A 57,671-nucleotide genomic window follows, 5' to 3' on the forward strand; every position below is an offset into this window, starting at 1 on the left:
CAACCGCATCTGCCATTTCATCAAAATCGGAAAATACGATCTATCAAACAGTTCAGCACAAGAAATACCTGGGTTTGTCATCCCGTAAGAATAACTTGTAATCGGGGAATGCACGCAATGTTTGGATAACATGTCATGCATGCACTGGTACTTGTTTTGTAGAGGTCTTTCTCAATACGATCGTCATGATTTATTTGGATTGTTGATACCGAGTTTCCTCGTTTATAGGTTTATGCTACGTCTGATTGTTTAATTGAATCAACGTAATGGTTTGCTTTATCCTGGTCGAATTCCCCTTCCCATTTCGACATGACAATCGCCGCCAATGAGTTCCCTATGACATTAACCGCTGATCTTCCCATATCCAAAATTCGGTCGATACCGGCAATGAACGCAACACCTTCCACCGGCAGTCCCATGGAACCAAGTGTTGTTAAAACAACAACAAATGAGGCACCCGGAACGCCAGCCATTCCTTTTGACGTTAACATCAATACGAGTAACAAAGTGATCTGTTGTGTAATGGATAAATCTATACCATACATTTGTGCCACGAAAAGTGAAGCAAGTGCTTGATAAATCGATGAGCCGTCTAGATTAAACGTATAGCCTGTTGGAATAACGAAAGAAGTAATGGATTTCGGGCAGCCAAACTTCTCCATTTTGTCCATAAGCCTTGGTAATACCGACTCTGAACTTGCTGTTGTAAATGCTAAAATCAATTCATCCTTTAACACTTTCAGGATAACAAAAATGCTTGTCCCTGACATTTTCGCTATAATTCCCAGAATGGCGAATACAAAGAATACCATCGTCACATAAACAGCAATTACTAGGTTCCCTAAAGGTATTAAGGTTGCGATACCGAATTTTGCAACGGTTACACCAATCAGCGCAAACACACCAAAGGGGGCAAATTTCATGACTAGATTCGTCACCCAAAACATTACTTCCAACACACCTTCAAAGAATCCAAGAATAGGCTTTCCTTTTTCGCCTATCGCAGCAACACCTAAGCCGAATAAAACAGAAAAGAAGATAATCGGTAACAAATCCGCTTGAGCCATTGATTCAAATACATTAGAAGGAACAATATGAGAAATTGTTTCTCCAAAGCCACTGCTACCAGCGGTATTTGTTGTTTCTTCATATTTTGAAATATCACTTTTTTCAAGATCGCTTGTATCTAAGCCAGACCCTGGGTGGAACAAGTTTGCCGCCAGTAAACCGATAACAATGGCAATTGTGGTGACAATCTCAAAATAAAGAAGAGTCTTCCCGCCTAATTTCCCCAGTTTCTTTATATCGCCGACTCCCGCTATGGATACGACTAATGCAGCCATGACGATCGGGATGACGATCATCTTAATTAAATGAATGAAAATATCCCCGATAGGTACTAAAATGGCCATGACTGTCTCATTACCATGGAATAAAGCACCGACAACGATACCTAGTACAAGTGCAATAAAAATTTGAGTAGCTAAGCCAAACCTTTTCATTTGAATTCCTCCTTTGATATCCATTCCATTGGTAACGCTTTCAATTTTTAGATTATTTCAAGTTTATGATCATCCTACTGGAACCTACTGAATCCTACTGATACTTACAAGGGCCAGAAAAAATAATAATTTCAGTCAGAACCCTTCTCACTTTTTACCTTTTCATGTGTTATGTTTTTAATATAGTGACTGGGGAGGGACCGTATTGAAAAAGCGTATAAGGATATTGCTATTGATTATGATTGCGGTGCCTCTTGCGGGCGAATTCAAGTTTTACCCCTTCGATGATACATTCAGAGTCAGTTTGGGAACCCCCGTCTTCTTCTTGTTTTTACTATGGGGGAGGAGCATCCACCCGGTTATTGCAGGCATAGTGACGGGAATGAGTGTGTTTTTTTTGCGTTTTTCACTGGCTGTCGGGATACGGGACATATCCGTCGAGGATGCGATGTATCTTCATGTTCCCGCCTTTTTCTACTACTTCATTTATGCGTTGGCCTTTCATAAAACGAAATTGAACGAACGGCACGATCAGCCGTTTATGATCGGGCTTTTAGGGGTTTTGATCGAGCTATTTGCAAGTGTATCGGAGATGACGATCCGATCCATCCTGGCGAATCAGGACACACCCTTGTTAGCCATTGACCAACTTGTTTTAATCGCCTTTATTCGAAGCTTTTTCGTTCTCGGCTTTTTTAATATATTAAAGCTGAGAGAAGCGAAATCCGCAGAAGCGGAGCAGCGCATGCAAAAGGAACAAATGCTGCTTTTCATTTCAAGTTTGTATGAGGAATCGGTTCAACTAAAGAAAACGATGCAAAATGCGGAAGAAATCACCCGCACTTGTTATGACTTTTACCGTCGGATAAAAACAAGGGGGACTAATGGAAGCGATGCGCAAACTGCGTTGCAGATTGCCGGTCTCATGCATGAGATCAAAAAAGATAACCAGCGGATTTATGCGGGGCTGTCGAAACTGATGTCATCCGAAAACCTGCAGGAATATATGAAGATTGAAGACCTTGGTAACATCATGATCGTGTCCAATAGACGATATGCAGAGTCCCTTAGCAAAGTTATTACATTTTCCTTTCATATAGATGGTGACCATCCCCGCTATCATGTATATATGGTATTATCATTAATAAATAATTTATTGGCCAATGCAGTGGAAGCCATTGAAGAAGAAGGGTACGTATCACTGCATGTGAAAAGGAAAGATCAGTTCGTGGAGTTTTGCATCTGTGATAATGGCCCCGGCATTGCGCCAAAGCGGAAGGAAATCATTTTTACAGCAGGTTATACAAAGAAATTCGATGCGGCGGGAAACCCTTCGACGGGAATTGGCTTATCGTATGTGAAACAAACAGTTGAAAAATTTGGAGGACATATCAGGCTAATGGATACCTATAAAGAAACCGTATTCATCGTAGGGATTCCGATTGATGCTATTATGGAGAAAGGGCTAACGAGATGAATTATTTCATTATAGATGACGATCCTGCCATTCGAGGAATGTTGACAGAGATAATTGAAGACGAAGATTTAGGCAAAGTGGTGGGAGAAGCAGAAGACGGAGCTTTAGTGAATAATGGCTTGTTGCTTTTAAAAAAAGCAGACGTTGTCTTAATTGATTTGCTCATGCCATTAAGGGATGGAATTGAAACAATCAGGTCTCTTGCTGATGGATTTCAAGGGAGATTTGTGATGATATCGCAAGTGGAAACGAAAGAAATGATTGGTGAGGCGTATAGATCAGGAGCGGAATACTACATTACAAAACCGCTGAACCAAGTTGAAATTTCATGCATATTAAACAAAGTGAACGAGCGAATACTGGTGGATCAATCGATCCAGGGCATTCAAAAGTCGTTGAACGTGTTTACGGACCGCCCGAAGTCTTCTAAACCCTTTCATACAAAAAATATCATGGAAGCCGGACGGTCCTTAATTTCTGATTTAGGTATGATTGGCGAGGGGGGAAGCGAGGATTTATTAAACATTTTAGGATTCCTCCAAAATGAAAAGCAAAGACTCGGTCCTGCCTACTCGTTTCCATATTTGAAGGAGATTTTTGCTGGGATTGCTGCTGAAAAGCTGGGAGATCAAGCGAAAGAAGCCGAAATCCAGAAAGAAATGAAAGCTTCCGAGCAGCGTGTCCGTCGCGCTCTTAACCAGGCACTCATCCATATCGCTTCATTAGGATTGACGGATTATATGAATCCAAAATTCGAAGCCTATTCATCCACATTTTTTGATTTCTCTGAAGTCCGAAAAAAAATGCTGGAGCTAGAAGACAAAAGCAAAAAAGTAAGCAGTCAGAGCCGCAATAATATGAAAAAATTTATCCAAGTGCTGTTTATGGAAGCAAGGCAGATGATGAAATAAGTGGAATAGATTGAAAATTCACAAAAACATTTTATATTTTTCGATGGAAGAAACATAAAGACAAATCCGCTCAGATGGGATTTGTCTTTATCGCTATTTCCTCCGTATTTTTTTATAACCAGTATGCCTTTGTTTCAAATCTATAGAAAAAGGATAAAGAAAATCATTCGTTTTCTATTGGGTGATTAATTCCATCGCTCTAACTTTGGGATGCCCCTAGTGAAAAACTTAGCAATAAATTTAGGCATATTCATATTTTCCATCATATGATTTTGAACAACTTTCTGCATTTCTATCGCAGTAATGTTTTGAGTGAATTCACCATTTATATAACAATGACTGCAATATTTAGTACTTATCCTACCATCTTTTTCAGTTCCACCACCTAATTCATCTTTAGACAGCGGCATTCCACAACTCTGACATGCTTTATAATTTTTCATGATAATTTCTCCTACAAAAAGTTTTATCCTAAACATTATCTAACAAACAAAGTTAAGTCAAGACAATATGAATCACATCTAATCGAAACGAATCAAACGTTGATGTGGGGGTTGCAGTTTTTATGAAAGGCGGGACTAGCGAAGCTTTAGGCCTTCAAATAATCATAAAAATAACCAGCCAAGCTATTGCTCAACTGGTTACTGGCTTTACATGTTAAATTCAAGTTTAAAATGACGATTCATTATGGCAACTGTTGTGTAAAATACATTGATATCATTCGGAATTTATGATAAATTAGTATAGAAACACATTTAATTATATACAAAAACAGTTTACCCCTTAATATAAGTATAAGGTAAAAATCACCTCTAGTCAACCCCTAATTTCTCATTTTTTAAAGGAGTGTCCGTTATGAACAATGAAATTCGGCAGGAGCAAGAACGTTTGAATGAGGTGATAGAAACAATCACGAAACAAATCAGCAAAATAGAAGGAGAAACTGCAAAGCGTAAAAAAGAAGTTGTTAATATCCGTAAACACTTTTGGGATGACCTCAAGGTTAATATCGATACTTTCGATGATTACCTCGAGACCATCATTGGATTAAGGCAACAGGCTCAAGACTTGTCACAAAGCGAAGGCGCACATAGATATGCCTTCAAGAGGCTGTCAACACTGCGCCGCATGCAGGAAGTGCCTTATTTCGGCCGGATTGATATCACTGAAGAAGGGTCTTCCGAGACGGAACAAATTTATATTGGGACTTCCACTCTTACTGATGCAACAGGGGAAAACTTCATTATCTACGATTGGAGGGCCCCGGTTTCGAGTGTTTATTATGACTATCCTCCCGGTCCTGTAGAATACTCCACTCCCGGAGGCGTAATTCGGGGGATGCTGCAGAACAAGTGGCAATACACCATCAAGGGAGGCGTTATCGAATCAATGTTCGATACGAGTCTCACCATTGGGGATGAGATCCTGCAGCAGGTACTGGGCAAAGGAACGGATAAGCATATGCACAGTATCGTATCCACCATTCAACGTGAACAAAATAGGATCATCCGGAACGATCGCGGACGGCTGCTCATTGTTCAAGGTGCAGCTGGCAGCGGGAAGACATCAGCTGCCCTACAACGGATCGCTTACTTGCTATACAAGAACCGAGAAAGGCTGAAAGCCGATCAAATCATTCTATTCTCTCCTAACTCCATGTTTAATAACTACGTATCCAATGTGTTACCCGAACTTGGCGAAGAGAATATGCAGCAGGTAACATTCCAGGAATACCTGGATCATCGTCTGACTGACTCTTTTCAAGTTGAGGATCCTTATGAGCAATTGGAATATTTGCTGACTGAAGCCGATGATCCTTCCTATAGCACCAGGACAGCGAGTATCCAATTTAAGGCATCCATTCGCTTCTTTGAAATCATCAAGACCTACAGACAGTCACTGGAGGAATCCGGAATGATCTTTAGAGGTGTAAAGTTCCGAGGGGAAACGCTCGTCTCCGCCAAACAAATCTCGGAAAGGTTTTATAACACAGACACGACATTAAGATTTCACAATCGGATTGAAAAGCTGAAAGAGTGGTTATGTGAGCTACTTGATGAAAGGGAAAAGTTTGAGTTGAAACAACCTTGGGTCGAGGAGGAAATCGAGTATCTTAGCAAAGAAGACTACCAAAAGGTATACACCTATTTAGAGAAAAAGCGCGGTGTTAATGAAGATTCCTTTGACGATTATGAGATTGAGAATAAAATGCTTGCGCGTATGATCGTTCGAAAGAAATTGAAGACGTTACGCAAACGGATAAAAGCACTTCATTTTATCAATATTAAGGGCATATACAAGCAACTTTTTGACGAACAAAGACGGGTCGAACTGTGGAATGAGGGTGAAACACCTGCCGAAAGGGAAATTTGCTTATCAACCCAAAAAATGCTGGACGAAGGTAAACTGTATTACGAAGACGCGACTCCATTTTTGCTGCTGAAGGAGTTAATTCAAGGATTTCAGTCGAATAGCTCTATAAAATACGTGCTTGTAGACGAAGCACAGGATTATTCTCCATTTCAATTCGAGTTTTTGAAACGATTGTTTCCTTCTGCCAGGATGACCGTGCTCGGTGACTTTAACCAGGCAATATTCGCCCATGCCAGCGAACGGGTGGATTTCCAGACTCTTACCAGTTTATACGGAATAAGTGAAACCGAGAGCATAACCTTGGATCAAAGCTACAGATCCACAAAGCAGATTATAGAATTCACACGCGAACTAATTCCAGAAGGCCATCGAATTAAGGCATTCAATCGTGAAGGCGAGAAGCCTGTACTCACTCAAGTGTCCAGCCGTGATGAATTGCACCGCAAGATCATGTCTAAAGTCAAAGACTTTCAAAGCCGTGAGTACAATACAATCGCGATAATCTGTAAATCTGCTGCCGAAAGTGCCGCCGCATACGATGCCCTTAATGCCCACGGTGAAATTAAACTCGTACAGAAAGGCACAAATGAATATGAACAGGGTGTAGTTGTTATACCGGCTTATTTGGCCAAAGGCATCGAATTCGATGCAGTCATCATTTATGATGCATCCATGCAAACATACGGTGAAGAGAGCCTGCGTAGATTGTTCTACACCGCATGTACCAGGGCCATGCATGACTTGCAGATATATACGGTTGGCGAACCCAGTCCCTTCTTGAAAAACGGAGCAGCGGAAAGTCTCCTTCTGACCTCCAACTAACAAAGAATGAAGTCATTATTAGTGCTTCCTTTTTTCTCCTTTCATTTTATTGCTCTTTTATCGAAATACTATAAAAGAAAATCTTTAGAAAAGGAGGAGATGGATTGACTAACGATAAAGAAAACAAATCCGTAATAATTGATGGTGCGGAAACGGGAGCAAATCATGCAACTGGTGAAGCAACGACTCAAACAGTTAATGATGGTCATTATCATTATCCAGGGCCCGTTGAAGAAGGCTATAGCGGAAATACAGGAAGAGCAGTACAGCTTGCCGGGAAAAAAAATCCTGATATTCCTCTGAACAAAGACACATTTAATTACACTCGCCTTTTAAAGTAGCTCCGTCCCACATTGTAGGTGTTTAAGGACATTACATGATAGGGTTATTGGTTCATAAATATACAAATTCCATAGTCGAATATGGAAAACAGCTTTTTTGAAACCTGTGTAGACTTTAGTTCTATGCAGGTTTTTTATTGGAGCATTTTTTATAAGTTCCTGATCTTAGAGAGGTGTTCACAGAAAGAAGCGACCTCGTTTTTAATTTATAACAGTTCGGACATAATATACTTGGAGGTGAAGGAAATGAGTAAAAAGACAGGAAGAGGTCGCATTGCACCAAGTGTTAACCCGCAGGGACATGGAAAAGATGTGGAATTCTCCACCGAGCCTAAAAGCGATCTTGAAAACAAGGCAAAAAAGTCCAATACTAAATAAGGGTATTGGATAAAAATGCGGTCATACTTTATAAGAAATGCCCTTCTCTTAGTCGAGAGGGGCTTTTATAATCTATTAGAAGGCTTTAATCATCTAAAATCCAATCTTTACTCCTCGTTTTTTGTCGATGAATCATACGTTTTTGAAACAGCGGAATGTGAAAGAATAAAAGGATGGGGTTACCGTTAAAAAAATACCAAATACATATACTGCTGTGCTAATATGAAAGACTGAGCTTAAAAAAATGAGAGGAGTTACAAATGAAAATAAATCGATTAATAGCGAACAATATAAGCCATTTGGATTCATCACTTCCAGACGACCAATCATTAGGAATTGCTGGTTTATCAGGTTCCGGGAAGACGACTTTTTGTCAAACAATTGGCGAAGAATCCAAGAAGCGTCTCGTTTCCTTATTGCCGAAGTCTGAATATCAGTATTTATTCCCTAATATTATGGAAACCAACTTCAGTGCCATCAAGATGGAGGAAATGCCACTGGTCCTTTTTCTCGGCAAATCATCCATTTCAGCTAATCCCCGTTCGACCATCGGCACACATACTGGTGTGTTTAAAGAGATTCGTGTTTGTCTTGCAGAAAAATTCAATCTTTCTCCGGAAGTTTTTTCATTTAATAATGCCTTAGGCTGGTGCCCCACTTGTAAAGGACGCGGTACGACGAAAAACGTCGAATGTCCAAAGTGTAAGGGGAAGCGCTACAATCAAGAAGTCGAGCAATATACCATTGAATTATTAGACCGCCCGCATACTATATCCGATATTAACAACTTAAGCATCGAAACGATCCTTTCACTCGCAGAGACCTTACATATAAGTGAAGCTAAACAGCATATTCTCCAAAATATAATCAATATGAATATTGGTTATTTAGGCTTGAACCGTATTATGGGGACAGTGTCAGGAGGGGAATTAACCCGGCTTTATTTGGCCGAATTCATGGCAACAAGTGAAAATACCGTGATCATCATCGATGAAATCTCCGTCGGTCTAGATCATCAAACCCTTTTGAAAATTTTGGAACAGATTAAGCAATTAGGTTATAAAAATCAAATTTGGCTCATTGATCACTCCGACACGGTGTTGGATAGCACGGATGACCAATTGTTCTTTGGACCCGGCAGTGGAAAATATGGCGGGAAAATCGTTGAGGAATCACCGCGCCCCAAACCAATCAGCTGGAAGCGAAATGAAGCAGCGCCAACGGAATACTATCAATTTCAGGATCTTTACTGCCGTAATATTCAAATGGAAGAAATTCGGATTCCCAAGAATAGGCTCGTTACCTTTACGGGTGAGTCAGGCTGCGGTAAATCTACACTAGTCAATGAATGCATCTCCAAAGATTTTCAGAAGCGGTATCCAAAGGATAAGTTAGTCATGGTCGGGCAGGACCGAAACAAATCGATCACCAGCCGGTCAACCGTTGCGACGTTTCTCGATATTAAAAAGAAGCTAACCAAATACAGTGACGAGATTGATGATATTTTTCAGCGTTCGATCGAAGATATCATCGAAGAATTGCCATCTGAAGACATCGCACATAAACGTTTGAGCTTATTGATCAAACTTGGGCTTGGTTATTTGACGTTAGAAAGAAAAACACAAACACTATCGACGGGTGAATTTCAATGTGTCCACTTAGTTTCCGAGCTGTTTGCGAAGACAAGGAACCCGCACACGCTGTTCATTTTTGACGAGCCTTCAAAAGGGTTATCACAAAATATTTTAAACCAATTCATTGACAGTGTCAGGGTCATTCTGGAGGACGAATCCGTCTCCATCATCATGATTGAACATAATGCCTATATGCTGGAAAGCTCGGATTATATCGTGGATTTTGGCAAAAGACAGCTAACACCTGTCCAGCATCTTGACGTTGTCAGTCATGATGATTATTACAGTCGCAAAAACAGTGACGAACGGGCGGAGCCATTGCATATCTCTTCGACGCTCCGTTCAAAAACCGGTATCGATTATTTACAGGGAAATCATCTGGACTATTTCAAAAACGCAGAGAACGTCTATAAGGGCGGCATTTTAAAAAGCTTATCACCAATCGCTCGCGTAATTTATGGTGAGTACGAGTCCGACACGATTGCACCTGTGATCGCCATTGATCTTGAACGGCACTTGTACAGCCAATATACGTTTCTTTATGAATTGGGCGGAATGATCAACCATATAGTCGCTGCACATCCGACCAATAAGGATACAAGAAGCTTCGATTTCTATTCTGCAGAAAATCATTGTCCAAGCTGTTCGGGACGCCGCGTCATTGAAAAATTCGATTTCGATGTAGTCATACAAGACAAAAACGTGCCATTCTGGGATGGTTTATTACATCCTGACGTGATGGAAGTATTAAAATATTATCAGCACTCCAAACTGCAATTCCTGTTTGATGAGATCAAGAATGAACTCGGTCACGACATTAGTAAAAGCTATAATGAGATGACAGATGCCGAAAAACATACCTTCTTATATGGGTATTGGGAAAAGTCCTTTTACGATAAAGCAGGCAAGGCATCGCGAACTTGGGAAGGGTTCAATTTCATCATTGGGCGTTATATCTTCGTATCGAAATCAATCATTAAAGAGCAGATGAAAGAAACAAAAGAGATGATCGACTGTCCAGTCTGTCAAGGAACGGTTCTCAAACATCATAAAAAGCTGATGTTTGGTGATACGGACATTCGCGAGATCATCCAACAGCCAATTGATCAAGTCATCAAAACTGTCGGAAAGCTGCCGGAACTGGAAAAACTAAAAGCGATTGTGGGCGGCGATATCGCACTCACTGATGATGTCTCATTCCTTCCACGTGAAACAAAAGCGGCGTTGAAAATGCTCGAACTCGAACTGGCAAGCTTCGTAGGCTATGAAGTGGTATTACAAAATACCCAACCATTCTGGGACAGCATTAAAGGCAATATCGAAGCAATCAGCAGCAAAAATCAGATCACCATCTGTGACTTTGCCAATATTAACGAAACAAGAGAAACCATTATTGATAAATATTTCACCAATGGCAAATACAAAAAACTAACCTATGTCTATGAAGCATTCGGCTACAAAAAAATCGTTACCCAAATCAATAAAATTAAAGCAAGTCATAAATGCCCATTCTGTAATGGCAAGAAAGTCATTTCAGAAGACAACATCCATGACGGTGTGTATAAATTAACGATCCCTTGTGTGAGCTGTCATGCCAGTGGCATCGATGATGAAGGGCGCAAAGAAATCGTCGAAAGCATCGACGTCCAGACCTGGCTGACAGGGAAAGTGAAGGATGTCGTGGCTGAAAGTGAACGTACCGAGGCCGTGGCCGATATCCCCATATTCGCCCGGATACGTGAATTGAACAAACGAGACATGATGGCGGTTTATCAATGCCTTGACGAGAAAAAATAAAGTGAAAAGTCCGCCGTAAATGGCGGACTTTTATTTTGCGGATGTAAGGGGGAGAGTCTGAATAGTGAGGTGAAATACGTGAATGGCCGAATATTGTGTGGATTAGGTCGGTAAACTGCGTCATTGGCCCAAGACAGTGCAGATGTTCGAATAAAGTGCTCCGTTCTTTAAGGTTTTTTACTGTAGTTCTTATTGGATTGAAGAAATTTGCGACACTCCTGCCGAATAACTGGCTAGCCGAGACCCCACAGACGCTTGCGTCGAGGAGGCTTGGCAGACAGTCGGCGGAAAGGGAGCGGATTTCTGAAATCAACTGGAACTTTTTTCAAATAAAAAAACTGCAGGCAAATTCGCTTTTCTTCGAGTTTGTCTACAGTCTGAAGTCCGCCGTAAATCGCGGACTTTTTTATATGAGAGTTATTTTGCCGAATAATCTTCATGATAAACGGGAAGTGTTACTGAAATCGTTGTTCCCTTATTCAAAGCGCTAGTAATATGAAGTGTACCATTCATCGATTGGATGGTCTTGACAGCCACCATTGATCCCAACCCTGTCCCTTTTTCTTTGGAACTGTAATAAGGCTCACCAAAACGACTTATTTGTTCCTTGTTCATTCCCACTCCATTGTCACTGATTTCGATAATGATATCGAAATTATTTACATAAGAAACAATATTGAGTTCCCCGCCGTTTGGCATTGCCTCTATACCATTCTTGATGAGGTTTAGGAAGCATTGCTTGAAATGTTGAATATTGCCCCGGGTGATGCCTGGAGCCAACTGATTAGATATAGTAACTAAATTCATGTTAGCCAATGGTTTGATCATTTCAATTACATATCCTATTTCACGGTTAATTAAAATATTTTCCACTTTTTCGATTGCAGGTTTTGCAAATGCTAAGTATTCACTGATAATGGATTCTGCACTATTAAGCTCCCTGACTACATGTTGTATATATTGTTCTCTTACTTCATGAGTCAGATCAGGAGCCTTTAGCAGTTGAACAAATCCTTTCACAACCGTTAAAGGATTTCTAACCTCATGTGAAATGCTGGCTGCAAGCTGACTGACTACCTCCATTTTTTCAAGCCTTACCATTTGTGTCCGGATTATAATGGCATCCTTTAAAATTTCTATGATATATAAAGCCAAAACGATAATGAAAGGAGGGAGGATGATAAAGTAAAATACATACGCCTCCGTTATTCGAAAATAATCAGACATAACGATTGAAATGAAGCTCGTTAGTATACCAAGAAATAAAATTAATAGTATCGAGCTATTAAGCTTATATTTTCGATTGAAATTTTTGAATTTGGAAGAAAATAGAGCCGTTATAATAAAGATTACGATATATACAATTAACGTAAGTAAATTGAAACCATAAAAAGCAAACCTAAAAGTTAATATGATGACTAACAGGGCAGCCCCTACAGGCCAACCACCATAAAGGGTCCCTATTATAAAAGGGATTTGCCTGAGATCATGGACACAATATTCATCGATATAAATAGGAAACTTCATACATAAAATAATAGGAATGCTCATGCATGCAGTAATAAGGGTCTTGCCATACTGACTTAACCTTTTGCCATGATCTAATAAAATGTAATAAATCAAAATGCTTACTAAGATATAAAAAAGATTATCTAATATGTTTTGATTGATATAAATAAAATTCATAGGATTCTCCTGAAATAGTAACCGTTTGGTTTATTATACAAGAATAACACCAAAAAGGAGAATCTTAATAAGTAATTTATTTACAGAACGACATTAAATTTAAAAATTCATCAGTTCGAATTTGGTTATTACATAATAAAGGAAATATAATAGAGACAGAGGTGATTTTCATTGAAAAAATGGACAAAAGAAATAGAAATAAATGCCCCAATTGAACAGGTATGGAAGTTTCTTGATGGTTCTGTAGAAAATATGCAAAAAATCATGCCTCAAGTAGTTGAACAAAAGCCGGTTAAAATAACGGAAGAAGTGGTTGGAAGTGTATATCGCCAAAAATATCGAGAAGGAAAACGAACAGAAGAGTATGATATAGAAACATTGGAATACTTGAATGAGACAAATGAGAAAAAGCTTAAAGTAGGCTTCATACTTGCAAAAATGTTTGATATTACAGCTTTCTATGAATTAAATAAAATCAATGACAATAGAACTTCCTTTACATATACAGTCACCAGTCGCCCATTGAAGTGGTTTTTGAAATTACTTTTAGTATTTGCCACCGATAAAGTGGTCGTTGAATTTTTAGATCGTGTCAAAAAGGTAGCTGAAGCAGAAACAAGTGGATCATGAATTTATAAAGTTAATCCAAGATTGACACAGCAACGTAGATATTAAAAGAATCCATCTTTATTCAAGGTGGATTCTTTTTTATTTGTCGTGAATTAATCTTTCATCCCTTGGTACTGTCAGGTTCTTTTATTTGTGGCAAGAAAGGTATAACGTGAGAGGGTCACAGAAACGAAGGAGAAACGATTCCATATGTGAAAATCGTGAATTCAATTTTGGGAAATATCAATCTGAATTTATGGTTATTATTCTATTATAAAAATTAAAAATGGGGGAGAAGAAAATGAAAAAACAGTTGATGATTGTGGGTAGTTTATTTGTGTTAATTAAATGTTGTATTGGTAGAGATAAATTTAAGTAATGATGTAAAAGAAAGTATAGAAGTATGTGAAGATATGGATGATTTGCTTATGGATATACTCGAGGAACTTGAAGGTATTCACACCTATTAAGAATACATACATGAGTGTTTGATGGACTTTTAGTTCTATTAGGTTTAGTTGTTAGCGCTCAAATCCTAAGAAAATTCCGCCGAACCGTTTCATTAATGACAAAATATGCAATAAATACAATTTGTGTAACTGTATACATAATTTGTATGTTAATATTTAATTAGAATAGGGAGGGTTTATGTTGGGTAAAACAAAAAAAATATTAAGAGGTAGTTTTATTGTAATTTTGTCTTTGCTTTTATTCTTTAGTAGTTATTCTGTTAATTTTTTCGCCAAAGCTAATGAAATGAAAGAAAACACGAATGATTCATCGGAAGAAAAGAATATAGTTATTATTGCTGATGATGAAACAAGCACAGAAGAAACCGTTAATAATGTTGTTGAAGAAAATAGTGATCCAGAGTTTGAAGATATTCAAGATAAAGTTGATAATAATGAATTGAACGTTAGTGTTGTTTCCCCCGAAAATAATCAAGATTTTGAGAATTCAAATTCTATTGCTGCTGACGCCGCTGTGGTAGAAGGAAATAAATTATATAAAGATTTTTTGAAAACTGAATTAGAAGATGGTAAAAGAGTATTTCTTTACGGTGATGTTCAAGCAGAGGAATATAAAGAAATCTTAGATTTAGATAAACTTACCGTTAAAGAAAATGATGGACAGTTAGAATTTGGTGAGAGCGAAGAAGAATTGAATGAAAAAGCATTTGAGAATGGTAAAGAATTCGTTGACGAAAGTGCTGACGCATCTAATGATTATGAATATTCAGCCAATGAAGTGAATGAAAAAGGTTCTCTTGATACTCCTGATTCTGAATTTACAAGTCATGTTATAGGATATACAATAGACAAAAGTCAAGAACTTCAGTTTGTAGATGTTTCTATTAATAATTTTGATGAAAATGGTAATTCAATTCCAAATACGAATGAAATGGTTTTACAAGAGGTTATAAATACTCAATCAGAGATTATTGATTCTGAAAATGAAATTAATCAAGAACAAAATACAACTGATGCTTTTACTTTTATTACTGATAATAAAGTAAAAGCAGAAAGTGTAAGAGTTAAAAACAAATATAGTTTGGTGGAAAAAGGATATCGTCTTGGACTTTTGGTTGCTAGAATGGATACAGATTGGCACTTGTACAAACAAAATAGCGAAAAGAGTAAAAAATATGATTATTTCACCTTAAAACCTGTAACTCAAATTACAAGTTATAAAGGAATATGGGCTAGATCAATTTATACAGATATAGATATACCATCGGCTACAGATCATTTAGACGATTGGGGTCCTATGGGAGATAGAGGGACGTCTTCAATTTCATTGTCACTAGGATATCCATTTTCAGTAGGGATTTCCATGAGTTTCGGTGAAAATCTAAAAATTGATGATCGATCTAGTTTGGCATATGATTATGCTAGATGGCAGTTAAATGATGGAGCAACGGAGTTAAATAGAAATATAAGTGGAAAAACTTTCAACCCTGCTGCTGGTTGGGCTTCAACAGGAACATATGCTAGAGCTGGATTAACTGTTGTAGGTAAATTTGATAATTATATAACACTAACTACTAAATCGAATGTAAGTTATGATTATTCAAAAGCCACATATTAAAGAGAGGTAATAAGTTTTCATGAATACAACTTTTAAAATAATTCTTTTAATATTATTGAGCATTTTAATAGTGGTTCAAATATTTATGACGAAAGCAGTATTTGATGTTGTAGACCAACTGACAAATATTTCTCAGACATTACCTGGTATATTGGACCGATAAAGTTATCAAAGAAACTGCACTGCCAATTAAATTGGTAGTGTTTTTTGTTTTGTTTAGAGGGTAGTCTTAATTGTGAATAAAAGTAATTTTAATGGGGTTACAGGGTCAATACTTGGACGGCAACATTAGAATACATGCCCTACACTTTATAATAGTTCTTGGAATTTAGAAACGTGGCGGCCAGATAAAACATTGGCTGGTACTTATATTAAGACTTGTAATCCAGAAAAAGTTATTTTTAGAAGGCTAATCAATAGACTAGAAGGCGGTACTTCATCTTTACGAGAAGGTCTTAGATTAAAGTAGGAGGGTTTATGATTAAACTATTTTACTAGGACTAGTTCTGGGTTTCTCAATAGGAGAAAATGATGTGGCAGGTGCCAAACCCAAAAGTGAAAATCTGAAAAAAGAGGGCGTAGCACGTTCACCCTCCGTTAAAAATAAAGATGGAAAACGAAATACAAGCCCCCATGTTTCAAAGGCAATATACCATCCACTAAAAAAACAATCGTGATAAAGACTTGATCGCTTGTGAAAAATATGGATTATTCAAAAGGCCCTTCCGAAAGAAGGGTCTCTTTATTTAAAGATGAAATGTTACGGCATGCTTGAACGTCGCTTGTTTCGGGTTGTTATTACACAGCGTTAGCAAAATGCATGGACTTCTGCTATACCTCAATCTCCATCCCGATGTTCCGTTCTTTCGATTGGCGATAAACGCCTTTTGCCACAGCGAGGTCAAAGTAAGCGGCACCGACTGATTTAAAGAAGGTAATTTCCTCTTTATTTTCCCTGCCTGATTTGGTCTGCATGACAAGTTCAAAAAGCTCCCCATGAATATCATTAAACGACCAATTTCCCTTATTGGCTGCAGAAATGAGCTCTCCTGCTTCGGCCTTCACGCCCGCCAAATCGTCGACGATAATTTTAGCAGCGCGTGAAACCGTGGTATGATCCACTTCTTTCATATCCGGCAAGTAAGACCCGACCCCGTTAATGTGTGTGCCCGGCTTTACATCCTGCCCATTAAATACTGGCTCGTTCGAGCGGGTTGCGCAGCAAATGATATCTGCTTGGCGAACAGCTGCTGAAACATCTTCGCAAACTTCAAAAGGAACGGTTACACCGGATGCCCGCAGCTTTTCACCGAAACTCTTCGCTTTCTCTGGTGTGCGATTTACTAATATAATGCGCTCAATGTCCCTTATGGCTAACACACCAATTGCTTGTTCAAATCCCATAGCTCCTGTTCCAATGATCGCGAGGACCCTGGCGTCTTTACGAGCAAGAAAGTCTGTGGCGATGCCGCTCAATGCCCCCGTTCTGAGACGTGTTAAATAGGAGGCATTCAACAATGCTAAGTGTTCGCCATTTTCTGCATCTGACAGCAAGATGACTCCTTGTGTGGTTGCCATCCCCCTTGAAGGATTCTTTGGAAAAATGGTAACGACTTTCACCGCCGAAACTTCTTCAGACAAATCAGCGCTTGGCATGTAAAGGGCCGATGCCTCGTGTTGAGGAAAAGCAAGAACCGTGCGATGAGGGTTGTCTATTTTTTGAGCACCATGTGCACGTAATACGGCCTTTATATCTGCTATTGCGTCTTTCATTCCATATGATTGTTGAATTTCCTTCTCACTTATTACCAACATTCAATTGTCCTCCTTGAAGTGAAAAATCCATAGATTACATGGCACTAGTATTATGCGTTTCGTCTAATTTCTGATTGCTGCGATCCTTAACTGCCCAAATCGCTGCTAGTGACAGGACAGATGCAAAAATAATATAAAGGGCGACAGGAACATAGGAGTTATTAAATTTATCAAGTAAAGCCGTTGCAACTAGCGGCGCTGTTCCTCCTGCCAGAGCTGCTCCGATTTGATATCCAAGCGTAATGCCGGTATAACGGATCCTTGCATCGAAAATTTCCGAGAACATCGTTCCAAGAACAGCTGTGATGGGAGCCCAAATAACCCCTAAACCTATCACTGTTGCAACGATCAATAGCAGTACCGATTTTTGCTGCAGCAACCAGAAGTATGGGAATGCAAACAGTGCCATCCCAATCGTTCCCCCTATAAACAGCTTTTTGCGTCCAATCTTATCAGATAGATTCCCCATGATAGGTATTAAAATCGTCGTTATAATTGTCGCAATCATGACTGCAGTCAATGTAGCTGTCCGTGAGAAACCGAGATTTGCAGTAGCATATGATACGACAAACGTGCTGAAAATATAAAATGGCGCTGTTTCTACCACTTTGGCTCCCACGGCGATAAGCACTTCACGCCAATAATTCTTAAGAGTTTCTACAATCGGCAGCTTTGGAACTTCCCCGGATTCCTTCACTTTTTTGAAAGACGGTGTTTCATCGATTCCTTTACGAATCCATAGGCCAAAAAATACTAGCAGAGCACTAAAAATGAACGGTATACGCCATCCCCAAGTCATGAATGCGTTTTCAGGCAGCAGTGTCATAATGGATAGGGCAACGGTTCCAAGCAGCATTCCTATAGTGACACCCATCTGGGGAATGGCCCCGAACAAGCCACGTTTCTCAGCGGGAGCATATTCAACGGCCAATAAAAGCGCGCCACCCCATTCACCGCCAATTCCCAGACCTTGTACTAACCGCAACGTAATTAATAAAATCGGCGCCCAAATCCCAACGGCTTGATACGTGGGAAGAAGCCCCATCCCAAATGTTGCGACACCCATTAAACTAAGTGTAATAACAAGTGTTTTCTTTCTCCCGATACGATCGCCAATATGACTGAAGATCACTCCGCCAAAAGGGCGGATGAAGAATGCTAACGCAAAGGATGCATAGGAAAGCAACAGCCCTATTGTCGGATCCTCATTCACGAAGAACAGCTGATTAAATACGAGAGCTGCAACAGTCCCATATAAAAAATAGTCAAACCACTCAATCGAACTTCCGACTAAACTCGCAATTAAAATTCGCCGCATTTGTTTCTTCTCCATCATGAGTCACCCCGTTAAAATTGAAGTGTCACTTCAATTCATTATTTCCTTCATTGTAAATAATTTATAATTTTCTGTCAATTATTTTATTAATGACGGAACATTCATCAAAATTTGTACTGTATAATGAAGCTAGATACTATGTAAAAAAAGGGGGCATCTCCATGCCTTTTGATTCAATCGGGGAAAAAATGAAATCATTGAGGAAAGAGCGAAAACTAACATTAAAGAGCCTTGCAGAACAAACAGGCGTTTCGATCAGCTTTTTATCACAAGTAGAACGGGGTAAATCAAGCGTCACATTAGAGTCATTAAAAAAAATCGCTGATACATTGAATGTCAGCCCAAGTTTCTTTTTTTCTGAGGACCGTTCCCAAGAAAATTCAGATTATAATCATGAACAATTTCACTATCAGAATTTATCCAGCGGCATTCGTGATGCTGTTTTTTCGCCTATTCTTGTCACCTTAAAGCCAGGTGAAAATAAAGGAAGCGCCTTTTCTCATGGCGGACATGAATTCTTGTTCATTATCGAAGGGAAGTTAACAGTGGAAATAGAGGGAGAAAGAATGGAACTCCATGAACAGCAGTCGTTCATGTTCGATGCTAGAAAAGCCCATTACTGGTTTAACTTCTCGGATCAAATTGTCCGTTTTTTGGTGGTGTCGTCTAAATAACGTCACGGTGTTGTGGAATAAAAGTATATCCAGTTAACGAAACATGTCGTACAAAAGGGATAGGTGTAAACAGGGATTCCTCACTGTTCATCTATCCTTTCTAACTGTTAATTTGTGTCTTTGCAATAGGTCCTCATTAGTTGATAAAATGAGTTGGGTTTCTTTGATGAAACGATAATGTGGAGCGCTATACTTACCTTTCAACAAATAGAAAGTGGGATTTTATGATTAACCTGGATCAAGTGAGTAAAAAATTTTCACAATTTCAGGCTATTAAGTCTGTTACTTTAACAATACCTAAAGGTGAAATTCATGGAATAATCGGAGCAAGCGGAGCAGGGAAATCAACGTTGCTGCGGTTAATGAATTTGTTGGAGACCCCAGATGCGGGCGAAGTGGAGGTAAACGGCCAAAGGTTGACAACATTGAACAATAAAGCACTTCGAGGGGCACGGAAGTCGATTGGCATGATCTTTCAGCATTTTAATCTTGTGGCAAATAAAACGGTTTATGACAATGTGGCAGCCTCTTTAGAGCTGGCACATTATCCAAAGAAGGAACGTCGGAGCCGTGTTGTAGAGTGTCTCCAATTTGTCGGATTGGAGGGTGAGATGGAGAGATATCCTGCACAATTAAGCGGGGGACAAAAGCAGCGTGTTGCCATTGCAAGGGCGTTGGCAAATAACCCGCAAGTGTTGTTATGTGATGAACCGACCTCTTCCCTTGATCCAAATACAACGGCTGAAATATTAGATGTGCTAGAGAATATCAACAAACGCTTCGGTGTGACGATTGTCATCGTTAGTCATGAGCTGAATGTCATTAAAAGTATATGCAATCGTGTATCGATCATGGCAGAGGGAGAGATTTATGACACGGTCTTAATCGAACCAACCGGGATTCAAAAAAAGGATAATCGTCCAGAATACTTTATCGAACAATTAGAAGAGAATGGTGGGCTGGGACATGCCTGAGATTTTAATTCAATATGAGGCAGAAATTTGGCAGTCGATTGGCGAAACCATTACGATGGTTGGTGTGTCCATTTTAGCTGCGATTTTGATTGGATTGCCTGTCGGGACCTTGCTATTTCTTTCTAGGAAGGGTCATTTGCTTGAAAATCCGTGGGCTTTCTCGATTTTAAATTTACTTGTCAATATTATCCGTTCATTTCCGTTTTTATTATTGGTTGTTTTTTTAATCCCGTTTACAAGACTCATAATCGGCACAGCCATTGGTACAGCAGCTGCTTGCGTTCCATTAGCGATCATCGCCATTGCCCATTATTCGCGATTGGTCGAGCAATCTTTATTGGACGTGCCAAAGGGTGTGATCGAGGCAGCCATTTCCATGGGGGCTTCCGTTAAGGATGTCATATTTAAATTTCTTTACGTGGAGGCTCGTTCAGGGCTTGTCCTCGGACTAACAACATCGATCATCAGCTTTATTTCCTATTCAACGATCATGGGAGTGGTCGGAGGCGGCGGTATCGGCGACTTTGCCATCAGGTATGGCTACCAGCAGTTTAAAACAGAGCTAATGATTTATATGATTATCATTATGATTATTCTAGTACAGCTTATCCAATTCATTGGAACGACAATAGCTAGAATGATTGATAAAAGATAAATAATGGAGGGGAAACATCATGAAAAAAATACTCTTTCTCATGGCAGCAATTATGTTGTTTTTAGTAGGATGTGGAAAGACGAATGAAGTAAAAGAGAAAGAAAATACGCAGAATCAGGAAAAGGAAGAGGTTACATTGAAAGTGGCCTCACTCATTCCTCCAATGACGGAGATCCTTGAGCTTGTTAAACCAAAGCTGGCAGAGGAGGGCATTAACCTGGAAATGGTTGTATTAAGTGATAATGTGCAGCCTAACACCGCACTAGCGGCAAAAGAAGTGGATGTGAACTTCTTCCAACACGTTCCATATATGGAGGAATTCAACCGAAACAAAAATGCCGAGCTAGTACCAGTAAAACCCATTTATTTTGCCAATTATGGTGTGTACTCCAAAGAATACGATTCAATGGATAAATTGCCAGAGGGTGCCGTTATTGCCATTGCAAATGATGTATCGAATATCGATCGTTCATTGGCCTTGCTGGCACAGCATAAAGTTATCACTTTAAAGGAAAAAAAAGGTCCATACTATACAATGTCTGATATCACGGAGAACCCTAAAAACTATAAGTTTAAAGAAGTGGATTTATTAATGCTAGCGAGAACGTATGATGAAGCAGATGCGATCGTAATAACACCTGCTTACGCTGCACCGCTTGGTTTGACACCAAAAAATGACGCCCTTCTCACAGAAGGCGTTGAAAATGACTTTGCGATTACATTAGTGGCGCGCAAGGATAACGTGGATTCCGAGCCAGTCCAAAAGTTGGCCAAGGCCATGACAAGCCCGGAGGTACGCAAATTTTTAGAAGAGAAATATAGTGAAACGGCCATACCGGCATTTTGATTTTGATACAAAGAAAGGGCTATTCCTTCAATGGGAATAGCCCTTTCTTACGTATTGGTTTAACTTTGTGATCGCCCATCGTCCAGCTACTATTAAAAATACTGTCCAATTCCCCTTCATTTCTTGAATAAATTTAGAAACTCTTCTAAAATATATTTAGTCCATAATTTTACAGTGAATAAAAATATTACATAGAAATGAATAAGAAAAGAAGTTGAAAGGACTTTCCATTATGTCGATGATCTACGAATCTCAAACACTAGTTTCTGCCATGCAAACGCGTGTCGGACAATATAAGGACCTGAAAGAACAGCTCATGGAATTAAAAAAAGGATTTGAGAGTATCGTTCATTTGGATGATGAGCTGCAGGGGCAAGGTGCAGAGGCCATTAAAGGGTTTTACAAAGCACAGATCGATGTCGTGGATTCTTGGCTGCGCCTGATCAATCGGCATGTTGCCTTTTTAAGCGGAATTCAAGGAGATACAATCGAAGCGAACCTTAGTGAAACCGTGGTTACGGTTCCTTTTTTAGAGGAAGAGCTGACAAATGCCACTCGAAATTCCAAGGAAATGGTCACAGCCCAGAAAAATGATCTGAAAAAAATATTGGCTGGAATTGATGATATCATTCAGTTAGAGCCTTTTTCCGATGATGCGTTCTTTGAAAATATCGAGAAGGCTGAAACAAAACGGACCGAAACGATAGACAAAGTAAACGAAATCGATCATAAGTGGACGACTGAATATGCCAAATCCGAAGAAGACCAAGCAGCAGTGACGGCACTCATGGAGCAATTGAAAGTATCCAGTACAAGGGGAGGAGTAGTATCCCCGCTCTATTTTAATGCAGCAGCTTATAAAAATAGCGAAGCTTATAAAAACCTGGAAGTAAGGAAAAAAGAAACCGCGCAATATCTCAAGGTTAAGAAAGAGGAAGCGGAGAATCGCCTGATCAAAGACTTGAAGGCACAACTCGATCATGTAACAGATCCAGATGAGTTCCTCAAAATCGCCAAGCAGATCGGGTACGAAAACTTAGCGCCCACCCAGCAGCAATATGTCATGCAGCTAGAAGCCGCTAAGCAAACCGCAGACATCGCAAAAGGAATCGGCGTAGGCCTGTATGATGTAGGGAAAGACTTTGTGACAGGAGTTTGGGACTTCGTCACAGATCCTGGGGAAACGGTTGAAGGTGTAGCCAATTCAATCATGCACCCGATAAAAACCTATAAATATATATCCAAATCCATCTCGGACTCATATGAACGCGATATGGTAAATGGCGATGCCTACTCGCGGGCTCACTGGGTATCCTATGCCCTTGGAACAGTCGTCACATCAGTAGTCGGAACAAAAGGCGCAGGAGCTGTTGCGAAGACCGGGGTAGCCACTACAAAAGCGGCTGCAGTAAATGGCGTTACGAAAGCCAAAGAATTCTCTATCCCTAACCTATTGCCATACAATCCAAAAAACCAACTGTCGTTGGCAGGTGGAGTGCCTTATAATGTGGTTAATGGTGTTGGGTTAAAGGATCAGTTAATTTCTATGGCGAAAGTGGAGTCGGAAGTTAATGGTAATGTTAGAAGTAATCCTGACCATAAAATTAGAACCTATCGTAATGCAGATTTAAAAAGATTAGAGAAAAAGTATACCGCCGACCCAAGACTTACCATTGAAATGCCTTATGTTGGAAAGGGGCAAAGAAATACAAATTCGGAAGGGTGGTTACGAGATAAAGATTACTATTGGAAAGAAGTAATGAATAAAACCCCTGAATATTTAAGCAAAATGAATATACAAAAAATAGAATTGGGATTTTCTCCAGTTAATGATAAAAAGTTTAGAGAACACTTCCCACAATATGATATAAAAGAATTGTACAATGATACACTTATTCACCATCATATTGGTGGAGGTGGTCAAGCCGTAGCGGTACCAGCAAAATTACATCCAGGTTCGGGTGGAATCCATAATGCTGAAAAGGCAGCTGAGGTTTGGGGAAATGATTCTAGTTATGCTGAATTACTTGAGAAATTTTTAAATAAGTAAAACGAAAAGGGTGATATCTTTGTCTATTAAGAAATCAATGGGCCAATACTTTAGAATGAGACAAGAGCTTGCGGATGAAGGAATGGACTTCTTATTTAAGACTCCAGTGACTGAAGATGTTAATTCAATAATTTATGAAGGTGAAGTTGACGAAGAAGATTATATTACATGGAAACCTCTAGAAAAAACTACTTCACATGACTTAAAGCAGTTAGAAGAGAACTTAGAAGTGGTATTCCATAAATCAATTATTGAATATTTTAATTCATATTGGTTCGCTGATTTAGACGGGTTTATAAATGATTTCTATATCAAATTAGAGGCGGTTTTGCCAAACTTCGAATTTGATTCATTCCGGGGAACCTTAGAGGGATATAAGAGCAATCATAACAATAGACTAGAAAATATCCCTTTAGGTATTGAAGGGAATGGTTTGTTAGTGGTAATTGATAATTTGAACGGTAAAGTAAAGTTAGAGGATTTCGAAAGGAATTCATTTGAGGTTATTTCAGAAAGTATTGAAGCATTAATTTCTAAACTAAGGTTAAAAAGATAGTCACGTACAGACATTTCCAAAATTCAGGGGAGAAGTTGATAAAACCGAGGTAAGTTGGTTCTATCAACTTTTTAATTTGAAGAAATATCCCCTAAAGGCGGATTCAGACTTAGATGATATTATTGAAATAATAGAGGACCTAAGGGAGAAACAAAAATGGCAAACTATTCGCAACAAAAAGTTAAGAAAATCCATATTAATTTATTAAAGAACCTTAAAGAAGTAGAAATAGATTTTTCAGGAAGTGGACTAACTGCTTTAATAGGTATAAATGGTTCAGGAAAATCTACAATTTTACATGCCTTAGCCTGTTGTTATAAACCTGTAGACGATAGTAAAACTACTAATTACAAGTTCAGTCAATTTTTCACCCCTACTATAGACTCACTTTGGCAAGGTAGCCGTTTTACTTTGTACCATGATTATAGGGTTGGTAGCAAGTTATACGAAAATGAAGAAACGGTTTATTCAAAAAACACTGATAGATGGTCACCAAAATATGACCGAAGAATTCCACGAGATGTTTTTTATATTGGTATAAGTTCTGGTGTTCCCAAAATAGAAGAAGAAAAAAGGCAAAGTTTCATAAGGTATAGCACAACTACTTTGGATGATACTACCTCTAGAATTATTAAAGAAAAAGCTGGTTATATAATGAATCGTGATTATAGTTCTTATAATTTGCACAGTGATTCAAAAGGTAAGTATATAGGTGTTGAATATAATCAAGCTAAATATTCTTCTTTGAGCATGTCTGCTGGTGAACAAAGGATTTTTAAAATCTTAGCTGAAGTTTATAATGCTCCGAAAAATTCACTAATATTAATTGATGAAATTGACTTGCTTTTACATGTATTTGCATTTAAAAAATTAATTAGAATTCTATATGGTAGAGCTGAAGAAAAGAAACTACAAATTGTATTTACAACGCATTCAATAGATATTTTGAACTATAGCGAATTCATTAATATACGACACTTATATAGTACTTCCGAAAAAACAATTTGTTTAACGGATACAAAACCAGATACTATTTTTCGAATAACAGGAGAGAGCACTCGACCTATTGAGTTATTTGTGGAAGATGATTTAGCTTTTACAATTGTAAATCAAATAATTGAATCATTAAATATGTCTAGATATGTAAATGTTACACGTTATGGTGCTGCCCAAAACTGCTTTACTACAGCAGCAGGAATGTTGCTATCTAATAAGTTGACTACAGAGTGTCTTTTTATTCTCGATGGGGATTTGTATGTTAGTGATGAGGATAAAATGGAAAGAATAAAAAGTGCATTAACTGGTACAACACAAGAAAATTATGAAATGAGAGACAAGCTTGTTAATCGTATAACTCAGTTTAACTTACCTGATGGTGTTGCACCCGAACTTTTTATTCATAGTCTTTTAAGAGAACTCTCAATCCCAAACCAAATAGTCGAAACTGCAAAAGAAATACAAAAAGTAGATAATACACATAAATATGTAGACGATATAATTGAAAGAATGAATTATCAGAGTAAAGAAGTGGGGTTAAGTAAAATTATTGATGTTGTAAGCCAACATGAAAAGTGGGAATACTATATAGCTCCTATTAAAAAATGGCTTAATGTTCGTAGAGATGAGTTAGTAGAAGACATCCATAATGAACAAGTACTTCAATCGACTTAAAGGATTACTTTTAGAAATTTATGTTAGCTAGTTAAAATCTCCTTTAGATACACTAAGGAGAACCGTACCACCAGTGATGATAAACAGGAAAAAGAATTTATTCTTTTATAGCTAGGCTAAATAAATGAAAAAGTGACTAAGGTTAATATCAAGGAAAAGGAGAAATAAATGGCAAAAATAGAAGAGGCACATAGTCTAGAGTATGGAGAAGTAATTGATGCTGAGAAGGCTTATGAGCTTTTTTGGGACAGTTTAATACAAGATAAAAGAGCATTTAAATGTCCGGGGTGTAGCTTAAAAATAACAGCGGCAAATATAGATAAAGAAAGGACCGAGATGAAAAACACCCCTCATTTTAGAGCATATGGTGATCATAATATTGGATGTAATTATGAATTTGAAATAGAAAAAGAGAACAGTAGTGCTAACAATAAAAACAAAAACAAGCAGTTAACTATAGATAGCCAAATAGATTCTTTATTTCTAGAAAGACCTAACAGTCATCATTATGTAAAAAGTGGTGAAAAAGTAAAGTCTAGCAATAAGGGAAAAGAAGAACTGGCGAACAATAGTACTAATACAGATTATCAGAAGAAAAAGAAATATAGTAATTACTATAGTATAAAGCCTTTGGTTTCTAAATTTATTAAATATGAAATACAAAATAAGCTTACTCAAAATTATATAAATATAAAGGGATATAACGTATCATATGAAGAAATGTTTGTAGACCTAACAAAAATTGATCCAAGTAATATTAGTAAGTATAAAAGAGTTTACTATGGAGACGGAAAAATATTCCGTTCTAAGACTAATGCTGACTATTTTATTATTTTTAAACATGGTATAAAGAATGATGGCGATAAAAAAACTTCTCTTTATATTTCAAATGATTTAATTCAACAGACTTTAACTAATAATAAATGGGTTTCAGTATTAAATAAGCTTACCGAAGATCAAACAAATGTTAGATTTTTTGCATATTGTAAAGTTTCTTACAAACCAACAGGGAATTATCTAAATTTAAAAAACTTATTAAATTTAGATTTTTTGGATTTTAGACTACTTTAAAAAAATTAAATACGAGGGCAAGTTCACTAATCGTGCACTGAGCTATCTTTACTCTCTATTTTGATATAGAGAAATTAAATTAGGAGATATTAGATTTATGGTTAAATACGGAAAATATAGAAAGGTTGAAATGATACAAGATTGCAGAATTAACTAAATGGTTTGAACTGAAACAAAATACCTTTGAATGGTTTAAATATAAAAGGAATAATGGTATAGATCCCTTTATTACTAAATTAACAAAGAGAGGGAGAGGATGAGAAATTCCGTTCGTTTCCATCTTTCTTCAGCAGTAAAGAGAAAAAGTATTCGTATACTACGCGAGCAATTTTTTGTTTTATCTTTTTTATCAAATACAGCTGGTTTTTATTAGAGGTAACTTTGGAGAGTGTGCAGTCAAACGGACTTTTTGGATACAGAACAATTGTTGGATCTCATTGTTATTAATCCTTAACATTGAGCTAACTTTCGAAATATTACCAGGGGATGGAAAAGTTTATTCCCTCTATCCGTGAAGAAAGCCAGCTGTGCAAGTTGCTTATGGTATATAGGTAAATAAAGAAAAGATAATAGGTTGAGGGATTGAGAGAGGAAATGGTTGTCTTTTTTTCTGCATTTATTATATAAACCAATGATATCATAATCCTAATAAAAACATTTATTTATTTACCATGAGCGTAATAGAACAGTCAGGAGCAAATCATGAGCATCGAGAAAAAGCTAATTGTCAATTCAGACAAGGGTAATTTATTAAATGAATTAATTTCTTCTATAAATGAGTGTGAAAAGTTTTATTTCAGCGTGGCCTTTATTAATTATAGTGGTCTTCAGCTGTTGTTGGATACTTTCAAGAACGCGGAAAAAAGGGGAGTAAAGGGGAAGATTATTACTTCTACTTATCTGAATTTTACTGAAGCGAAGGCTTTAAAGAAAATAAATGAGTTTAGTAATATCCATTTGAAGATTTTTGAAACAGATAAGGCGATTGGTTTTCATACGAAAGCGTATATTTTTGAATTTAAGGATAGTTATAAGGTGATTATAGGTTCTTCTAATATTACTCAAAGTGCCCTTAAGAGCAATATTGAGTGGAATGTTGAGATTATTGCTAAAGAGAATGCTCCATTTCTTAAAGATGTATTAAAGGAATATGATGGCTTATGGAATAGTAGTGTTGTAGCCGATGACAATTTCGTTAGTAAGTATGAAGAGTTTTTGAGTAAATTAAAGGGCTTTACGAATACTCAGCATTTTATTTATGAAAGCTCTGAATATATTATTCCTAATAACATGCAAAAACGTGCGGTTGAAAACCTTGAGAGAATTAGATCGTTTGGGGAAAAGAAAGCTCTCGTTATAGCAGCAACAGGTACGGGTAAAACATATATGTCTGCTTTTGACGTAAAGGGATTCAAGCCTAAAAGATTGTTGTTCATTGTACATAGAGAAGAAATATTAAAAAAAGCAAAAGAGACCTTTGAAAAGCTCCTTCCTAATGAAAAACTGACATTTGGATTACTGACTGGGAATCAAAAGCAAAAAAATGCTGATTATATTTTTTCTACCATACAAACTTTGTCTAAATGCTATGAGGAATTTAAACGAGACGAATTTGATTATATTATTTTTGACGAGGCTCACCATGCAACAAGCCCTAGTTATCAAGCCGTGCTAGAATATTTCGATCCACAGTTCACATTAGGGATGACAGCTACTCCAGAGAGAAGCGATCAACAAAATGTTTTTGACCTATTTGATAATAATGTGGCATTAGAAGTTCGTTTACATGAGGCTTTAGAGGATGAACTGGTTATTCCCTTTCATTATTTTGGTATTACCGATATTGAGGGAATTGATTTAAGTGATGTAGATATTGATGATGTCGCGGAAATAACTAAGAGATTAAAGGTTAATGAGAGAGTCGACTTTATTATTAAGAATATGAATTTCTATGGTCATGACGGTGAAAAAAGAAAAGGTCTAGGGTTTTGTGTAACCGTTGAACATGCACAATATATGGCACAAGAATTCAATAGTAGGGGTATTCAAAGTATCTGTTTATCTGGAAATGACTCAGTCGAGCAGAGATCGTATTATATAAATAGATTAGAAGATGATCATGATGATTTAGAATTTATTTTCACCGTTGATATTTTTAATGAAGGTGTTGATATTCCTTCAGTAAATACCGTATTAATGTTAAGACCTACTAATTCTCCAATAGTTTTTATTCAACAGCTAGGACGAGGACTTCGCAAACATAAAGACAAGACTTTCCTAACGGTACTTGATTTCATTGGGAATCATAGTAAAACGTTCTTAATTGCCATCGCCTTAAATGGAAGCCGTTATTATGATAAAGAAAGCTTGAAGGTTGCTATTGCGACTGGATTTGCAAATATTCCAGGTTGTACACATATTCAAATGGATAAAATCTCGGAAGAACGGATATTAGCGCAGATTGATAAGGAAAACTTTAATTCTTTGAAGTATTTGAAGGAAGAGTACTTTGAGTTTAAGAAAATGAATCAAGGTAAAACTCCTTTATTATTAATGGATTATATGAAATTTGATGGAGCTCCAGATCCGATTAAGTTTATTAATCGCGAAAAAACATATTTGCAATTTGTAGCAAAAGTAGAAAAAGAAGATTCCTTGAAAAGGCTATTACTAGACGGGGCTTTTGAAGGAGTATTAAGGGAATTATCGAGCAAGTTACCTTTAAAGCGAGTGTATGAATTTGCTATTGCTAAATACCTATTTGACCATGATGATATTTCTTTAGAAACCGCAAAACATGAGATATTGAAGTTGGTTAAAGAGGTAGATGAAGATAGTGTATTGCATGCCTTTCAGTGTCTAAATCAGGATTTTTATGATCCTGGTCAGAAAAAGAGGAACTTGAAGTTATTTACACTTGAAGATGGTCATTTATCTAAGACAGCTTCCTATCAAAAGGTTTTACAGAATGAAGAATATAGAACATGTGTAGAAGATCTTATTATTTATGGAATCTTTAGATATGAAAAGGAATTTAAAGAAGACTACTATGGTGTTCCACATTTGAAGCTGTATGAACAATATCAAATGGGTGATGCGGCATTACTATCAAATTATCGTAAAAGCCACAGTGCTTTTAGGGGTTCTGGCCTACTTTCAAATGGAAATGACTACTTCTTATTTATTGATTTGCACAAGGAAGAAGATATTAAAGAGAGTATTAATTACCACGATGAATTTATAAACGAATGCATTTTTCAATGGCAGACTCCAAATAGTACTGCCCCAAGTTCTGAGAGAGGAAAGAATATTGTTTTCAATCAGGATAGAGGGATACATTTACATTTATTTATTAGAAAGTATAAAGAAATAGACGGAAAGACAGAACCGTATATTTATATCGGGAAGGGTAACACCGTGGAATATGAAGGGGAAAAGCCAATTACTGTTACAATGGAATTAGAGAATGAAGTTCCAGCTAGTTTATATACGGAGTTCACTAAAAGAGTATAGTCTTCTCATTTGAGAAGACTATTTTTTTCGTTGATCAATTGTTTCACAGCTGGAATGTCAGCAGGAGCCCATTTTAGAGAACTTAAATTCTCGCGTTTTAACCATATGAGTTTAGAATGTTCATTGGCTGTTGGGGTACCTCCAATGATTCTACATTTTATAGACAGTAGGTTAATGATGAAGGTTTCATATTCATGCGTATTATCATTAAAGATTGAAGCCTCTGTTTCAACCTGACATTGTAATTCCTCATCAATCTCTCTTTTTAAAGCAGTAAAAATATCTTCACCCATTTCTACTTTTCCACCTGGGAATTCCCACATGTTCGGGATGCTCATATCTGGAGATCGTAATGCACATAGTATTTCATCTTTTTCATTTTCAATAATGGCTGCAACTACTTTAACTTGCTTTTTCATGTTATCCTCCTATAGGTTTGCTCTATGTAATCATATCATTATGGTATACAGAAAGATAACAATCAGAATAGAATATTAAGATTAAATGGCGCTAAACTTCTTGATAAATTGATTGTTTTTCTAGCGCATTTAAAGATAATGGTTTAATGATTGTCATTTAAAATCCTCCTTATAATTTTTTACCTTACAATTCTATAAGGGAGGATTTACTAACTTTTTTACAACCTATATGAAGTTTTATTTGGATTAGTGTACAAAGCGTTGCACAATTTGAGAAATCATAAAAACCAACAAACTTGTAATAATAGCTCCGACCAAAATATTATAGCCTGAAATGAAATCATTATAGAATCCAATTGTTCCAATCAATAAAAAAATCAGAATAAAAACATATGATATAGAGAGAGAAACTAAAATTTTACGAAAAACACGTTGATCTGCAACAACGTAACTATCGTTCCACTTATCGTTTTTTTTCTTGACTAAGAAATTAATTACTTGATAACCCATAACAAGAGAAGCTATCCCCCACATAATCCAGAAATTACTTCCTGTTTCATCTACAAAAATTGAATAACATGAATATCCAAAGCCTAAGAATAAGCACATATAACCAACTAAAAGCATCCACTTTTTCAAACGCATAAAGATCCCTCCTGAATTTAATCTGTTTTTTCTTCTAAAAAGAATAATTTATCGATTGGTTCATTTAATACAGCAGAGAGCATCAAAACAATTCCTATTGAAGGTTCGTATTTTTGTTTTTCCAAAGCAACAATGGTTTGTCTGTGTACACCTATTCGATCCGAAAGTTCTTCTTGAGTAAAATCATGTAATCTTCGAAAATATCGCACGTTGTTTTTTACTTTTCCTCTTTTCAAATTTTCCACCTCTTATGTATAGAATTATATACAAAATGGATTGAAAATAATACATTTTAAAGAATAAAAGGAATTGAACTGGAGATAAAGAGAAAAAAATAGAGTATATAATAGTTGGTTTAAAGTGTTAGACAAGAAGATAAAAATAATAAGCAGGTCGTGTCAGACCTATATCATCAAAAAAAAGAGACATCCCACCCGGAATGTCTCGTTCCCCCTATAAACTAATAGCACTCATCATCCCTTCATGCGTAGCTTCCTCAATTGTCCTCGGACCAAGGCAATCCCCAATCTGTTTCACAATGGGCGCATGGCCTTTCATTTCTTCGAATAGCTCTGTGTTGGGAATGCGGCCAAGGGAGAGGACGATGGAGTCCCAGTTGGTTAGTTCTTGTTTTTGTTGGGTGAATAGGTTCCGGATGATGACGTGATTTTCTTTGATTGCCCCGATGTCGTAATGGGGTAGGAGTGTGACGTTTAGGTTGTATAGTTTTTTTAGGTATTCGTTCCTGAGATATTGGTGAACGGTTTCACCGATGTGCAGTCGTGATGATATGAGTGTGACTCCATGGCCTTTTTCGGCTAGGTAGATGGCTACTTCCATGCCGGGCCAGTCGCCGCCAAAGTCGAATACGAGTACGTTGTCCCCCACTTTTTTGGTTGAGCTGTAGAGGTCATCACTCATGATGATCCGTGGGTCATCGATTCCTTCGATGGCTGGTGTATAGGGCCTTGATCCTGTTGCACAGATGATGGCATCCGGGTTCGATTCGGATATTTCTTGGGCGGTGGCTGTTTTGCCTAATTGTACATTTATATTGCTTCTCATTAACTTCCGGGAGTAGTTATCGAGCATCGATTCTGCGAGTTCATGCCTCATGGGTGCTTTGCGCATGGTGCGAAGCAGGCCGCCGATTGATTTGCTTTGATCGATCAGTGTAACGGAATGACCGAGGTAGTCCGCTGTTATCGCTGCCTGTAATCCGCCAGGTCCGGCGCCGATGACCAGGACATTCTGTTTGTTTCTTGGTTTCTTTAATTCTGGCAATATCCATGCTTCTTTACCGGTTGTCGGGTTTTGGACACAGCCAATCGGCAGTCCTTTATGATAGTGACCGATACAGGCTTGTAAACAGCCGATGCATGCATCTATTGCTTGCAGGTCGCCATCTTTTGCCTTGTTGGGCATGTCAGGGTCGACGATTAAGGCCCTGGTCATTCCGACGACATCGGCTTTTCCGGTAGATACGATCTGTTCCGCTTCAACGGGGTCGACGATTCGATTGCCGACAAAGACCGGTACGGCTCCTGCCATCCTGATTTTGAATCCATGTGGTGATAGGTATGCATGCTTGATCGGTGATGGCGGAACGATATGTGTTGATCCCTCAAAGGTGCTAGAATCCCCGGCCGTGACGTTGATGAAATCCAATCGGACCTTTTCCGCGAGATATTCGACGATTTGCACGGAATCCTTCATCGTTGTCCCGTCCATCGTCAGTTCATCCGAGCTCATGCGAATGCCGACGGTAAAGTCTTCCCCGACTCTTTCCCATACCTTCTCCAAGATTTCCACAATGAATCGCATCCGATTTTCAAAAGAACCGCCATAGTGATCGGTGCGTTTATTTGTATGCACCGACCAAAACTGGGCAGGAAGATATCCATGTGAACAGCAAATTTCCACTCCATCAAGTCCGCCTTCCTTTGCCAGCTGTGCTGAATGTGCGAATCCTTCAACCACTCCTTCAATATCCTCTAGGCTCATTGGTTTTGGCATCACGCCAAAGCGCAGGCTGGGAACGGCCGATGGCGCCCATGCCGCATTCCGGTAGTCGCTCGATACGACTTCCCTTCCGCCATGAAATAGCTGGGAGAAAACCTTCGTTCCATATTTATGGAGCGTTTCGGAAAGCTCTTTGTAGGCATCGACGATTCTCTCGTCATATCCTGCGATCGTTTTGGACGTAAGCATGCCGGATGGATGTACCGATGCCGCTTCAAGGATGATCAATCCGACGCCCCCTTTAGCACGGGCTTCATGATAGGCGACCATATCTGAAGTGGGGATTCCATCCGTGACATGATTTGTTTGATGTGCTGTACTTAAGATCCGGTTTTTTAATTCAGTAGAACCGATCGTTAATTGGGTAAACAGATTCTTGAATTGTGCCATATCCATGACCACTCCCTAATGTTAGATAGAATGAGAGTATAGAGCGCATACATTTGCCCCCTACCTATCTCTATACAGGTTCAATATGCAATAATCATGCCGTTCGGGGATTCATCGTTTTTTTACTTTTATAAAGAGGGTATGGCTCATGGATATAGTATTTTATATATAGATAACTGAACCTTTTTTGAAAAGTGGTGATTCATAAAAGGTTCAGTTCTGAATTTGTTGATATAGAGACGTTCGTCGCTTATGAATATGACACTTATCCCTTTTCGTATCAAAAAGTGTAACAAAATCGGTTCGCAATCAAAATATGGGGTGATGTGATGGAAGTAAAAAAGGAATCACTAATTGTATTTTCCGATATTTCTATTTTGGATGTGAAAGCCTTACTGAAAATTAATTCTTCGCCTTTTATTGTCATGAAAAATCACTTGGAAATCCTCGGCATATTGGATGAAGTTTTCTTTTTGAAGAGATTGGATAGCGATGGTCAAAATCAGGAAATCACGGCTTATCTTAATACATCGTTTGTCGTCGTTGATGATTTAGATAAGCTAAGTGAAGAGGATATGAGCACCTATGATTTTGTGATTCAACATGGCGAGAACCAATATAGCTGCTATCCGATCTCTGAAGTCAGGGAAATGCTGCTTAAAAAGAAGATGAAAAGCTTAATCAGTCTAAATGAATCACTAAAGAAAGAGCTGGAGGTGACAAGAAAGAAGGTAAAGGAGCTCACGCAAATCCTGGATTCCAGCTATGATGAAATTTTCGTGACGGATGCGAACGGAAACACGTTATTCGTGAGTGAAGCGTGCAAGAAGCTTACAGGGCTGCCGCCGGAGGCCTTTATTAATAAGAACATTAAAGAGCTGGTCGAAAAGGGACTGATCAATAATTCGGTTACATTAAAAACGATGAAAACGAAAGCGATCCATTCGGCGGAACAAACCTATCCGCATGGAGTGACTGTATTCTGCACAGCAAAGCCGATTTTTGATGAAGAGGGGAACTTATATAGAATCGTTTCGAACTCCAGGGATATCACGGAATTGGTTGAGATGAAGAGTCAATTGAACAGAGTGAAGCTTAGGAACCAGCGGGCCCAGCATGAAAATTCGAGAACCGTTTCGTTCAATAACTTCATTACAAATTCGGATAAGATGATAAAGGTTTTGGAGTTAGCTGAAAAAGTCGCCCCGATGGATTCTTCGATCTTCATCCATGGAGAAACCGGAGTCGGAAAAGGGGTTTTAGCAAGGGTCATTCATGACCTCAGCAGCAGAAAGGATAAGAATTTCATTCAAGTGAATTGCGGCGCGATACCATCGGCTTTAATTGAGTCCGAGCTGTTTGGCTACGAAAGCGGTGCATTTACGGGAGCTAATAAGCACGGGAAAAAGGGGCTTGTTGAGAGTGCTGATGGCGGTACGTTGTTTCTTGATGAAATCGGGGAAATGCCGCTCGACATTCAAGTGAAAATCCTCCATCTGGTTCAGGACAGAACATTCATGAAGGTGGGAGGAACGAAGGAGAAAAAGGTGAATATCCGCATCATATCCGCTACGAATAAAGACCTGAAGCAAATGATCAAGAACAATCAGTTCCGCGAAGATCTATATTATCGGCTGCATGTCGTTCCCATGGAAATACCGCAGCTGCGTGAGCGGAAGGAAGACATCTTCTTATTAACCGATTATTTTCTGAAGAAATTCAATGAAAAATACGGTCAATCCATCACGATCGATGATCATTCCAAGTTAATTCTGCAGCTGCAGGATTACCCGGGCAATGTTCGGGAATTGGAAAATGTAATAGAACAAATTGTCGTGACGGCTAGAAAGCCCATCGTAACGATAGATGATTTGCCTTCCGGTTTAACCTACAAAGATACGGCGCTAGTCAATTTAACAGGAATCATTCCGTTGAAAAAAGCGTTAGAGGAAACGGAAAAGCAATTATTGTCACAGGCCCTTTCCACCTATAAATCAACCAGAAAAATGGCCAAGGCCCTGGAGGTCAGCCAAACGACGATCATGCGCAAACTGGGCAAATACCAATTTAGCTATCATGAAGATTAATAAATTAACCCCTTTTGAAATCTGAATATTCAAAAACTTGGTATGGGTATTGCATATTTAATGATTGATTATTTCTATTTTGATAAGGGGGTCAAGAAATGGGCGAGCTGATTTTCTCTTTAAGCTATGGGGGTTCCTTAATTGTCATGGGGTGGATCACGAAGGTTTTCCTAGTAAAAATGAAAAGAAATCAAGAAGAAATAAAAGCAAAAGATCCAATTGAAAAGGTGGGGATGTAAGTGGCCTTTCTCCTTGGTATTATCATATCTTTTTGTGTGTATGTCTCGATTGGCATCTTTTTATTCAGGAAAGTGAAAAGCTCAGAGGAATACTATGTTTCTGGTCGAAGCGGAAACACATTGATGATAACGGGTACGCTTGTTGCCTCTTTCCTAAGTACGGTATCTTTCATGGGAGAAGCGGGATTTTCCTATGAAGGGTATCCGATCCTGCTGCTTATCCTCGTTATTTTTAATGCAAGCGGCTATATATTCGGAGTGTTCCTGTTTGGCAGGTATTTAAGAAGAAGCAAATCATTGACCGTTCCTGAATTTTTTGGTAACCGCTTTCATTCTAAGAAGGTAAGGCTAGCGGCTGCAATCACGACGATTCTCGGAATCGCTGCATACTTGGTTGCCGTTACCCAAGGGGCAGCCGTTTTATTGGCCGAGGTTTCCGGGGTTTCCTATCCAATGGCCCTGGTGATCATGTGGGTCGTGTATTCATCCTTCACCATTCTCTCAGGAGCGAAGGGGGTCATGGTCAATGATACGGTGATGTTCTTTTTATTCTCGATTGCAACGTATCTTAGTTTTCCTTATATCATCAAATCCGCAGGCGGGTTTCCTGATGCCGTTACGAAAGCGGCAAACCTGGCTGAACGACCTGATTTATTAAGCTGGCATGGCATTACCGGACCTGCCGCAACGATGGGCACTCCTTGGGAAGCATTGGCCTGGGCCGTCATCATGGGCTTGGTCTGGGGCATTGTCATTGCCGTGAGTCCATGGCAAAGCAGCCGATACTTGATGGCAAAAAATGAACACGTAGCCATCCGGGCCGGGGTATGGGCAACGATATCCATTTTGACGGTCTATTTGTTTCTTCATATCAGCATATCGACAATCACCACGATTAAAGCGGATATCGCCCCGACGGAAAAGGTATTCATTTGGGCTGCGATGAATATTGTCCCGACATGGCTTGGAGTCATCATCGTCAGCGGCATCATGGCTGCGGCCTTATCATCCTGTTCAAGCTTCCTGCAAATTATAGGAAGCAGCATTACACGGGATATCATGGAACAATCGCGGAAAAAGGAATACACCGATCATCATCTATTACGGGCCAGCCGCATTTCCATGGTTGTGATCAGCTTGATCATTCTGTTGATTGGATTGTTCCAGCCACCTGCCGTCATGTGGATCGGCTACTTTGCGGCTACACTATTTGCGGCATCATGGGGACCGATTGCCATATCAAGCGTATTCTCAAAGAAGGTAACGAAGGAAGGCGCCTTTTGGAGCATCGTATTCGGCTTCGTTGGCGTGATACTCGGAGAAAGTCTCGGCATGTTCGGAATAAGCCTTCCCGTTTACCTCAATCCTGTCATCATTGGTTTAATCTTAAGCATAGGCGCACTTATCATTGGCTCCAAGTATGGAACGATCACCACCGAAGAAAGGGAGTTTCATGCCAATATCCTTCAAACCCCAATTGAAATAGACGAGCAAAAAGAAATGAACATCACCCGCAGATACCCAGCCTATTTAATGATCAGCGGCGTCATGATCATCATGGTTACACTAGTGTTTTATTATTGGCCGATTAATATGAATTGAATGAGATATACTCATGTACTGGCAGGGGAGATCCCTGCCTTTTTTTGAATGAAAAAGTGTCCAGGTTTCCCTGAACACATTAAGGATGAATAGTAACCGATGTCCCGATTGGAACAATCCTTGATAATTCCTCCACGTCCCGATTATGCATGCGAATACAGCCTTTTGAGACAGCTTTGCCAATCGAGCTGGGATCATTCGTTCCATGTATGCCATAATGTTCTTTTGATAAACTCATCCACATCGTTCCGAATGGGCCTCCGGGGTTGGGGGCTTTATTGATGATGATGAACTGTCCTACTGGTGTACCGAACAGCATTCTTCCAACGGCAATTGGATATTGTTTTTGCAGTACGCCATTTTTAAGCAGCCTTAACTTACGATTGTTAACGGACACATCGATTCTAAATGGAATGGTATCAGCCGGAGGAAAACCAGGGATCATGATGGGCTGGCCAATATTAATGACATTTGGATTTATGGTCGGGTTAGCAGCGATGATTTCAGATAGCGGTTTCCGGTAGTCCCTGGATATCTGTGTCAGTGTTTCACCTGGTTTAACTGTATGAATCAGTCTGAACACCTCCATAGGTTATAGTGGTCACGTTACATTCTATGTGAATTTTTAAAAGTGTTTCGTAACTCGCTGTTATCTGTTTTTAATAAAACTTATATGTTAAGTAACTATGCCGAAAAGAAACCGAAATGAACTTTTGATAAAATAAGTTTTTATCAAGATGGATTTTTGTTAGTTAATGAGGGGGAAATTAGGGTGGAGGAACATGTGAAAAAGGCTTTAGTAGAATGGAATGAAGAAATCAGTGATGTTTTAAATGGAATAGAAAAAGAGTATGAAGAAGTTAAGCGTGAACTTCAGGTTTATTCCTATAAATTCAATATTACCAAACAAGTTGTGCAATCCACTATAAATGATGAAATTATTCGAAACATCCGCGAGCTCTATCATAAACCTTTTGAACAAAAATTGAACGAATTGAAAGAGTCGATAAAAGAGCTGGAAGAAAAGAGAAAGGTTTTTCAAATGTTTGTCGATAAAATCGAAAAGGTTAGTGAAAGAGAAGAAGGAAAACCGCAAATATCAGTCATATAAGGCAGCGAAGAGTACGACTCAGAACAACTCTACCATTCCATACACAAAAACCATGGCAGCGAATATACCTGCTTTTTTTTGCTGGAATAGTACAATACGTCCCTTGTTTACCCCAAGATCAACCCGGGTACACTATCCTATAAAAGGGAAATGGGGGAATTCTATGTGGAATGCGGTCTTTTGGGGAGGGGTATCGGGTTCTGCCGTCCTGCTTGGCGCACTTGCGGCCATCCTCATTCCAATAAAGAAAAACATCATTGGCTATATTATGGCCTTTGGTACGGGTGTATTGATTGGTGCTGCGGCATATGAGCTGCTTGCTGATTCGGTGAGTGATGGAGGAATCTGGGCGACGGGGATCGGATTCATAGCAGGGGCCGCCGTGTTTACTGCCTTGGATTTTCTTATTTCCAAAAAAGGTGCGGATAAAAGGAAACGGTCCAATAATAGCTCTTCGAAGGAAGCGGGCCTAGCCATTTTCATCGGGACGGTGATGGATGCCATACCGGAGTCGATCATGATTGGCGCAAGCTTGATAAGCGGCGGCTCGGTAAGCTGGCTATTGGTCATTGCCATCTTCATCAGTAATATTCCGGAGGGGCTCTCGAGTACGACGGGTCTGCTCAAAAGTGATTACTCCAAGAAGAAAATCATGCTGCTATGGTTTTCCGTCCTGATCATTTCGGCACTCTCCTCGATGTCGGGCTATCTATTCCTCGATCATGCCCCGGACTATGTCCTGGCAGCGATGGCAGCCTTTGCGGGAGGGGGAATCATCGCCATGATCGCCTCAACGATGATGCCTGAAGCATATGAAGACGGAGGGCCGATCACGGGCATATTCACCGCTGCGGGCCTGCTTATCTCTTTGGTTCTGGATTCGATGTAAGATTGTCCCCTTGGAAGGAAGGGGGGCAATTTTTTTTGTGAATTCTATCATAGAAGGAAATGTACAAGGAATCTATCTCGAAAAAGAATTGTTGGTGTTAAAATATCATTTCAAATCATACACTCTTCATATAGATTTTAGACATTGAGGAGCTGTTGGAAATGAACTTCGAGATGCAAATAGCGAATATGTTAGCTGATAATTTAAAAGGTTTCATCACATTCGTCCGGGAAAATCATGAAAATGAAAACAACTGCTTTTGTTTAAATAAAGATAAATTGTATCAATTGAGGCTTCTTGTTGAGGAGTTTAAGTTTCAAGTATTGGCCGATGAACTTAAACGGATCAACCGGTTTACCTGGGATGAAAACTATACGCACTTATTAGTTGATAGATTCAGAAAAGGGATGGCAATCATTGAAGAGTACGTTGAAAATAACTACAGCGATTTATTCATTTTCACCGCTAGACTTTACACGTTGAATAGCCTTAGCTTAACCTTTTGCAAGGAGGAAGAATCAATAGTCAGCTAATTTGGGCACCCGCGAAAAAAAGAAGAGCACATATTAGCTCTTCTTTTTTTCATTATAGGGATAGTTGACCAAAAAGATTCAGCACAATCTTATTTGCTTGGCATCGAAGAGATATATTTTTTGACTACTTCATACACATATTCTTGATTGGCTGCTGCTGTATTAGGGTTATATTTGCCGCCGTTCGTTTTATTATTGGATAGTACCCGTATACCTAGGAAAGGCACATCGTAAGCTTTGGCGATTTGTGCTGCCGAAGCTCCTTCCATTTCTTCAACAGACGTACCATATTTCGTATGGAACCATTTAATTCGATCCACTTCATTATTCCAAACGTCTGCAGAACCGATAGTACCATCGACAACCTTACCTTTTGTGTAAGTATCTTTAACTGCATGAGCAGCTGCGAGTAAATCCTTATCTCCCTCATAGAAGCGTGGTTTTTCAGCATTAGGATCTTCTCCTGCACTTCCTTCAGAAGCCATTAGGTCCATTGGTTTCCATATGGTTGGATCGATTCCTTCATTTTCAGCTTTATCGGCCGTTTTTAGTGAACCTAGGTTTACCGTTCTTTTTCCTAAAACAATATCAAAAACGTTTAAGCTTGGATCATGTCCGCCTGATGTCCCTTGATTGATGATGGCAATAGGGTTATATCTTTCAATGGCCAATGCTGTAGCGGCAGCCGTATTTTCCATCCCTTTACCTGTTTTTGCAACGATTACAGGATAATTGTCTAAAGTTCCAATGTAAAATACAAAATCCCCTGATTTTTCTTCTTTAACATTTTCTAGCTTTTTAGCGAAATTTTCAGCTTCGATTGGCATTGGACCTTGAATCATGATCGGCCTTTGTGTCTTTTTCTCGACCGTTTCATTTTTGGAAGTGGAACTGCAAGCTGCAATCACCGACACGAAAAGTAAAGTAATGATTCCTAATAGAGTGTACTTTTTTAACATGTTTTTTCTCTCCTTAAAAACAAATTATCCAATTGTTTGAAACACTCGCAGTTGTGGTCAAAGAAAAAGGTCCAGAACGGCAGAATGAATGCTGCCTTCTAGACCTACGATAGTCAAAGTATGGATAATCAAGCAAAAATGAAGCGATTGCTAAATCATTAGCTGCTCAAAAAGCGGGCGGCCGAATACTTTAACTCGTAGTCTAGTTCTTTAACTGGGAACCAGGTAGAAACGCTCAGACCATATTTCCGAGCATATACGAGTAATTACGATTATTACTTTGCTAATATAACAAACAAATGCTAGATAATCAATATAAAAGTGAACATTAAAATATAAATATAATTTAATGTTCGTGTTTAAGGAGGGGTAGTTCGATGGGAAAGCTATTTTTTACAAGGTAAATGAGTTTTAGTGGGATTTGGACACAATCATAATGTGGGTGATTTTCGAATAGTATAATTTAAAGTCAGAGATAGAAGATTTGGAAGTGTCTCCCGAACATAACTTTAAAACAAGACTATGGTTTAGGTGTAAATCTGATCGTTGATTTCCACTCCAGGCACTCGCTTTCCGCGGGGTCTCCATTGGCCACGCTTTTCCCGCAGGAGTCTCGTACCTTACGTTCCAATCACTGGAACTTCTTTTTTAAGAAATATTGTAGGGTCTGGCGGTCCATCAACTTTCCCTTAAAAGGAGTTCCGAGTTGCTCTCGCCCAGAACCAAAATTTTAAAGGTAAACTAGAATACTCTTCATAGTTTTTTTCAGTATTCCTTAAAGGGTTGAAGAGATTTGCGACACACCTGCCGAATAACGGTTAGCCAAGACCCCCACAGGCGCATGCTTTGATGAGCTTGGCAGACAGTCGGTGGAAGGGAACGGGTTTCTGCAATAATCTGAAATGTTTTCTTGGAAAAACTGTAGGCTAGTCTCATCCCGAATTATGTTTATGACTAGATTATCCTTTAAGTTTTTTTCTGTAATCCCTTAAAGGATGGAAGAGATTTGCGACACACCTGCCGAATAACTGGCTAGCCAAGACCCCACAGGCGCATGCGCCGAGGAGGCTTGGCAGACAGTCGGCGGAAAGGGAGCGGATCTCTGAAATCAACTGGAATGTTTTCTTGAAAAAACTGTAGGCTAGTCTCAATTATGTTTAGACTAGTTTATCCTTTAAGTTTTTTTTCAGTAATCCTCATTGGATGGAAGGAATTTGCGACACTCCTGCCGAATAACTGGCTTGCCGAGACCCCACAGACGCGTACGTCGAGGAGGCTTGGCAGACAGTCGGCGGAAAGGGAGCGGATTTCTGATATCAACTGAACGCTTTATTTATAAAAAGACTATGGATTTTGTCAGGGTCGATCATCATCAAACAAAGTTATCACGACATTTCCTTTTTTATGTCCTAGCTCTACGTATTTATGAGCTTCGGGAATCTGTTCCAGCGGGTAGCGTTTATCAATGACCGCTTTTATTTTTCCAGTTTCGATTAGTTCCTTGAGGAGTAATAAGTCTTCCGTAAGTACCTTTGCTATTCCATGTCCTTCGACGGACACATATCGCCCGTTCGGGGTCAGTGCTTTCTTACAAGCGGCTTTCGAGCTTTTCCCGACTGCATCAAAGATGATGTCATATCGCTCTTGTTTTTCCGTGAAATCCTCTTCCGTATAATCAATTACTTTATCGGCTCCCAATGATTTCACCAATTCAAAATTAGCGGCACTGCATACTCCGGTAACTTCTGTTCCAAAGTATTTGGCCAGCTGCACCGCGGAAGTGCCCACCGAACCGGATGCGCCATAGACGAGGACTTTTTGTCCGTCCTGGATATTGGCTTTTCGGAAAAAATGCAGAGCTGTCGTTCCACCAAAAGAAACGGCGGCGGCTTCTTCATAGGTCATATTGGCAGGCTTCATTGCGATTGGGCCGTCTTCAGGTAAGCATGTGTATTCGGCATGGGCACCGAAATTCATTCCAGTCATGGCAAAAATCTGGTCGCCTTTTTTGAATTTTGTCACATTCCTCCCCGTGCCTTCTACCTCCCCGGACAACTCCACTCCGAGTATCGGTTTTCGCGGTTTTCTAAGGCCCAGGAAGATTCGCATCGGCAGCCATAATAAGAAAGGGCTATTGAAACTCCGGACTCTTACGTCCCCAGAAGCCACTGTTGCCGCGTGAACCTTTATCAGTATTTCGTTGTCCTTTGGGGTTGGCTTTACTACCTCTTTGAGTTCCAGTACATCGGGTGAACCGTATTTCGTGCATACCATTGCTTTCATCGCAAGTCTCCTTAGTTTTTGATACAATCTTTTAATACTATGATGGAAGCTGTAAGATAAAACTAACGTAACTGAAGTAACTTCTGATGAAATGTTGAAAAGCAGTGATTATTCATGGGGATTCCCTGAGGTAATAAGAGTACGTTCATTCGGATAAAGCCGCGAAACCTTTGGCTTTGCTGAATACACGACAAAAGGAGATTAAAGAATGACCATTAACGAAAGACCAAGAAGAATAATTTTAGATTTAGCAGTTACATTAGATGGATTTATTGAAGGGCCGAAAGGAGAAATCGACTGGTGCATTATGGACTCTGAAATGGGGTTCATTGATTTCTTGAATCAAATTGATACTATTTTTTATGGAAGAAAAAGCTATGATTTATGGGGGCAATATACGCCAGGAAATGAGGTATCCGATACTGAAAAAGAAATGTGGAATATCGTTCATGGCAAAGAAAAATACATGTTTTCTAAAACGAAAAAAAGCACTGATAATAACGTAACGATCATAAATGATGATATTGTTGAAGAAGTAAATAAAATAAAGAATAAACCAGGTAAAGACATCTGGCTTTACGGAGGGTCAAGTCTTATTACATCTTTTATAAGATTGGGGCTGGTTGATGAATTCAGGTTATCTGTTCACCCTGTTATTTTAGGGGAAGGAAAACCTTTGTTTGTTGACATAAAGGAGAGATTGAATCTAACACTGGTTAATACAAAAAGCTTCTCCTCTGGCGTTGTCCAACTTTGCTATCGTCTTAATGAAGAGTAATTATATATTCTCTTCAACTAATGGGGGAGGTTAAAATGATCAAACTTTATTATGAAAAATTCATAATTAGCTAAAAGAGTAACTCCATTTTAAAAAAATGGAGTTTTTTGTATTTGCCGTTAAATTAGATTGAATGGGAATTTATGCACTATCTGTTATTGAAATCACGATATCGACGAAAACAACAGGTATATCTCCGAAAATGGAGAGATACGAGTAAATCCCTAAATAAGGAAGAAGAGGTATCCGGACTTGATGATGTTTGGGTATCTTTTTTTATGGCTCTTTTCGTAAAGATTGTTGTTTTTAAAACGAAACGATTTAAGGTTGATTGGAGCTGAAGTGCGAGACTCCTGCGGGAGCAGCGGGACAGGTGAGACCCCACAGGCGTTTACGCCGAGGAGGCTCACCGCCCGCCCCGCGGAAGCGAGCATCTGGAGGGGAAATCAACCACACCGCATTACTTTGTAAATAGCAACAAAGTATGCGAAAACAGCCTTTTTTATACATATTGCAATTTATAAATTATAAAATGTAATATATATGTTGCAAAAAGTAAAATGAATCATATAATAAGAGTAAGCGATGGAATTAAATGGAGGTCGATTAAAGATGAATCTATTTAAACGAACGAAAAAGATCACGGATGAGCGGATTGAGAATGTAAGAAATAAGATTTATAAAGAAATGTATTATGTCATTTTGGCCATTTGCCTGGTGAGTGCACTTTTCAAACTATATAAATATGGTGCAGGCAGCGGGGAGTTATATCTGGAATTCGTGATCCTTGTTGGAGGAGGTCTGTATTACTTAGCTCGTTCGATTTTCTTAGGTGTATTCTGGGATGAGGTGGAGATGCATGACCGCACAAGCAAAACACCGATGAGCAGGAAGACGGTTCTTGGGACGGTTGCTTTGGCACTTATCATCGCTATATTCATGGGCGTGAATAGTGCTGTATCCTATGCCGATGGCAGTTCCCAGGGCGTATGGTATTTTGTATTGGTATCGTTTGTATCCGTCATGATCTATTTGCCGATTTTACTTCTGTTTTTTGGCGGTATATACTTGCTGGCGAAGAAAATCGGAATGAAAAATAGCTAAGATAATAAGAAATAGTAGGTGCTGTCCCTTGAAAAATATAAAACTGAAGCTTGCGAGAGTGGAAAAGGACTTGTCACAAGAAGAACTGGCCAAGATTGTCGGCGTATCCAGGCAAACGATAGGATTGATTGAATCCGGAAAGTATAATCCCTCATTAGGTTTATGTGTCGGAATTTGTAAAGCATTATCCCGTACATTGGATGATTTGTTTTGGGAGGAAGACTGATTGGGTATCCATTGACTTGGATATCTTTTTTTTAGGAATTTATCATCAAAAAATGGGGGAAGGTATAGCATGTAAGCAAAAATCTAACATTCGAGAGGGATGGTTTGATGGATCGTACGATTGGTTACCTACGTGAGATATTGTCTAACTATACGGACCAATATCCTGTGGCGCAGGAAATATATAATAAAATCAAAAGTGGACATTTTCATTCTGAAGAGGAACTCGTCAATAAGCTATCCGGTAAAGAGGCCAGTCTCCTTAACCATATTCTTCCTCAGGAAATCAAGCATGCAAAGGAAGCGAGTGATTCGGAACGGGTCACGCAATTATCAGAGGTATATGAACTGATCATTATATGATGAAACCTTGTCCATGATGATCATGGACAAGGTTTTGTTGGTTTTATTCCATTTCACTAAGTGAATCCATATGACTGGCTATCATGGCGATGATCGTGCTTGCTTCTTCCTTGCTGAAAATGAAATTCGTTTCATCCTTTATCAGGTCATCATCCGCTGTCCGAATCCGATTGATCCGTTTCAGCACACCATCACCCGTCTCCTGAACGATACCGAACTGATAGGTGACCTCCACTTCATTATCCTGGATATAGGCAGTCACTTCAGGCGTTTCCCAATCTACATCGATTTCGTATATATCGGAATTTTCGCCGTCTGGATCATACAAATCATCATTCTCATCATCCATATCCATTTCATATGCATAATCATAATCATCATCATCCTCATCTTCTTCCAAGTAGTTATGGAAGCTCTCATGGACAGCATCGATGATATCTTCAATATCCGTTAGAATGACCTTGCTGATCTGCCCTAAATCCGGATCGAACGATTCCATATAAAATTCTTCATTATACGGATCAAAAAACAGCGAGGAAAAATAATCCCGCTCATCGTCTTCCAGCTCTGTATAAAACTCGATGCGTGGATGCTTAGACCCGCGCTCCACGATCATACTGCCATTGCGATCGTATTTCTCACAAATTGATTTAAGATGATCCTGCAATTCCCCGCTTACTCTGTCAAACCATTCTAATGACATCAACATCCACTTCCTTTCGAGATTATTATTTCCCAGAAAAGCCGAACATGACATGCCATTTAAAGGCAACTGCAATTTAACTACGCATCAGGAATGTCCGTAATAAAAAAAGAATGTAAAGGGAAAATAAGATAAAGGCAAAACGTTTAGATTTCCCTATACCTCTCGATGATAAAGTCAATAAAATACCTACTGGCGATTGGCAATACCCTTTTATCCTTATATGCCAAAGTAATGGTTCGGATAATAGAAGGAGAGATGCTTTTCGTTACAATATTATAGGGACACTTATGTAAGAGCAGTTTCGGTAAAATCGAAATGCCAAGCCCTTGTTCAACCATGGACATAATCGCATAAGGATCATATACCCGGTATTGTGTATCAGGTTCAAAATCGTACTGTTTAAAAATCATTAATGGTTCATGTATCACTCCCTCATCCAACAGAATATAAGGATCTTTTAGCAATTCCTCCAAGGAGACTTCTGTGGATGATGTTAAAGGATGATCTACTGGCATCACTGCCACCATCTCATCTTCTTGCAAGGGAATCGTAGTTAAATCCGAAACATTTGAATTCACAAAGCCAAAGTCTACGCTGCCTTCTTTAATCCAGTTTGAGATTTCCGTATAATTTCCTTGATGTAATTCGAAATGTACAGTTGGATAAAGTTCCTTAAAATCCTTAATCAATCCTGGTATCCAATGACATGTAACACTGGAAAAGGTGCCAATTCGAATAAGGCCGCTTTGCAGTCCCTCCATCTCTTTATGCTTTTCAGTCAGTTCCCTATGTGAATGATAAATCTTCCTGATATATGGCAAGAATTCCTCGCCATCCGGTGTCAGTGTAATACCCTTTCGAGAACGTAAGATAAGAGTGGTGGAAAGCTCTTCCTCTAATGAATGCACCATTTGGCTAATGGCGGACTGCGTATAGCCAAGTTCTTCAGCCGCTTTTGTAAAACTGCCTGTTTCTATGGTCTTGATAAAAGCATAATACGAATTCAACCGAACTGACCCCTTTGCATTAGTAATTCTAATAGATCTAATAGTTGGGAAATATCAAGGAATCTAAAATTAAATCATGGAGTTGAAGCAGAAAAATAATGAAGATTAACGTTAAATACAGAAATATTATTTATCCATGTTTAATGGCTTTTTGTATGTCCATTTTTATTTCATTCATATTATTCTCAATAAATAGGGGGTATGATCATTTATTCTTATCTACATGGTTAAAAACTTGGTCACAGGCTTTTACTTGTGCTTTCTTTGGAGCCTACTTCTTTCCGAGAGTCATACAACAAATAATGAGAAGACTTAATTTTGTAGAAAAACCGTTCATGATTGAGAAGGATTCATTAGTGAGAGAAGAAGACAATGGATGATGCCAGTAGATAATTAAAAGGATTTCCTGATTTTAGTGCTGCCCAAATGATGGGGAGCTTTTTTTGCGTTTCCCTGCAAAATTTCAAGATCATGCTACTTTCCTTCTGTAAAAGTTTATATAGAGTGTGAAAGGGGGTGAGTGGCATGGCAAAACAGATTCCAGTTTCAAGTACGTTGCGGATCGATTTTGAGACGGGGTTAAATGAAAAAGGGGCTCTCGTTTTCAAGCGGAGGACCTTTTCGAACATCAAGGTCGAGGCGACGGCGGATCAGTTGTTTTCGACGGCTGTTGCAATCACAAGTGTGCAGAATTATCCAATGGGTGAAGTGACCCGGGTGGATATGTATTCATTGATTGGCTAAACGGTATTTGGAAAGATGCCGGAAGCGGGGGAGGTGATTTGAAATGGCTAAAGTACTGGAATTGATTTTCGTTACGGAGGAAGGAAAGTCAGCGACGATTTCCGTTGATAATCCGAAGGAGCCGGTCGAAGTGAATACGGTTAAATTGGCAATGGAAAAAATCATTGCGGGGAACGTATTCGTTACAGCTTCAGGGGACTTCGTCGATTTGAAAGCGGCACGCCTTGTCGAGCGGAATGTCGAGGAAGTGGAACTCATCTAAGAACGGGTCTTGTTGGTCACCCTGGAAGAGAGGTGGAAAAAGTGGATCAAATCCTGCCGTTTGTCAGTGATATTGGGTTCCCGATCATTGTTACCCTTTATTTGCTTCATAGGATTGAAACGAAATTGGATACTTTGAATGAAACCCTTGTGGAGCTGCCAGAACGCCTGCGAGAAGGGATTCCGAAGTCAGGTTAAGGATAAGCGGGGAGCCTCATGGGTGATAGAATCCATGAGGCTTTTCCTTTTAAATGGAAAAGTTTTAATAGATTCTAGTTTTATATCAAAACTATCGGGTATACATAAAACTGTAGCTAGTACATGAAAAATCCAAATAATAAGGAGGAGTTTTTAATGGCTAACAACAATGAAAAAATGAGCAGGGAAGAAGCTGGCCGCAAAGGCGGGGAAGCTACAGCAAAAAATCATGATAAGGAATTTTTCCAAGAGATTGGTCAAAAAGGCGGAGAGGCCACTTCCGAAAATCATGATAAGGAATTCTATCAGGAAATCGGCAAAAAAGGCGGAGAGGCTAGAGCCGATCAACGTGATGGTTCCGATGATTGAACATGGCAAAAGTCGCCGCTAAAAGCAATCTGAAGTTTTTAGCTGAATCTAGTTTTACAGCTGTTCAAGCGGGTACATGACATATGTAGCTAGTACATGAAAAATCCAAATAATAAGGAGGAGTTTTTAATGGCTAACAACAATGAGAAAATGAGTCGTGAAGAAGCAGGACGTAAAGGTGGAGAAACAACAGCAAAAAATCATGATAAGGAATTCTATCAAGAGATTGGCCAAAAAGGCGGAGAAGCAACCTCCGAAAATCATGATAAGGAATTCTATCAAGAGATTGGTAAAAAAGGCGGAGAAGCGACATCCGACAGTCATGGCAAGGAATTCTATCAGGAAATCGGCGAAAAAGGCGGAGAGGCACGGGCCAATCAACGTGATGATTCCGATGATGGAAAAATGAGCCGTGAAGAAGCAGGACGCAAAGGCGGGGAAAAAAGCCGCCGTTAAAATATAATCCAGTGAAATTCATACATGACCGAGGGAGTAAACAGCCCTCGTTTTTTTTATGCCAGCACAGCACATTGCAAAGTGTGCTCAGGGATTAAAGTGGGTAAAGAATAACACCTATAAAAAGAAGAGGTGATGAAGAAGTTGATTGCCCATTATTCATTTCCCCGTTTAAAAGTAGGCGGAGTTACATTCACTGCACGGCATTCATTGCTTGCTCTTGGTCTTGCGGGAATTGCTTATCTGGTTTCCAATAAGAGGAAGCATCAAGCGGTATTCAAAACGGCTTCATTGATGTGCAAGATCGAACGGAAAGAAGATTCCATTAAGCTTATTTGGCCTGATGTAGGTGGTTACTATCGGGTATTCAGGGGGCGAGAGCTGATTTACTGCGGCTCGGAGCCGAAGATGGCAGATCGGGACCTGACTCCAGGAACCATCTATACGTACACGATAGATAGCTTGAATGAAAAAGAACAGGCACTGAACAGGATGAAAATACAGACATCAACGACCGCCGAGAATAAAAAAGAGGATAATATCCTTTTGGATTTGGTATTCACCACAATTGTCGCAAAAGGCCAAACCAGCCTGGAATGGGAGCCCATCAAGGGAATAAAGGAATATACGATTTACCGAAACGGCGTGGACATTGGGAAAGTGAGTGGATGTTCCTTCAATGATCGGAGTATTAGTGAAGATCGGGAATACACATATACCATTAAAGCGAAGCGGCCCCTTCCGCGTTCGGAGCAGGAGTCCTATGCAGTGAAATCCTTTGTAGCGAGTATTGTCGGAGCCGTAAAGAAAGGTTCATCCCAAGCAAAGGCAGCGATCGAGGAAATAACGAATACAAAAAAGATAGGACCTGTAAAACAGCTTTTGCAGTCAGTTGAAAACGATGTGGATGGTAAAAGGAAAAGAAATTGGCAGCTGCACTATTCCACTTTTTTACCGGAAGAGTGGCTGAAAAACCCCAATCTGGCCTCAAAGGTTCCCTATTTTAAGGGAGACAACCGCGGATTTGATCCTGAATCATCCCGTTTCCGGACCAGGGTCGATGTGTACATTCACGAAAAGGAAAGGGAAGCCGAGATTGAATTTTCCAAAGCGGTCGGGAAAAGTGAGGCTTACAACCATGATGGGGATTTCCTTGAGGAGGGAGTGGCCTCGGATGAAGGTGTTATAGTGAAGCGCGTATTATCCAATCATGAGAAAACGACAATCCAGCTGACACACTCTGTAGGCAATCCGATCATCATTTCACCTGCCGTGGATTATAAAGTGATCGGGACCTTTTACCGAAATGGCGAAATCAATATCGCCGGCTATCATGATCAGGCCCCGCATCACGAAGTCTACCTAAAGGAGGCAGACGACCAAAACTGGGAACCGCTGCACCTAGCGGAAAACAAAGGGCTCGAAATGATGGCGCACCCTACAGCCAATCATTTATGGAGATACTCCACATTCACACAATGAAAAGGACGAAAAGCAAAGATCGCTTATCGTCCTTTTTGGTTGAGGACCAATTCCAATCCAACCACTACATTTTCTTATAAAAACCGCTTTCGAACACTTGGCGACGGCAGCATACAGCTTTCTTCGTTCTTTCCGAACCATTTGTAACGGTTCCTGGCAATGAAATCATAAACGAAGTTCCGGATGAAGCTTGGGACGATGATGAAACCGTAAAGCAATTTCCATGCCCCTTGTAAGCGGCGGCAAATCCTCAAGGCTGCAGACGATTTATAGTAGGCCTTATCCTTTTCGATCAGCACCATGCTATCTATATCTGCAGGAACATCATACTTCCTCAGCAACTCTTGTCCTGCCTCACTTTGAAGCGAAGCGTAATGAAAAAACCCCTGCGGATCCCGCTTGATTATGAACTGGACACTCGAATCGCAAAAGTTGCATTCACCATCAAACAAAATGACCGGATTCATGAACATTCCTCCTATAGAGAGACGTTATCATACTCATGCTTATATAATACACTACCCGTTTTGAAAAGGCGAAAACGTCTGGAACTGCCTGGAGTTTTGAAGATGGAAGGGATTGTCGTTCCGGCAAGTCACTAACGGCAATTGGCGGGTGGACCCATGATATTGGCAGTTTTTTGACTGTTATAAAACTGTTATTTTCCATTAACTTAACTGTAAACAAGCTGTGATATGGTAGATATCCAATGAAGTTACAAGCCGGCAATCCTATAGTAGAGGAACGCCGGCTTTTTCATTCAAACCATAAATGAGGATTAGAAAATATAACTGGCAGTTTCTTTATAGGGGGTAGGATTTCATGAAACGTGATCCGTATTTGACAATGCGAAAGCTGTCTTGATCGTACTAGTTGTTTTGGGGCACACATTAGCTAGAATGGTGGAAGAAAACCAATGGATTTTAACTATTTATTTGTTCATTTTTTCATTCCATATGCCGGCTTTTATTTTAGTATCCGGTTATTTTTCCAGAAAGATAAAAAGCAAAAAGGACCTCTGGGGGCTCATTAAGAAAATATTAATTCCCTATGTAATATTCCAGATGATATATACCTTCTATTATCAGAAGGTATTTGACGAACCGATAGACTTCACAATATTGACTCCAAGGTGGGCACTATGGTTCTTAATAAGCTTATTCTGCTGGAATATATTATTGTTTGTATTTTCCTCCAGGAAATATGGAATCGTCCTTTCAATCATTGTCTCTCTATTTATCGGTTACTTTGGTGAAGTGAATGAATGGTTAAGTTTATCGAGAACCTTCTTTTTCTTTCCTTTCTTTTTAATTGGACATTTTTTAGAAAAAAATCATTTTGAATGGGTTAAAAAGAAAAGTAATGCCCTTATCGGCTGGGCTGTACTAGGGTTGATCTTTACCGGTATTTATTTCTATGGGGAAATGACTTGGAGGGAATGGTTTTATGGCCGCTTAGGTTATCAGGAATTAATGGAAGGCTCCATTGCCCTCGGTTTTATATATAAGTTACTCGTATATTTAATTATGGGAGCAGCAACTTACTGTTTTTTATGTATAGTGCCAAAAAAACAAACTTTTTTTACTGAAATAGGATCCATTACATTAGGTATTTATCTTTTTCATATGTTTTTCCTGGAATATGTTTACAACTCATTTATTTATGATTGGATCAAAGAAAGTGGCCAATACTATGTTTTATTAGTCATACCTGTAACCATAATATTTATATTATCAAGAAAACCGATAGTCAAAGTGGAATGTGCGTTAATAGGAATGAAAATGAAGACATAACAGAATTTTACCTATTAAAGAAAATATCCCTTCAGCTTAAAGGTGTGAGTTAGGTTTTATCTAAATTTCAAAACAGTGTTGATTGGAGCGGGTGTTCGAGACTCCTGCGGGAAAAGCGCGTCGAGGGGAGACCCCACAGGCGCAAAAGCGCCGAGGAGGCTCCCGGACCGCCCGCGGAAAGCGAGTGCCCTACGTTCCAATCGACGGTCCAGATTTTATAAACCTTAATAATAATTAAGGCTAACTTGTTCTTTATTGAGTTTCTCTACAGCCAGAGCCCTTCCGTTTGAAGGGTTTTTTCATGAAAAGAAATTTCCAGGTATTTAGTGAGCTGCTGAAAAATCCGTTTAATGGGGATTAAATGGAGGCTCCACCAAAAGGGTTACAACCCTTATAAAGTTATTTCAGGAAAGAAAATGAAGGTCATTACCCGAAATGTTTCCAAAAATATTAAGGGGTAATTACTTTTGTATTTCACTTTCAATAAATCAACTCTAAACATCCAGATTTATTTTATTATAACTATATAAGATTTAACTATCATCTAAGGAGCGGCATATGAAAAAGTTTTTCATCATCTTCATTTTGGCTTTAATCCCTTTCGCCTCTACGAAGGTAAGTGCAGAATCTGACTTACCTCTCAATAGTGAAGCCGGGATCATTATTGACGCGAAAAGTGGAAAAGTATTATACGGAAAAAACATGGATAAACGTATGTATCCAGCCAGTCTAACGAAAGTTGCCACGGCGATATATGCTATAGAACACGGGGATAAGAACGAACTAGTGACGGTTAGCAAGAAAGCAGCGGAGGCAGACGGATCTTCGGTATTTATTGAACCTGGGGAGGAAATAGAGCTTTCCAAATTAATTGCAGGCATGCTGATCAACTCCGGAAATGATGCTACCATCGCAATTGCCGAGCATATGTCCGGCAGTGAAGAACAGTTCATGGAAGATTTGAATGAGTTTTTAAGAAAAGAAGTAAACGTAACCGATACTCATTTTACGAACCCCCATGGATTGTTTGCCAAAGACCATGTAACTACAGCCAGTGACCTTGCGAAAATTACCCAATATGCAATGAAAAATGAAACGTTCCGTGACTATTTTGGGAAGAAGGAGTTACCATGGGAAGTGGAAACATGGGACACAACTCTGATTACCCATCATAAAATGTTAAAAGGTGAACTTCCCTATAAAGGAATAACTGGCGGGAAAACCGGTTTCGTCAGTCAATCCGGCTACACCTTGATTTCTACTGCCACTAGAGGAGAACAGGACTTGATTGCTGTCACTCTAAAAGCTCCTTCAGACAAAGTTGCCTACTCTGATACCAAGCTTTTATTCAACTATGGCTTTGAAAACTTTAAATCAGGCAAAATTGATAAAAAAAGCAAACTTTTTTCAGCGGATTACTCTCATTCCTACACGCTGAACGAAGACATATACTATACTCATTTAATCAGTGATCAACCTAGTCTAAAAACGAGTAATGATGGAATGCTTTCAATCTTGAACCAAGAAGGGAAAGCAATCGACTCCTTTGACCTTAAAACGGTCGCTGATGTTAGGAACACAGTATTGCCTGCCCCGATTAAACAAGAAACAATCAATGATAAGCTAATTAAATTTTCTGTCCCATCTCTAGGATTGGGAGGATTTTAGAACCCGTTACTATACATACCCAGCTTATAAATATTAAAAACAATAAAAGAGTGCCCTTATCATCCACGACTGATAGAGGTACTCTTTTATTATTTGATCTTGATGATCCAAGGACAGGAAACAAGATCATGAATTCGGTATATTTCCCTGCAATAACCAATCGAATTGGAAATGGAGTATATGACCATAATAGTATTAAAAAAACTATTAGGGATGATTTCATGATATATATCTATAATGATTATGGGGGTACACATACCACGTCTTTGGCTGCCGCCTATCATTTAAAACAATTACCTCAATCGGAAAGAAAACTAACTTCGGAAGAGATACTAAATGTAAAATATTTTAATAAATTAACGAAAAAAGAGTCTGGAAAGCTCATTTTTCGCGGGACCGATGAAGAGGGCAATTCCGTTTATACAATGGGACATAAAAGAGAGAAACTTGTTGTTCCGGCATTAAAAGAATTGACTTTACTACTGGAAGAGAAATTTCATTTTAACGAAAAAATAGTATTCTCCAATACATCACCAACTGTACCTATTGCCATGTCTATAGGGGGATATTTATCAAGAGCATTAAAAATTGATTTTATAGGTGTACCCTTATTAATTATAGGCACGAAACAATGCTGTGATAATATTTTTCGGTTGGTTGAAAATACGAAACAAATAGGAAAAGCAGCGAATGGGGAAAAAGTGATTATAATAGAAAATGAAAAATATAAGTAATCCTATTGAAAATTTACTTAGCCCATCAAAATGTCGTTTTTGAAAGTGCAGGTTGTGGAATTCCAGTCAACAATTGATGTTGGCTTTTTTTTGTTACGCTTCTGGATGGATAGATGTTATACAAGAGGTGGTGCTTGCACTTAATTGAACAATAAACCACCACCCGGAAGTGGAGGTTTATTATTGAATCGAGGGGATTACTGCTCTTGTAAGCTGGTTACAGAAACACTTTGTTTTTTATTTGGATCATCAAGGGGATGGATTGTAGCTATTCCATTTTGTTCATCCACGTGCTCAATGTAGATACTTTCCTCATTATAGGTTACATTAACCATATTTGGTGAAGAAGCAATTTCTTCTGCTCGTTGTGCATTCATTTTAGCCACCTCCTTTGAATTTGCAACATGTTTAATATTTGTTCCGAATTACTTAGATATACTAGTTGTAATTAAAATTCTTCCAAGAATCCCTTATACCTTACTTAACGAAATGGTGCGCGAGTTATATGTATGGCAGTTTTTAATTATTTAGATTAATGCAGCAGGCTAGTTCAAGATAAAATGAGTTGATATAATTACAGAAAATTAAAAAAGTTCAGGGGGGTATAAAATGAATAGTGAAGGATTTTCAATTTCTGCTAATAAAAAGTATTTAGATGTTGATGTAATACATGATTTTTTGAATCAAGAAGCGTACTGGTCAAAGGGGATAGCAAAGGAAACAGTAATGAAGTCAATTGAAAATACGACCTTATGTTTTGGGGTTTATAAGGGTGAAATAGGTAAAGAAGGTTGTGAACAAGTTGGATTTGCAAGGGTAATAACCGATTTAGCAACCCATGCGTATCTTTGCGATGTGTTTATATTACCTGACTACCGTAAATTAGGATTATCAAAATGGTTAATGGATGTTATCACCAACCATTCCGAACTAAAAGAGGTTCGCAGGTTTATGTTAGCGACGAATGATGCACATTCATTATATGAAAAATTTGGTTTTAATAAGATTGATAAACCAGAGCTATTTATGCAAAAAGTCGGTAAAACCCCATTTCAACAATAAGTACTTTTAACACAAAGGGATTAGACCCTGCATAATCGTGCACAGAATGTCGGATGTTTCATTTCTACTCCTGCTATTCTGATGATATAAGGGAGGTCATTGAATGGATTCGCTCAAAAATATGAATGGTGCCATTAAATTCATTGAAGAAAATCTTACGAACGAAATTGACTTTAAAGAAGTTGCAAGGCTCGCTTATTGCTCGGAATATCATTTTAAAAGGATGTTTTCCTTCCTTGCCGGTATTTCACTATCCGAGTATATCCGCCGAAGACGACTTACACTTGCAGCGTTTGAGCTTAAAAATAGCAACATAAAGGTCATTGATATTGCGATAAAGTACGGGTACAGTTCACCAGACTCGTTTGCAAGGGCGTTTCAGCATTTGCATGGTATCACGCCATCAGAAGCGAGAAGTAATGGCCATTCACTTAAAGCCTATCCACCGATGTCCTTCCAATTATCCATTAAAGGAGGCAGTGAAATGAACTATCGAATTGAAGAAAAAGAGGCATTTCACATAATTGGAATTAAAAAAAGGGTTCCAATCATTTTTAACGGGGTCAATCCAGAGATTGCATCTATGTGGAAAAGTTTAGACGAGAAAACGATAAATGAACTTAAAAACCTATCGAATGTCGAGCCATTAGGGCTGCTTAGTGCATCCGCGAACTTTTCCGAAGGCCGGTTAGAGGAAAAAGGGGAGCTTGATCATTATATCGGCGCAGCTACAACGAGGGAATGTCCAGATAACTTAACACA

At 39.0% G+C, this 57,671-nt stretch carries 53 protein-coding genes, 3 pseudogenes and 1 riboswitch (1 of these 57 cut by a window edge); of the genes and pseudogenes, 40 read left to right on the forward strand and 16 right to left on the reverse strand.

Annotated features, from left to right (window positions below):
• Positions 1 to 230 precede the first annotated feature (230 nt).
• Positions 231 to 1,502 carry a cation:dicarboxylate symporter family transporter gene (locus J7I96_RS13205; protein WP_214923684.1) on the reverse strand — a complete coding sequence of 424 codons (1,272 nt, stop codon included), beginning with the start codon at positions 1,500 to 1,502 and terminating at the stop codon, positions 231 to 233.
• A gap of 205 nt (positions 1,503 to 1,707) precedes the next feature.
• Between J7I96_RS13205 and J7I96_RS13210 the strand changes: the two genes are divergently transcribed.
• Both J7I96_RS13210 and J7I96_RS13215 read left to right on the forward strand, forming a co-directional pair.
• Positions 1,708 to 2,979 carry an ATP-binding protein gene (locus tag J7I96_RS13210; RefSeq protein ID WP_214923686.1) on the forward strand — a complete coding sequence of 424 codons (1,272 nt, stop codon included), beginning with the start codon at positions 1,708 to 1,710 and terminating at the stop codon, positions 2,977 to 2,979.
• Positions 2,976 to 3,890, forward strand: a complete 915-nt coding sequence (locus tag J7I96_RS13215; RefSeq protein ID WP_214923690.1) for a response regulator — start codon at positions 2,976 to 2,978, stop codon at positions 3,888 to 3,890. Before J7I96_RS13210 ends, J7I96_RS13215 begins: the two co-directional genes overlap by 4 nt.
• 185 nt (positions 3,891 to 4,075) lie before the next feature.
• Here J7I96_RS13215 and J7I96_RS13220 read toward each other — a convergent pair whose 3' ends face one another.
• Positions 4,076 to 4,333, reverse strand: coding sequence for a zinc ribbon domain-containing protein (locus J7I96_RS13220; protein ID WP_057276990.1), 258 nt, complete (start codon positions 4,331 to 4,333; stop codon positions 4,076 to 4,078).
• Positions 4,334 to 4,745: 412 nt separating this feature from the next.
• Between J7I96_RS13220 and helD the strand changes: the two genes are divergently transcribed.
• The 4 genes from helD to J7I96_RS13240 all read left to right on the forward strand — a co-directional run bounded on the left by helD (position 4,746) and on the right by J7I96_RS13240 (position 11,235).
• Positions 4,746 to 7,085 carry an RNA polymerase recycling motor HelD gene (gene helD, locus J7I96_RS13225; RefSeq protein ID WP_214923693.1) on the forward strand — a complete coding sequence of 780 codons (2,340 nt, stop codon included), beginning with the start codon at positions 4,746 to 4,748 and terminating at the stop codon, positions 7,083 to 7,085.
• A gap of 104 nt (positions 7,086 to 7,189) precedes the next feature.
• A complete protein-coding gene (locus J7I96_RS13230; RefSeq protein ID WP_214923696.1) occupies positions 7,190 to 7,426 on the forward strand; it encodes a hypothetical protein in 237 nt (78 codons plus the stop codon).
• 246 nt (positions 7,427 to 7,672) lie between these two features.
• On the forward strand, positions 7,673 to 7,804 hold the full coding sequence (gene sspL, locus J7I96_RS13235) for a small, acid-soluble spore protein L (protein ID WP_034304091.1): 132 nt from the start codon (positions 7,673 to 7,675) through the stop codon (positions 7,802 to 7,804).
• Between the two features lie 260 nt (positions 7,805 to 8,064).
• Positions 8,065 to 11,235, forward strand: a complete 3,171-nt coding sequence (locus tag J7I96_RS13240) for an ATP-binding cassette domain-containing protein (protein ID WP_214923699.1) — start codon at positions 8,065 to 8,067, stop codon at positions 11,233 to 11,235.
• Between the two features lie 417 nt (positions 11,236 to 11,652).
• On the opposite strand, the gene J7I96_RS13245 is transcribed toward J7I96_RS13240, so the two are convergent.
• The gene (locus J7I96_RS13245; protein ID WP_214923702.1) at positions 11,653 to 12,921 is read right to left on the reverse strand and encodes an ATP-binding protein; all 1,269 of its coding nucleotides are present in this window, start codon (positions 12,919 to 12,921) and stop codon (positions 11,653 to 11,655) included.
• Between the two features lie 171 nt (positions 12,922 to 13,092).
• Between J7I96_RS13245 and J7I96_RS13250 the strand changes: the two genes are divergently transcribed.
• The 3 genes and pseudogenes from J7I96_RS13250 (at position 13,093) to J7I96_RS28620 (ending at position 16,368) form a co-directional block, all read left to right on the forward strand.
• Positions 13,093 to 13,551, forward strand: a complete 459-nt coding sequence (locus J7I96_RS13250) for an SRPBCC family protein (protein WP_214923705.1) — start codon at positions 13,093 to 13,095, stop codon at positions 13,549 to 13,551.
• A 630-nt stretch (positions 13,552 to 14,181) separates the two neighbouring features.
• Positions 14,182 to 15,618: a hypothetical protein gene (locus J7I96_RS13255; RefSeq protein WP_214923708.1), complete on the forward strand. Its 1,437-nt coding sequence runs from the start codon at positions 14,182 to 14,184 to the stop codon at positions 15,616 to 15,618.
• Between the two features lie 488 nt (positions 15,619 to 16,106).
• Positions 16,107 to 16,368, forward strand: a pseudogene (locus tag J7I96_RS28620) (excalibur calcium-binding domain-containing protein).
• 81 nt (positions 16,369 to 16,449) lie between these two features.
• On the opposite strand, the gene J7I96_RS13260 reads toward J7I96_RS28620, so the two are convergent.
• Together J7I96_RS13260 and J7I96_RS13265 are read right to left on the reverse strand one after the other, a co-directional pair.
• A complete protein-coding gene (locus J7I96_RS13260; protein WP_214923710.1) occupies positions 16,450 to 17,433 on the reverse strand; it encodes an ornithine cyclodeaminase family protein in 984 nt (327 codons plus the stop codon).
• Between the two features lie 34 nt (positions 17,434 to 17,467).
• A complete protein-coding gene (locus tag J7I96_RS13265) occupies positions 17,468 to 18,766 on the reverse strand; it encodes an MFS transporter (protein WP_214923712.1) in 1,299 nt (432 codons plus the stop codon).
• Positions 18,767 to 18,930: 164 nt separating this feature from the next.
• Here J7I96_RS13265 and J7I96_RS13270 point away from each other — a divergent pair, with 164 nt between their 5' ends.
• The 9 genes from J7I96_RS13270 (at position 18,931) to J7I96_RS13310 (ending at position 30,780) form a co-directional block, all read left to right on the forward strand.
• Entirely contained in the window at positions 18,931 to 19,443 is a 513-nt protein-coding gene (locus J7I96_RS13270) for a helix-turn-helix domain-containing protein (protein WP_214923714.1), read from the forward strand.
• Between the two features lie 224 nt (positions 19,444 to 19,667).
• On the forward strand, positions 19,668 to 20,417 hold the full coding sequence (locus J7I96_RS13275; RefSeq protein WP_214923716.1) for a methionine ABC transporter ATP-binding protein: 750 nt from the start codon (positions 19,668 to 19,670) through the stop codon (positions 20,415 to 20,417).
• Positions 20,410 to 21,072 carry a methionine ABC transporter permease gene (locus tag J7I96_RS13280; protein ID WP_214923718.1) on the forward strand — a complete coding sequence of 221 codons (663 nt, stop codon included), beginning with the start codon at positions 20,410 to 20,412 and terminating at the stop codon, positions 21,070 to 21,072. Before J7I96_RS13275 ends, J7I96_RS13280 begins: the two co-directional genes overlap by 8 nt.
• A 19-nt stretch (positions 21,073 to 21,091) precedes the next feature.
• Positions 21,092 to 21,919, forward strand: coding sequence for a MetQ/NlpA family ABC transporter substrate-binding protein (locus J7I96_RS13285; RefSeq protein ID WP_034309854.1), 828 nt, complete (start codon positions 21,092 to 21,094; stop codon positions 21,917 to 21,919).
• A gap of 232 nt (positions 21,920 to 22,151) precedes the next feature.
• Positions 22,152 to 23,969: a T7SS effector LXG polymorphic toxin gene (locus tag J7I96_RS13290; RefSeq protein WP_214923720.1), complete on the forward strand. Its 1,818-nt coding sequence runs from the start codon at positions 22,152 to 22,154 to the stop codon at positions 23,967 to 23,969.
• Positions 23,970 to 24,006: 37 nt separating this feature from the next.
• On the forward strand, positions 24,007 to 24,525 hold the full coding sequence (locus tag J7I96_RS13295; RefSeq protein ID WP_214923804.1) for a SecY-interacting protein Syd: 519 nt from the start codon (positions 24,007 to 24,009) through the stop codon (positions 24,523 to 24,525).
• A gap of 156 nt (positions 24,526 to 24,681) precedes the next feature.
• Positions 24,682 to 26,196 (forward strand): ATP-dependent nuclease, encoded by a 1,515-nt coding sequence (locus J7I96_RS13300; protein WP_214923722.1) that lies wholly within the window; start codon positions 24,682 to 24,684, stop codon positions 26,194 to 26,196.
• 168 nt (positions 26,197 to 26,364) lie between these two features.
• On the forward strand, positions 26,365 to 27,267 hold the full coding sequence (locus J7I96_RS13305) for a hypothetical protein (RefSeq protein ID WP_214923724.1): 903 nt from the start codon (positions 26,365 to 26,367) through the stop codon (positions 27,265 to 27,267).
• Positions 27,268 to 27,969: 702 nt separating this feature from the next.
• Positions 27,970 to 30,780: a DEAD/DEAH box helicase gene (locus tag J7I96_RS13310; RefSeq protein WP_214923726.1), complete on the forward strand. Its 2,811-nt coding sequence runs from the start codon at positions 27,970 to 27,972 to the stop codon at positions 30,778 to 30,780.
• A gap of 5 nt (positions 30,781 to 30,785) precedes the next feature.
• On the opposite strand, the gene J7I96_RS13315 is transcribed toward J7I96_RS13310, so the two are convergent.
• The 4 genes from J7I96_RS13315 to J7I96_RS13330 form a co-directional block, all read right to left on the reverse strand.
• A complete protein-coding gene (locus J7I96_RS13315; RefSeq protein ID WP_214923729.1) occupies positions 30,786 to 31,199 on the reverse strand; it encodes a (deoxy)nucleoside triphosphate pyrophosphohydrolase in 414 nt (137 codons plus the stop codon).
• 246 nt (positions 31,200 to 31,445) lie between these two features.
• Positions 31,446 to 31,844 carry a hypothetical protein gene (locus J7I96_RS13320; protein ID WP_214923731.1) on the reverse strand — a complete coding sequence of 133 codons (399 nt, stop codon included), beginning with the start codon at positions 31,842 to 31,844 and terminating at the stop codon, positions 31,446 to 31,448.
• Between the two features lie 17 nt (positions 31,845 to 31,861).
• Positions 31,862 to 32,080 carry a helix-turn-helix transcriptional regulator gene (locus J7I96_RS13325; protein WP_034309806.1) on the reverse strand — a complete coding sequence of 73 codons (219 nt, stop codon included), beginning with the start codon at positions 32,078 to 32,080 and terminating at the stop codon, positions 31,862 to 31,864.
• A gap of 217 nt (positions 32,081 to 32,297) precedes the next feature.
• Positions 32,298 to 34,262, reverse strand: coding sequence for an oxidoreductase (locus J7I96_RS13330; RefSeq protein WP_215048075.1), 1,965 nt, complete (start codon positions 34,260 to 34,262; stop codon positions 32,298 to 32,300).
• 323 nt (positions 34,263 to 34,585) lie between these two features.
• Between J7I96_RS13330 and J7I96_RS13335 the strand changes: the two genes are divergently transcribed.
• The 3 genes from J7I96_RS13335 (at position 34,586) to J7I96_RS13345 (ending at position 38,184) form a co-directional block, all read left to right on the forward strand.
• Complete coding sequence (locus J7I96_RS13335; protein ID WP_214923735.1) at positions 34,586 to 36,343, forward strand: sigma-54 interaction domain-containing protein; 1,758 nt, start codon at positions 34,586 to 34,588, stop codon at positions 36,341 to 36,343.
• Between the two features lie 98 nt (positions 36,344 to 36,441).
• Positions 36,442 to 36,582: a hypothetical protein gene (locus tag J7I96_RS13340; RefSeq protein ID WP_155726506.1), complete on the forward strand. Its 141-nt coding sequence runs from the start codon at positions 36,442 to 36,444 to the stop codon at positions 36,580 to 36,582.
• A complete protein-coding gene (locus J7I96_RS13345; protein WP_214923737.1) occupies positions 36,583 to 38,184 on the forward strand; it encodes a sodium:solute symporter family protein in 1,602 nt (533 codons plus the stop codon). It abuts the gene before it with no gap.
• Between the two features lie 79 nt (positions 38,185 to 38,263).
• Here the strand turns inward: J7I96_RS13345 and J7I96_RS13350 are convergent, their stop codons facing one another.
• Positions 38,264 to 38,758 carry a L,D-transpeptidase family protein gene (locus J7I96_RS13350; protein ID WP_214923807.1) on the reverse strand — a complete coding sequence of 165 codons (495 nt, stop codon included), beginning with the start codon at positions 38,756 to 38,758 and terminating at the stop codon, positions 38,264 to 38,266.
• Between the two features lie 198 nt (positions 38,759 to 38,956).
• Here J7I96_RS13350 and J7I96_RS13355 point away from each other — a divergent pair, with 198 nt between their 5' ends.
• From J7I96_RS13355 to J7I96_RS13365, 3 genes are all read left to right on the forward strand, one after another.
• A complete protein-coding gene (locus J7I96_RS13355; protein ID WP_048687716.1) occupies positions 38,957 to 39,295 on the forward strand; it encodes a hypothetical protein in 339 nt (112 codons plus the stop codon).
• Between the two features lie 163 nt (positions 39,296 to 39,458).
• Positions 39,459 to 40,184: a ZIP family metal transporter gene (locus J7I96_RS13360; protein ID WP_034309799.1), complete on the forward strand. Its 726-nt coding sequence runs from the start codon at positions 39,459 to 39,461 to the stop codon at positions 40,182 to 40,184.
• Between the two features lie 161 nt (positions 40,185 to 40,345).
• Positions 40,346 to 40,717, forward strand: a complete 372-nt coding sequence (locus J7I96_RS13365; protein ID WP_214923738.1) for a hypothetical protein — start codon at positions 40,346 to 40,348, stop codon at positions 40,715 to 40,717.
• Between the two features lie 89 nt (positions 40,718 to 40,806).
• Here J7I96_RS13365 and J7I96_RS13370 read toward each other — a convergent pair whose 3' ends face one another.
• Positions 40,807 to 41,676 carry a 5'-methylthioadenosine/S-adenosylhomocysteine nucleosidase gene (locus J7I96_RS13370; protein WP_214923741.1) on the reverse strand — a complete coding sequence of 290 codons (870 nt, stop codon included), beginning with the start codon at positions 41,674 to 41,676 and terminating at the stop codon, positions 40,807 to 40,809.
• A gap of 178 nt (positions 41,677 to 41,854) precedes the next feature.
• Positions 41,855 to 41,958, reverse strand: a riboswitch (purine riboswitch).
• Positions 41,959 to 43,032: 1,074 nt separating this feature from the next.
• On the reverse strand, positions 43,033 to 43,959 hold the full coding sequence (locus J7I96_RS13375; RefSeq protein ID WP_214923744.1) for an NAD(P)-dependent alcohol dehydrogenase: 927 nt from the start codon (positions 43,957 to 43,959) through the stop codon (positions 43,033 to 43,035).
• 208 nt (positions 43,960 to 44,167) lie between these two features.
• Here J7I96_RS13375 and J7I96_RS13380 point away from each other — a divergent pair, with 208 nt between their 5' ends.
• The 4 genes from J7I96_RS13380 to J7I96_RS13395 all read left to right on the forward strand — a co-directional run bounded on the left by J7I96_RS13380 (position 44,168) and on the right by J7I96_RS13395 (position 46,429).
• Positions 44,168 to 44,737: a dihydrofolate reductase family protein gene (locus J7I96_RS13380; RefSeq protein ID WP_214923747.1), complete on the forward strand. Its 570-nt coding sequence runs from the start codon at positions 44,168 to 44,170 to the stop codon at positions 44,735 to 44,737.
• 612 nt (positions 44,738 to 45,349) lie between these two features.
• Positions 45,350 to 45,841, forward strand: coding sequence for a DUF6773 family protein (locus tag J7I96_RS13385; protein WP_214924958.1), 492 nt, complete (start codon positions 45,350 to 45,352; stop codon positions 45,839 to 45,841).
• A gap of 28 nt (positions 45,842 to 45,869) precedes the next feature.
• Entirely contained in the window at positions 45,870 to 46,067 is a 198-nt protein-coding gene (locus J7I96_RS13390; protein ID WP_214924955.1) for a helix-turn-helix transcriptional regulator, read from the forward strand.
• Positions 46,068 to 46,174: 107 nt separating this feature from the next.
• Entirely contained in the window at positions 46,175 to 46,429 is a 255-nt protein-coding gene (locus tag J7I96_RS13395) for a sigma-G-dependent sporulation-specific acid-soluble spore protein CsgA (protein ID WP_214924953.1), read from the forward strand.
• A gap of 43 nt (positions 46,430 to 46,472) precedes the next feature.
• Here J7I96_RS13395 and J7I96_RS13400 read toward each other — a convergent pair whose 3' ends face one another.
• Positions 46,473 to 47,132, reverse strand: a complete 660-nt coding sequence (locus J7I96_RS13400; protein ID WP_214924951.1) for a hypothetical protein — start codon at positions 47,130 to 47,132, stop codon at positions 46,473 to 46,475.
• Positions 47,133 to 47,278: 146 nt separating this feature from the next.
• Complete coding sequence (locus tag J7I96_RS13405) at positions 47,279 to 48,142, reverse strand: LysR family transcriptional regulator (protein WP_214924949.1); 864 nt, start codon at positions 48,140 to 48,142, stop codon at positions 47,279 to 47,281.
• 98 nt (positions 48,143 to 48,240) lie between these two features.
• Here J7I96_RS13405 and J7I96_RS13410 point away from each other — a divergent pair, with 98 nt between their 5' ends.
• The 7 genes and pseudogenes from J7I96_RS13410 (at position 48,241) to J7I96_RS13440 (ending at position 51,652) form a co-directional block, all read left to right on the forward strand.
• Positions 48,241 to 48,522, forward strand: a complete 282-nt coding sequence (locus J7I96_RS13410; protein ID WP_214924946.1) for a DUF2798 domain-containing protein — start codon at positions 48,241 to 48,243, stop codon at positions 48,520 to 48,522.
• Positions 48,523 to 48,667: 145 nt separating this feature from the next.
• Positions 48,668 to 48,886, forward strand: coding sequence for a DUF1659 domain-containing protein (locus tag J7I96_RS13415; RefSeq protein ID WP_053536156.1), 219 nt, complete (start codon positions 48,668 to 48,670; stop codon positions 48,884 to 48,886).
• A gap of 43 nt (positions 48,887 to 48,929) precedes the next feature.
• The gene (locus J7I96_RS13420; RefSeq protein WP_214809665.1) at positions 48,930 to 49,148 is read left to right on the forward strand and encodes a DUF2922 domain-containing protein; all 219 of its coding nucleotides are present in this window, start codon (positions 48,930 to 48,932) and stop codon (positions 49,146 to 49,148) included.
• 41 nt (positions 49,149 to 49,189) lie between these two features.
• On the forward strand, positions 49,190 to 49,345 hold the full coding sequence (locus tag J7I96_RS13425; RefSeq protein ID WP_034309764.1) for a YvrJ family protein: 156 nt from the start codon (positions 49,190 to 49,192) through the stop codon (positions 49,343 to 49,345).
• Between the two features lie 156 nt (positions 49,346 to 49,501).
• A pseudogene (locus J7I96_RS13430) lies at positions 49,502 to 49,699 on the forward strand (KGG domain-containing protein); the annotation flags it as partial.
• A gap of 144 nt (positions 49,700 to 49,843) precedes the next feature.
• The gene (locus J7I96_RS13435) at positions 49,844 to 50,170 is read left to right on the forward strand and encodes a KGG domain-containing protein (RefSeq protein WP_215048077.1); all 327 of its coding nucleotides are present in this window, start codon (positions 49,844 to 49,846) and stop codon (positions 50,168 to 50,170) included.
• 135 nt (positions 50,171 to 50,305) lie between these two features.
• A complete protein-coding gene (locus J7I96_RS13440; protein ID WP_214924942.1) occupies positions 50,306 to 51,652 on the forward strand; it encodes a DUF3238 domain-containing protein in 1,347 nt (448 codons plus the stop codon).
• Between the two features lie 74 nt (positions 51,653 to 51,726).
• On the opposite strand, the gene J7I96_RS13445 is transcribed toward J7I96_RS13440, so the two are convergent.
• Positions 51,727 to 52,119: a thiol-disulfide oxidoreductase DCC family protein gene (locus J7I96_RS13445; protein ID WP_214924940.1), complete on the reverse strand. Its 393-nt coding sequence runs from the start codon at positions 52,117 to 52,119 to the stop codon at positions 51,727 to 51,729.
• 384 nt (positions 52,120 to 52,503) lie between these two features.
• Here J7I96_RS13445 and J7I96_RS13450 point away from each other — a divergent pair.
• The 3 genes and pseudogenes from J7I96_RS13450 to J7I96_RS13460 form a co-directional block, all read left to right on the forward strand.
• Positions 52,504 to 53,445: pseudogene (locus J7I96_RS13450) on the forward strand (acyltransferase family protein); the annotation flags it as partial.
• 558 nt (positions 53,446 to 54,003) lie between these two features.
• Positions 54,004 to 55,113 carry a D-alanyl-D-alanine carboxypeptidase family protein gene (locus tag J7I96_RS13455; protein ID WP_214924925.1) on the forward strand — a complete coding sequence of 370 codons (1,110 nt, stop codon included), beginning with the start codon at positions 54,004 to 54,006 and terminating at the stop codon, positions 55,111 to 55,113.
• A 221-nt stretch (positions 55,114 to 55,334) separates the two neighbouring features.
• Positions 55,335 to 55,847 (forward strand): DUF3189 family protein, encoded by a 513-nt coding sequence (locus J7I96_RS13460; protein WP_096340189.1) that lies wholly within the window; start codon positions 55,335 to 55,337, stop codon positions 55,845 to 55,847.
• Between the two features lie 197 nt (positions 55,848 to 56,044).
• Here J7I96_RS13460 and J7I96_RS13465 read toward each other — a convergent pair whose 3' ends face one another.
• Positions 56,045 to 56,224 carry a small acid-soluble spore protein H gene (locus tag J7I96_RS13465; RefSeq protein WP_098372488.1) on the reverse strand — a complete coding sequence of 60 codons (180 nt, stop codon included), beginning with the start codon at positions 56,222 to 56,224 and terminating at the stop codon, positions 56,045 to 56,047.
• A gap of 232 nt (positions 56,225 to 56,456) precedes the next feature.
• Here J7I96_RS13465 and J7I96_RS13470 point away from each other — a divergent pair, with 232 nt between their 5' ends.
• Complete coding sequence (locus tag J7I96_RS13470; RefSeq protein ID WP_214924922.1) at positions 56,457 to 56,909, forward strand: GNAT family N-acetyltransferase; 453 nt, start codon at positions 56,457 to 56,459, stop codon at positions 56,907 to 56,909.
• A gap of 103 nt (positions 56,910 to 57,012) precedes the next feature.
• A protein-coding gene (locus J7I96_RS13475; RefSeq protein ID WP_063575304.1) for an AraC family transcriptional regulator crosses the window boundary here: on the forward strand, positions 57,013 to 57,671 show its 5' portion. The gene runs 214 nt beyond the window's last position; only the first 659 of its 873 coding nucleotides appear in the window; the start codon lies at positions 57,013 to 57,015; its stop codon lies beyond the right edge, outside the window.

This window comes from Bacillus sp. ISL-78 (assembly GCF_018613455.1).
GTDB classification, from domain to species: domain Bacteria; phylum Bacillota; class Bacilli; order Bacillales; family DSM-1321; genus Peribacillus; species Peribacillus frigoritolerans.

Coding starts and splice junctions, on each gene's coding strand:
- J7I96_RS13375 (WP_214923744.1), bottom strand. CDS start 43,959: ATGAAAGCAATGGTATGCACGAAATACGGTTCACCCGATGTACTGGAA.
- J7I96_RS13240 (WP_214923699.1), top strand. CDS start 8,065: ATGAAAATAAATCGATTAATAGCGAACAATATAAGCCATTTGGATTCA.
- J7I96_RS13275 (WP_214923716.1), top strand. CDS start 19,668: ATGATTAACCTGGATCAAGTGAGTAAAAAATTTTCACAATTTCAGGCT.
- J7I96_RS13365 (WP_214923738.1), top strand. CDS start 40,346: ATGAACTTCGAGATGCAAATAGCGAATATGTTAGCTGATAATTTAAAA.
- J7I96_RS13315 (WP_214923729.1), bottom strand. CDS start 31,199: ATGAAAAAGCAAGTTAAAGTAGTTGCAGCCATTATTGAAAATGAAAAA.
- J7I96_RS13415 (WP_053536156.1), top strand. CDS start 48,668: ATGGCAAAACAGATTCCAGTTTCAAGTACGTTGCGGATCGATTTTGAG.
- J7I96_RS13300 (WP_214923722.1), top strand. CDS start 24,682: ATGGCAAACTATTCGCAACAAAAAGTTAAGAAAATCCATATTAATTTA.
- J7I96_RS13270 (WP_214923714.1), top strand. CDS start 18,931: ATGCCTTTTGATTCAATCGGGGAAAAAATGAAATCATTGAGGAAAGAG.
- J7I96_RS13380 (WP_214923747.1), top strand. CDS start 44,168: ATGACCATTAACGAAAGACCAAGAAGAATAATTTTAGATTTAGCAGTT.
- J7I96_RS13295 (WP_214923804.1), top strand. CDS start 24,007: ATGGGCCAATACTTTAGAATGAGACAAGAGCTTGCGGATGAAGGAATG.
- J7I96_RS13320 (WP_214923731.1), bottom strand. CDS start 31,844: ATGCGTTTGAAAAAGTGGATGCTTTTAGTTGGTTATATGTGCTTATTC.
- J7I96_RS13460 (WP_096340189.1), top strand. CDS start 55,335: ATGATATATATCTATAATGATTATGGGGGTACACATACCACGTCTTTG.
- J7I96_RS13385 (WP_214924958.1), top strand. CDS start 45,350: ATGAATCTATTTAAACGAACGAAAAAGATCACGGATGAGCGGATTGAG.
- J7I96_RS13220 (WP_057276990.1), bottom strand. CDS start 4,333: ATGAAAAATTATAAAGCATGTCAGAGTTGTGGAATGCCGCTGTCTAAA.
- J7I96_RS13330 (WP_215048075.1), bottom strand. CDS start 34,262: ATGGATATGGCACAATTCAAGAATCTGTTTACCCAATTAACGATCGGT.
- J7I96_RS13265 (WP_214923712.1), bottom strand. CDS start 18,766: ATGGAGAAGAAACAAATGCGGCGAATTTTAATTGCGAGTTTAGTCGGA.
- J7I96_RS13370 (WP_214923741.1), bottom strand. CDS start 41,676: ATGTTAAAAAAGTACACTCTATTAGGAATCATTACTTTACTTTTCGTG.
- J7I96_RS13285 (WP_034309854.1), top strand. CDS start 21,092: ATGAAAAAAATACTCTTTCTCATGGCAGCAATTATGTTGTTTTTAGTA.
- J7I96_RS13465 (WP_098372488.1), bottom strand. CDS start 56,224: ATGAATGCACAACGAGCAGAAGAAATTGCTTCTTCACCAAATATGGTT.
- J7I96_RS13360 (WP_034309799.1), top strand. CDS start 39,459: ATGTGGAATGCGGTCTTTTGGGGAGGGGTATCGGGTTCTGCCGTCCTG.
- J7I96_RS13435 (WP_215048077.1), top strand. CDS start 49,844: ATGGCTAACAACAATGAGAAAATGAGTCGTGAAGAAGCAGGACGTAAA.
- J7I96_RS13310 (WP_214923726.1), top strand. CDS start 27,970: ATGAGCATCGAGAAAAAGCTAATTGTCAATTCAGACAAGGGTAATTTA.
- J7I96_RS13280 (WP_214923718.1), top strand. CDS start 20,410: ATGCCTGAGATTTTAATTCAATATGAGGCAGAAATTTGGCAGTCGATT.
- J7I96_RS13340 (WP_155726506.1), top strand. CDS start 36,442: ATGGGCGAGCTGATTTTCTCTTTAAGCTATGGGGGTTCCTTAATTGTC.
- J7I96_RS13395 (WP_214924953.1), top strand. CDS start 46,175: ATGGATCGTACGATTGGTTACCTACGTGAGATATTGTCTAACTATACG.
- J7I96_RS13215 (WP_214923690.1), top strand. CDS start 2,976: ATGAATTATTTCATTATAGATGACGATCCTGCCATTCGAGGAATGTTG.
- J7I96_RS13205 (WP_214923684.1), bottom strand. CDS start 1,502: ATGAAAAGGTTTGGCTTAGCTACTCAAATTTTTATTGCACTTGTACTA.
- J7I96_RS13420 (WP_214809665.1), top strand. CDS start 48,930: ATGGCTAAAGTACTGGAATTGATTTTCGTTACGGAGGAAGGAAAGTCA.
- J7I96_RS13410 (WP_214924946.1), top strand. CDS start 48,241: ATGAAGATTAACGTTAAATACAGAAATATTATTTATCCATGTTTAATG.
- J7I96_RS13245 (WP_214923702.1), bottom strand. CDS start 12,921: ATGAATTTTATTTATATCAATCAAAACATATTAGATAATCTTTTTTAT.
- J7I96_RS13290 (WP_214923720.1), top strand. CDS start 22,152: ATGTCGATGATCTACGAATCTCAAACACTAGTTTCTGCCATGCAAACG.
- helD (WP_214923693.1), top strand. CDS start 4,746: ATGAACAATGAAATTCGGCAGGAGCAAGAACGTTTGAATGAGGTGATA.
- J7I96_RS13470 (WP_214924922.1), top strand. CDS start 56,457: ATGAATAGTGAAGGATTTTCAATTTCTGCTAATAAAAAGTATTTAGAT.
- J7I96_RS13260 (WP_214923710.1), bottom strand. CDS start 17,433: ATGTTGGTAATAAGTGAGAAGGAAATTCAACAATCATATGGAATGAAA.
- sspL (WP_034304091.1), top strand. CDS start 7,673: ATGAGTAAAAAGACAGGAAGAGGTCGCATTGCACCAAGTGTTAACCCG.
- J7I96_RS13445 (WP_214924940.1), bottom strand. CDS start 52,119: ATGAATCCGGTCATTTTGTTTGATGGTGAATGCAACTTTTGCGATTCG.
- J7I96_RS13335 (WP_214923735.1), top strand. CDS start 34,586: ATGGAAGTAAAAAAGGAATCACTAATTGTATTTTCCGATATTTCTATT.
- J7I96_RS13305 (WP_214923724.1), top strand. CDS start 26,365: ATGGCAAAAATAGAAGAGGCACATAGTCTAGAGTATGGAGAAGTAATT.
- J7I96_RS13440 (WP_214924942.1), top strand. CDS start 50,306: ATGAAGAAGTTGATTGCCCATTATTCATTTCCCCGTTTAAAAGTAGGC.
- J7I96_RS13455 (WP_214924925.1), top strand. CDS start 54,004: ATGAAAAAGTTTTTCATCATCTTCATTTTGGCTTTAATCCCTTTCGCC.
- J7I96_RS13400 (WP_214924951.1), bottom strand. CDS start 47,132: ATGTCATTAGAATGGTTTGACAGAGTAAGCGGGGAATTGCAGGATCAT.